The sequence below is a fragment of the Paenalcaligenes hermetiae genome (assembly GCF_039543645.1).
In the GTDB taxonomy this organism is placed as follows: Bacteria; Pseudomonadota; Gammaproteobacteria; order Burkholderiales; family Burkholderiaceae_B; genus Paenalcaligenes; species Paenalcaligenes hermetiae.
Map to the genome: position 1 here is coordinate 629,450 of NZ_BAABKD010000009.1, position 55,697 is coordinate 685,146.

The 55,697-nt window shown below is 48.3% G+C and carries 51 protein-coding genes, 4 tRNA genes and 1 pseudogene (1 of these 56 cut by a window edge); 39 read left to right on the plus strand and 17 right to left on the minus strand.

Annotated elements, in window-relative coordinates:
- From ABD980_RS08765 to ABD980_RS08795, 7 genes are all read right to left on the minus strand, one after another.
- A protein-coding gene (locus tag ABD980_RS08765) for a type I restriction endonuclease subunit R (RefSeq protein WP_345371056.1) crosses the window boundary here: on the minus strand, positions 1–893 show its beginning. The gene continues 2,146 nt to the left of window position 1, outside the view; only the first 893 of its 3,039 coding nucleotides appear in the window; the start codon lies at positions 891–893; the stop codon falls past the left edge of the window.
- Positions 894–934: 41 nt separating this feature from the next.
- Positions 935–1,804 carry a DNA damage-inducible protein D gene (gene dinD, locus ABD980_RS08770; protein WP_345371059.1) on the minus strand — a complete coding sequence of 290 codons (870 nt, stop codon included), beginning with the start codon at positions 1,802–1,804 and terminating at the stop codon, positions 935–937.
- Positions 1,797–3,152, minus strand: a complete 1,356-nt coding sequence (locus ABD980_RS08775; protein WP_345371061.1) for a restriction endonuclease subunit S — start codon at positions 3,150–3,152, stop codon at positions 1,797–1,799. The genes dinD and ABD980_RS08775 overlap by 8 nt, the downstream gene beginning before the upstream one ends.
- The gene (locus ABD980_RS08780; protein ID WP_345371063.1) at positions 3,152–5,410 is read right to left on the minus strand and encodes a type I restriction-modification system subunit M; all 2,259 of its coding nucleotides are present in this window, start codon (positions 5,408–5,410) and stop codon (positions 3,152–3,154) included. Before ABD980_RS08780 ends, ABD980_RS08775 begins: the two co-directional genes overlap by 1 nt.
- A 27-nt stretch (positions 5,411–5,437) precedes the next feature.
- Positions 5,438–6,394 (minus strand): helix-turn-helix transcriptional regulator, encoded by a 957-nt coding sequence (locus ABD980_RS08785; protein WP_345371065.1) that lies wholly within the window; start codon positions 6,392–6,394, stop codon positions 5,438–5,440.
- A gap of 251 nt (positions 6,395–6,645) precedes the next feature.
- A complete protein-coding gene (locus ABD980_RS08790) occupies positions 6,646–7,065 on the minus strand; it encodes a hypothetical protein (RefSeq protein WP_345371067.1) in 420 nt (139 codons plus the stop codon).
- Positions 7,028–7,264, minus strand: a complete 237-nt coding sequence (locus tag ABD980_RS08795; RefSeq protein WP_345371069.1) for an MBL fold metallo-hydrolase — start codon at positions 7,262–7,264, stop codon at positions 7,028–7,030. Before ABD980_RS08795 ends, ABD980_RS08790 begins: the two co-directional genes overlap by 38 nt.
- A gap of 105 nt (positions 7,265–7,369) precedes the next feature.
- Between ABD980_RS08795 and ABD980_RS08800 the strand changes: the two genes are divergently transcribed.
- Both ABD980_RS08800 and ABD980_RS08805 read left to right on the plus strand, forming a co-directional pair.
- The gene (locus ABD980_RS08800) at positions 7,370–7,630 is read left to right on the plus strand and encodes a helix-turn-helix domain-containing protein (RefSeq protein ID WP_345371071.1); all 261 of its coding nucleotides are present in this window, start codon (positions 7,370–7,372) and stop codon (positions 7,628–7,630) included.
- Positions 7,563–8,081 carry a substrate binding domain-containing protein gene (locus ABD980_RS08805; RefSeq protein WP_345371073.1) on the plus strand — a complete coding sequence of 173 codons (519 nt, stop codon included), beginning with the start codon at positions 7,563–7,565 and terminating at the stop codon, positions 8,079–8,081. Before ABD980_RS08800 ends, ABD980_RS08805 begins: the two co-directional genes overlap by 68 nt.
- Here the strand turns inward: ABD980_RS08805 and tnpA (ABD980_RS08810) are convergent.
- Positions 8,078–8,491 carry an IS200/IS605 family transposase gene (gene tnpA, locus ABD980_RS08810; protein ID WP_345371075.1) on the minus strand — a complete coding sequence of 138 codons (414 nt, stop codon included), beginning with the start codon at positions 8,489–8,491 and terminating at the stop codon, positions 8,078–8,080. The two genes, ABD980_RS08805 and tnpA (ABD980_RS08810), sit on opposite strands and share 4 nt — an antisense overlap.
- 21 nt (positions 8,492–8,512) lie before the next feature.
- Here tnpA (ABD980_RS08810) and ABD980_RS08815 point away from each other — a divergent pair, with 21 nt between their 5' ends.
- Positions 8,513–9,733: an RNA-guided endonuclease InsQ/TnpB family protein gene (locus ABD980_RS08815; RefSeq protein WP_345371077.1), complete on the plus strand. Its 1,221-nt coding sequence runs from the start codon at positions 8,513–8,515 to the stop codon at positions 9,731–9,733.
- Between the two features lie 255 nt (positions 9,734–9,988).
- On the opposite strand, the gene ABD980_RS08820 is transcribed toward ABD980_RS08815, so the two are convergent.
- A complete protein-coding gene (locus ABD980_RS08820) occupies positions 9,989–10,600 on the minus strand; it encodes a nitroreductase family protein (protein WP_377536143.1) in 612 nt (203 codons plus the stop codon).
- A 235-nt stretch (positions 10,601–10,835) separates the two neighbouring features.
- On the opposite strand from ABD980_RS08820, the gene ABD980_RS08825 reads away from it, so the two are divergent.
- On the plus strand, positions 10,836–13,118 hold the full coding sequence (locus ABD980_RS08825; RefSeq protein ID WP_345371082.1) for a TonB-dependent siderophore receptor: 2,283 nt from the start codon (positions 10,836–10,838) through the stop codon (positions 13,116–13,118).
- Positions 13,119–13,224: 106 nt separating this feature from the next.
- On the opposite strand, the gene asd is transcribed toward ABD980_RS08825, so the two are convergent.
- Complete coding sequence (gene asd / locus ABD980_RS08830) at positions 13,225–14,067, minus strand: archaetidylserine decarboxylase (protein ID WP_345371084.1); 843 nt, start codon at positions 14,065–14,067, stop codon at positions 13,225–13,227.
- Positions 14,068–15,112: 1,045 nt separating this feature from the next.
- On the opposite strand from asd, the gene mnmG reads away from it, so the two are divergent.
- From mnmG to rpoC, 18 genes are all read left to right on the plus strand, one after another.
- A complete protein-coding gene (gene mnmG, locus ABD980_RS08835; protein ID WP_345371086.1) occupies positions 15,113–17,026 on the plus strand; it encodes a tRNA uridine-5-carboxymethylaminomethyl(34) synthesis enzyme MnmG in 1,914 nt (637 codons plus the stop codon).
- Positions 17,027–17,030: 4 nt separating this feature from the next.
- Positions 17,031–17,690 carry a 16S rRNA (guanine(527)-N(7))-methyltransferase RsmG gene (rsmG, locus tag ABD980_RS08840; RefSeq protein ID WP_377536142.1) on the plus strand — a complete coding sequence of 220 codons (660 nt, stop codon included), beginning with the start codon at positions 17,031–17,033 and terminating at the stop codon, positions 17,688–17,690.
- A complete protein-coding gene (locus ABD980_RS08845; protein WP_345371091.1) occupies positions 17,687–18,478 on the plus strand; it encodes a ParA family protein in 792 nt (263 codons plus the stop codon). The genes rsmG and ABD980_RS08845 overlap by 4 nt, the downstream gene beginning before the upstream one ends.
- 11 nt (positions 18,479–18,489) lie before the next feature.
- Positions 18,490–19,416: a ParB/RepB/Spo0J family partition protein gene (locus tag ABD980_RS08850; RefSeq protein WP_260650530.1), complete on the plus strand. Its 927-nt coding sequence runs from the start codon at positions 18,490–18,492 to the stop codon at positions 19,414–19,416.
- Between the two features lie 249 nt (positions 19,417–19,665).
- Positions 19,666–20,982 carry a short-chain fatty acid transporter gene (locus tag ABD980_RS08855; protein ID WP_345371094.1) on the plus strand — a complete coding sequence of 439 codons (1,317 nt, stop codon included), beginning with the start codon at positions 19,666–19,668 and terminating at the stop codon, positions 20,980–20,982.
- Positions 20,983–21,162: 180 nt separating this feature from the next.
- Positions 21,163–21,248 (plus strand) — tRNA-Tyr (locus tag ABD980_RS08860).
- Positions 21,249–21,303: 55 nt separating this feature from the next.
- Positions 21,304–21,377 (plus strand) — tRNA-Gly (locus tag ABD980_RS08865).
- A gap of 19 nt (positions 21,378–21,396) precedes the next feature.
- Positions 21,397–21,471, plus strand: a tRNA-Thr gene (locus ABD980_RS08870).
- A 49-nt stretch (positions 21,472–21,520) separates the two neighbouring features.
- The gene (tuf, locus tag ABD980_RS08875) at positions 21,521–22,711 is read left to right on the plus strand and encodes an elongation factor Tu (RefSeq protein WP_345371096.1); all 1,191 of its coding nucleotides are present in this window, start codon (positions 21,521–21,523) and stop codon (positions 22,709–22,711) included.
- Positions 22,712–22,798: 87 nt separating this feature from the next.
- A tRNA-Trp gene (locus ABD980_RS08880) sits at positions 22,799–22,874 on the plus strand.
- A 43-nt stretch (positions 22,875–22,917) separates the two neighbouring features.
- A complete protein-coding gene (secE, locus tag ABD980_RS08885) occupies positions 22,918–23,298 on the plus strand; it encodes a preprotein translocase subunit SecE (protein ID WP_300648100.1) in 381 nt (126 codons plus the stop codon).
- A 9-nt stretch (positions 23,299–23,307) separates the two neighbouring features.
- On the plus strand, positions 23,308–23,841 hold the full coding sequence (gene nusG, locus ABD980_RS08890; RefSeq protein WP_260650535.1) for a transcription termination/antitermination protein NusG: 534 nt from the start codon (positions 23,308–23,310) through the stop codon (positions 23,839–23,841).
- Between the two features lie 59 nt (positions 23,842–23,900).
- Positions 23,901–24,332, plus strand: a complete 432-nt coding sequence (gene rplK, locus ABD980_RS08895) for a 50S ribosomal protein L11 (protein ID WP_260650536.1) — start codon at positions 23,901–23,903, stop codon at positions 24,330–24,332.
- Between the two features lie 5 nt (positions 24,333–24,337).
- Entirely contained in the window at positions 24,338–25,033 is a 696-nt protein-coding gene (gene rplA / locus ABD980_RS08900) for a 50S ribosomal protein L1 (RefSeq protein ID WP_260650537.1), read from the plus strand.
- Positions 25,034–25,254: 221 nt separating this feature from the next.
- Complete coding sequence (gene rplJ, locus ABD980_RS08905; RefSeq protein WP_260650538.1) at positions 25,255–25,779, plus strand: 50S ribosomal protein L10; 525 nt, start codon at positions 25,255–25,257, stop codon at positions 25,777–25,779.
- 79 nt (positions 25,780–25,858) lie between these two features.
- Positions 25,859–26,236 (plus strand): 50S ribosomal protein L7/L12, encoded by a 378-nt coding sequence (gene rplL / locus ABD980_RS08910; RefSeq protein ID WP_377536070.1) that lies wholly within the window; start codon positions 25,859–25,861, stop codon positions 26,234–26,236.
- A gap of 157 nt (positions 26,237–26,393) precedes the next feature.
- The gene (rpoB, locus tag ABD980_RS08915; protein WP_260650540.1) at positions 26,394–30,509 is read left to right on the plus strand and encodes a DNA-directed RNA polymerase subunit beta; all 4,116 of its coding nucleotides are present in this window, start codon (positions 26,394–26,396) and stop codon (positions 30,507–30,509) included.
- Positions 30,509–34,714, plus strand: a complete 4,206-nt coding sequence (rpoC, locus tag ABD980_RS08920; protein ID WP_300648107.1) for a DNA-directed RNA polymerase subunit beta' — start codon at positions 30,509–30,511, stop codon at positions 34,712–34,714. The genes rpoB and rpoC overlap by 1 nt, the downstream gene beginning before the upstream one ends.
- 81 nt (positions 34,715–34,795) lie before the next feature.
- Here rpoC and ABD980_RS08925 read toward each other — a convergent pair whose 3' ends face one another.
- The 3 genes from ABD980_RS08925 to ABD980_RS08935 are packed head-to-tail and all read right to left on the minus strand — an operon-like array spanning position 34,796 to position 38,601.
- A complete protein-coding gene (locus ABD980_RS08925) occupies positions 34,796–36,820 on the minus strand; it encodes a CHASE2 domain-containing protein (protein WP_345371102.1) in 2,025 nt (674 codons plus the stop codon).
- Positions 36,789–37,886 carry a FecR family protein gene (locus ABD980_RS08930; protein WP_345371104.1) on the minus strand — a complete coding sequence of 366 codons (1,098 nt, stop codon included), beginning with the start codon at positions 37,884–37,886 and terminating at the stop codon, positions 36,789–36,791. The genes ABD980_RS08925 and ABD980_RS08930 overlap by 32 nt, the downstream gene beginning before the upstream one ends.
- 10 nt (positions 37,887–37,896) lie before the next feature.
- On the minus strand, positions 37,897–38,601 hold the full coding sequence (locus ABD980_RS08935; protein ID WP_345371106.1) for a response regulator transcription factor: 705 nt from the start codon (positions 38,599–38,601) through the stop codon (positions 37,897–37,899).
- Between the two features lie 406 nt (positions 38,602–39,007).
- Here ABD980_RS08935 and rpsL point away from each other — a divergent pair, with 406 nt between their 5' ends.
- From rpsL to rpsJ, 5 genes are all read left to right on the plus strand, one after another.
- Positions 39,008–39,379 carry a 30S ribosomal protein S12 gene (gene rpsL, locus ABD980_RS08940; RefSeq protein WP_077734104.1) on the plus strand — a complete coding sequence of 124 codons (372 nt, stop codon included), beginning with the start codon at positions 39,008–39,010 and terminating at the stop codon, positions 39,377–39,379.
- 148 nt (positions 39,380–39,527) lie between these two features.
- Complete coding sequence (gene rpsG, locus ABD980_RS08945; RefSeq protein WP_260650545.1) at positions 39,528–39,998, plus strand: 30S ribosomal protein S7; 471 nt, start codon at positions 39,528–39,530, stop codon at positions 39,996–39,998.
- A 16-nt stretch (positions 39,999–40,014) separates the two neighbouring features.
- The gene (fusA, locus tag ABD980_RS08950; RefSeq protein ID WP_260650546.1) at positions 40,015–42,117 is read left to right on the plus strand and encodes an elongation factor G; all 2,103 of its coding nucleotides are present in this window, start codon (positions 40,015–40,017) and stop codon (positions 42,115–42,117) included.
- A 77-nt stretch (positions 42,118–42,194) separates the two neighbouring features.
- Positions 42,195–43,385, plus strand: a complete 1,191-nt coding sequence (gene tuf, locus ABD980_RS08955) for an elongation factor Tu (RefSeq protein ID WP_260650532.1) — start codon at positions 42,195–42,197, stop codon at positions 43,383–43,385.
- 64 nt (positions 43,386–43,449) lie between these two features.
- Positions 43,450–43,761, plus strand: coding sequence for a 30S ribosomal protein S10 (gene rpsJ / locus ABD980_RS08960; RefSeq protein ID WP_077734100.1), 312 nt, complete (start codon positions 43,450–43,452; stop codon positions 43,759–43,761).
- Positions 43,762–43,873: 112 nt separating this feature from the next.
- On the opposite strand, the gene dctP is transcribed toward rpsJ, so the two are convergent.
- Together dctP and tnpA (ABD980_RS08970) are read right to left on the minus strand one after the other, a co-directional pair.
- Positions 43,874–44,896 (minus strand): TRAP transporter substrate-binding protein DctP, encoded by a 1,023-nt coding sequence (gene dctP / locus ABD980_RS08965; RefSeq protein WP_345371110.1) that lies wholly within the window; start codon positions 44,894–44,896, stop codon positions 43,874–43,876.
- Positions 44,809–45,219, minus strand: a pseudogene (tnpA, locus tag ABD980_RS08970) (IS200/IS605 family transposase). The gene dctP and the pseudogene tnpA (ABD980_RS08970) overlap by 88 nt, the downstream one beginning before the upstream one ends.
- 21 nt (positions 45,220–45,240) lie before the next feature.
- On the opposite strand from tnpA (ABD980_RS08970), the gene ABD980_RS08975 reads away from it, so the two are divergent.
- A complete protein-coding gene (locus ABD980_RS08975; RefSeq protein WP_345371112.1) occupies positions 45,241–46,464 on the plus strand; it encodes an RNA-guided endonuclease InsQ/TnpB family protein in 1,224 nt (407 codons plus the stop codon).
- 39 nt (positions 46,465–46,503) lie between these two features.
- Here ABD980_RS08975 and ABD980_RS08980 read toward each other — a convergent pair whose 3' ends face one another.
- Positions 46,504–46,665, minus strand: coding sequence for a hypothetical protein (locus tag ABD980_RS08980; RefSeq protein ID WP_345371114.1), 162 nt, complete (start codon positions 46,663–46,665; stop codon positions 46,504–46,506).
- Between the two features lie 193 nt (positions 46,666–46,858).
- On the opposite strand from ABD980_RS08980, the gene rplC reads away from it, so the two are divergent.
- The 10 genes from rplC to rpsQ are packed head-to-tail and all read left to right on the plus strand — an operon-like array spanning position 46,859 to position 51,578.
- Positions 46,859–47,533, plus strand: coding sequence for a 50S ribosomal protein L3 (rplC, locus tag ABD980_RS08985; RefSeq protein ID WP_260650551.1), 675 nt, complete (start codon positions 46,859–46,861; stop codon positions 47,531–47,533).
- 2 nt (positions 47,534–47,535) lie between these two features.
- A complete protein-coding gene (gene rplD / locus ABD980_RS08990) occupies positions 47,536–48,153 on the plus strand; it encodes a 50S ribosomal protein L4 (RefSeq protein ID WP_260650552.1) in 618 nt (205 codons plus the stop codon).
- Entirely contained in the window at positions 48,150–48,446 is a 297-nt protein-coding gene (rplW, locus tag ABD980_RS08995) for a 50S ribosomal protein L23 (protein ID WP_260650553.1), read from the plus strand. The genes rplD and rplW overlap by 4 nt, the downstream gene beginning before the upstream one ends.
- A 1-nt stretch (position 48,447) precedes the next feature.
- Positions 48,448–49,275: a 50S ribosomal protein L2 gene (gene rplB / locus ABD980_RS09000; protein WP_260650554.1), complete on the plus strand. Its 828-nt coding sequence runs from the start codon at positions 48,448–48,450 to the stop codon at positions 49,273–49,275.
- 11 nt (positions 49,276–49,286) lie between these two features.
- Positions 49,287–49,562, plus strand: a complete 276-nt coding sequence (rpsS, locus tag ABD980_RS09005; protein WP_260650555.1) for a 30S ribosomal protein S19 — start codon at positions 49,287–49,289, stop codon at positions 49,560–49,562.
- 3 nt (positions 49,563–49,565) lie between these two features.
- Positions 49,566–49,895, plus strand: coding sequence for a 50S ribosomal protein L22 (gene rplV, locus ABD980_RS09010; RefSeq protein WP_260650556.1), 330 nt, complete (start codon positions 49,566–49,568; stop codon positions 49,893–49,895).
- A 9-nt stretch (positions 49,896–49,904) separates the two neighbouring features.
- The gene (gene rpsC / locus ABD980_RS09015) at positions 49,905–50,672 is read left to right on the plus strand and encodes a 30S ribosomal protein S3 (RefSeq protein WP_260650557.1); all 768 of its coding nucleotides are present in this window, start codon (positions 49,905–49,907) and stop codon (positions 50,670–50,672) included.
- 2 nt (positions 50,673–50,674) lie between these two features.
- A complete protein-coding gene (gene rplP, locus ABD980_RS09020) occupies positions 50,675–51,091 on the plus strand; it encodes a 50S ribosomal protein L16 (RefSeq protein ID WP_260650558.1) in 417 nt (138 codons plus the stop codon).
- A 9-nt stretch (positions 51,092–51,100) separates the two neighbouring features.
- A complete protein-coding gene (gene rpmC, locus ABD980_RS09025) occupies positions 51,101–51,292 on the plus strand; it encodes a 50S ribosomal protein L29 (protein WP_260650559.1) in 192 nt (63 codons plus the stop codon).
- 1 nt (position 51,293) lies between these two features.
- The gene (gene rpsQ / locus ABD980_RS09030) at positions 51,294–51,578 is read left to right on the plus strand and encodes a 30S ribosomal protein S17 (RefSeq protein ID WP_260650560.1); all 285 of its coding nucleotides are present in this window, start codon (positions 51,294–51,296) and stop codon (positions 51,576–51,578) included.
- A gap of 85 nt (positions 51,579–51,663) precedes the next feature.
- On the opposite strand, the gene ABD980_RS09035 is transcribed toward rpsQ, so the two are convergent.
- Positions 51,664–53,091 (minus strand): NAD-dependent succinate-semialdehyde dehydrogenase, encoded by a 1,428-nt coding sequence (locus tag ABD980_RS09035; RefSeq protein ID WP_345371119.1) that lies wholly within the window; start codon positions 53,089–53,091, stop codon positions 51,664–51,666.
- Positions 53,092–53,498: 407 nt separating this feature from the next.
- On the opposite strand from ABD980_RS09035, the gene ABD980_RS09040 reads away from it, so the two are divergent.
- A partial coding sequence (locus tag ABD980_RS09040) for an ESPR-type extended signal peptide-containing protein (protein ID WP_345371122.1) occupies positions 53,499–55,697 on the plus strand: 2,199 nt, incomplete at its 3' end.

The window sequence follows — 55,697 nt, forward strand, 5'->3', positions numbered from 1 at the left end:
CCAGAACCCTTGGCTTTTGCGTGTTGAGTCAAAGACCTGACAGCATCCAGCTGGTGATACCGGGGGAAAATCAGCGTTTCCTTGCGGTGGCGCTTGATTCCCTTTTCGGTCACGACCGTTTTCTCTTCCACCTGAAGGTGCAGAAAACGGGCGAGGATATCCATCAGGCTGTCCCGCTCCAGCACCTCCTTCCAGAGGTAGGCGGTACGCACATCACCTTCTACCGGCGGGTTGCCAGCGCCGTGATTAAAACCCCGGTTGAAGGGCAGGAAAAAGGTATCCTTACCCTTCAGGTGGGTCGTCATAAACGCTTGCTCAGTATCTACCGCAAAATGCACCAGGCAGCGATTTTTGAAGGCAAACAGCGGGTCTTTGGGGTTGCGCTCAAAGCGATACTGGTGCTTGGCATTTTCAACCGTCCAGCCGGTGGCCGACATGGCATTTTTCAGCTCCAGTGTGGCAACTGGGAGACCATTCACAGCCAGCACCATGTCAGGAATTGCGCCCGTCTTGGTATGTACCTGGCGAACCACGGTCAGCCTGTTCGCGGCGTAGCGTTCAGCCGCGCCGGTATCAATACTGGTATTGGGGGCAAAATACGCCAGCTTCACCGACTTGCCCACGCATTTGAATCCCTCGCGCAACACGGTCAATGCGCCTTTAGCGGCCAGTTCCTTGGTGAGCGCATCCAGAAGCATACTCTCAGCTTTGCTCGCATCCAAGTTGTTCAGCCGCTCCCAGATCTTGGGTTGTGTCTTCTGCACAAAGCTTACGACATCCGCCGGGAACAAGGCGGTTTCAGCATCGAAACCGGTGGGATCTCCCTTCTGATAGCCACCCTGGGTGATCAACGCCTGCTCTATGGCGTTCTCAAAGTCGATTTCTTTGTGCATAACTTTTATTCCTTTTTAAAAACCTGGCTGGGTATTCACCACTACTCATGTTGGTCAGTGTCGTCGTTTTGCTGTTTTCCCAGCTTCTTTTGCGCATTCTCTACTTGTTTGACGCTTTTATCCGGCGTGGGCAGGTTCTCTGGCATGGTGCCGCCCAGTTCGCCAATGGTTTGCCGCACCTTCTGGCCTACCTCGAAATGGGTTTTGTTGGCGTTCTGCTTGCCCTGAATGTTGTCCCGACGCAGCTTCTCTTCTGCCTGTGTAGCACGGAACAGGTTAGCTGCAAGCTCTGTGCTGCCCATGTAATCCAGAATCTTGTGGCTCTTCTTGAGCCCTTTTCTGGCATGGATATCCTTGGCACCCAGCCCTCCGTACAGCCCTTTATAGCCATGATCCTGAAAAATGGCGTAATCCAGGGGTGTTTCCACGCCTGCATCCTGGGCAGCAGCCGCCAGATACTTGTTGTGGGCGATAAGTTCTTTACGGATGGCCAGGCGCTTCTCATCCTCAGAAAGCGCGGTGAACTGTTCGCTGTCTTCCAGCTCCTGTCGGCGGGTTTGGATAGCAAAGTAGGTCTGGCCGTTGGCGATTACCGGCTTGGTGGGATCGCCGTTCTGGACGATCAGGTAACAGGCATAGCGTGACAGGTGGACATCCGGTACTGGGCGTTGCGCGCCAGAGCCGATGCTGACCATTTTACTGACGTCAGCAAAATGGTCTGAAATCTCATTTCCAGACTGCTCACAGGCATGTCTGGCCTTGTTGATCACCTGCGAAAAATTTTGCCACTTGTGGTACTCCAGCAATGGTGCCAGCTCTCGGGCAGACCAGAACTCGCTGCCATGCTCATCCTCTCTGCGGATACCTTCAAAGCTCTCGTGGTGAGTATTAGTAGAGGGTGTATTAGCCATGGGCAAGCTCCTTTTGCTCTGCGATAGCGTTTGGGCAGAAATCCCGAACATCGATTTTGCCGGTGACGGCGTTGGTGATCAGGGCAGCGCGGTACTCGTGAAGCCGAGAGATTATTTCAGTCACTTTATCAAAACGTTGTGAAAATTTGCTACGCACATCCTGAATGTAATTTAGTATTTCCTGCTGCTCTAGGGTGGGCGGAATGCCAATAGTAAAATCTTTAAAAAATGACTCTGGTACGCGCTTCTGACCGCCTGCACCAAACATTTCAGATTCCCCCAGCTTTGCAAAGGCATGGGACATAGTGATATTGAAAAGATACTCAGGCAGTAAGTTATTATTCGCTCTTAATACATGAAGTTCAGTTGTTCCGAATGCAACACCGTTTTTTAAACCTTTAGCGAAAGCGCCTTTTCTATTTTCAAAGCAAGGTGTTATTTTTGCCACAACTACATCATTATCTGAAAAGTACGTATAACCTGACCCTATTTCAGATAACTCTTTCTCAATATCCAAGTTTAAACCACCATACTCGCCGACTGCTTCCATAGGCACAAATGATACTAAGTCTTGATCATCAAGTTGGATTTCAGACTTACTTGGGTTCATTTTCAAGTCAAACCTGAGGCGACGACATTGCCAATGCGCAGGAATCTCCCCCAACCAATCAACACCCGAATCCTTCATCGGTACCGATGGGTCCAGCCCCTTGGTGACCGCCTGACTGATGAGCGCTGTGCGTTGTTCAGCCAGTTTTTCCAAAAGAGACTGCTTTTTGGCAATCAGTGCATCAATCTGAGCAGTTTTGTGGTCGAGGAAACGCACGATAGCCTTTTGTTCATTAACTTTCGGTATAGGAATCCATATCTTTTTTAAATCATCTTGGCTAAGGTTCGGTTGCCCGCCACCGTTAGAAAGTGATATCAGAATAGGCCTACGCATCCAGAGCCAGTAGTAAACAAATCGTGTATCAAACACTGTGGGCTCTGCATATACACAACAGGCTTGGTTAAATGTTGCATCAACACCAAGTATGCCGAGCCGTCCAATGGTTGCTCCATACATAGCAATAGCCAAGCTTCCTTTAGGGTAAGTCTTTAGAGCTGAATATGTAGCTACTGCTTCTTCGGTAACCTTTTGTGAGGTATCAAGTATTACTGTTTCTCGAAGTTCAGAGGTTGTTACCCATGGTATGTCTCCATCATAAAAAATGGGGTTGTCGCTCTTGGGTGTAGTGCCGCTACCTATGCGATTAAAACCATGGGTGACTTTCCATACCTCCCAGTGGCTGGGAACTTTTCCCAGCCATGGTACATTTGAGGGTTTGTAGTCAGGATACTCTCTCATCAAACCACCTCCGCCAACATAGCGACGATTTCCTTTTCCAGCTGGCTGATTTCACCTGCAATCTCCTCCAGTGGGCGTGGTGGTTCATAGACATAGAAATGGCGATTCAGCGGAATCTCGTAACCCACTTTGGTTTTGCTATGGTCTATCCAAGCGTCCGGCACGTGGGGCAGTACCTCGGCGGCCAGGTAGGCCTCGCAGTGGTCCTTTACCAACGCTAACAACTTGTCGTGACCGGTTTCGTTGTCGTATTTCAACGGCAAGGGCAGGTTGATATCGGCGGGCAGAGCCACGTTCTCAGTATCGCGCAACTCCGGATCTGGCTCTGGATTGCCTTTTTTGTCGGTGCAAATGTCGGCTTGTGGGTCTCGTTCTGACAGCGCGACCAGTATTGCCTTTTTGACCGGAGCTCCCACCTTGAGATCGGCTTTTTTCAAAGCTTTATTCAACAAGGCTTCAAATTCATCCCGGTTCCGGTACAAGGTGTCGCCATCCAGTTCTTCGAGTAGGTCCTTGATGGCAGCTTGAGTCTGTTTGCCTGCTTCTATTTCTGCCTGATAGGCTACCGGGTCTTTACGTTTTTTACTGGTGGCCAGGTTGGCAAAGGCCCGTTGCTCGTCCAGGCGAGCAATACGCTCAGGACTGGCCTGAAAATTCAGCCTTAACGGGCGCTCTACGGTAATTTTCAAGTAGCCAAAGTCACGGTTATCAAAGATCTTGCTGACGGTACGGGTTTCAGTTGCTGTCGGTCTTGATGATCCTTTGCTGTGTACGGGTACAACAGAGGTCGCATCATGCTGATTCTCAGCGTAAAGGCGCACCAGCTCACGGATATGCTCCTCGGCCAGCTCGTTGCGCTTGTTACCCAGGCTTTTGTCCATCTTCTTGTAATGGCGGGTGCCGTCGATTAGCTGCACTTTGCCGCGACGGTGTTCGGGCTTACGGTTACTGACAATCCAGATGTAGGTGTAGATACCGGTGTTGTAGAACATTTGATCGGGCAGAGCGACAATGGCATCCAGCAAATCGTTTTCGATAATCCAACGGCGAATATTGCTTTCCCCGCTACCGGCATCGCCCGTAAACAAGGGGGAGCCGTTAAAGACCACGGCAATCTTCGAGCCGTCGCCACCTTCATTGATATCACCTACTATTTTCGGCGGGTTGTGCATCTTGGCGATCATGTGCTGCAGAAACAGCAGCGAGCCATCATTGATACGGGGCAGGCCTGCACCAAAACGCCCAGAGAACCCTTGGTTCTGGTACTCCTCACGCACAAAGTCTTCTTCCGGCTTCCATTCCACCCCAAAAGGTGGGTTGGAGAGCATGTAATGAAATTTTTTCTCCGGGTGGCCATCGTGGGGCACAAAGCCGTTGTTTTTGTTCTTGGCATCCTTCACGCCCAGAGTATCGCCAAAAATCAGGTTATCGATGGGGGCGTCTTTAATCAGCAGATCTGAACAGCAAATAGCGTAGGACTCAGGGTTGTACTCCTGGCCAAATAGCTCGATGTGGGCATCTGGGTTTAAGCCATCGTGGGTGCCGTCCCCAATAATGTACTTTTCCGCTTCCGAGAGCATGCCACCGGTACCGGCGGTGGGGTCGTAAATGCTGCGGTAAATGCCCGGGGCGAAGATGCCGTCTTCATCGGTAAACAGCAGCTGCACCATCAGCCGGATGACTTCGCGCGGGGTAAAGTGATCCCCAGCCTCTTCGTTGGCCTGCTCGTTAAACTTTCTGACCAGCTCTTCAAACAGATAGCCCATTTGCAGATTGCTGATGGTCTTAGGTGAGAGATCAATCTCGTTGCTACAGAACTCCTTGAGGATCAGATACAGGCGGTTGGCCTCGTCCAGCTTGGCAATTTCCGCCTCGAAATCGAACTTGTCAAAGATATCCCGGGCACGGGGTGAGAAACCCTGGATGTAGGCAATCATGTTGCCCGCAATGTTCGGCGGGTCGGCCAGCAGTTTTTCGAAGGTAAAGCCGCTGGTATTGAACAGTTCCTGTTTGCGGCCATTGGTGGCAATGCGTGACAGCGCCTTTTCCAATGCAGGGCCGGTTATGCCGCGGGCTTCCAGGCGTTCTTTTTCCGCCAATACTTTCTTTTGATTTTCTGCTAATACCAGGTCGAACCGGCGCAGAACAATCATTGGCAGCATCACCCGTCGGTATTGGGGTGGGCGGTAGGGGCCGCGTAGCTTGTTGGCGATGTTCCAGATAAAGCCGACAAGGTTTTGATGGTGGTTTTGTTGCATGCTGTTCTCGCTATTCAATATCTGTTGTTAAAGGCTTACTGCTGCCTTGCCACCGGTGCCGGCATAGCCGGGTGCCAGGACAGCGTTAGCGCAGTGTTCAAGAATGGGGTGGTTGCGTAGCCATAAATGGTGCTCATGGGCTGGCAGCCGGTGATCAGGGCTACAATCTACGTTCCAGTGGCGTAGCAGATAGCCAGCACGAGCGGCACGGATGCTGAGCTGTCGAACTGGCTGGTTGTTCTGCCGGGACATATTCGTCACTTGCATGCCATAGTCCAGCGCAATGGCCTGCGGGTGCTTGTGACTCGGATGTGGCACCAGTTCCAAAGTCAGTTTCTGGTTCCACTGGGCATCCGCTGCTTGCTGTTCATGTTCCGCAACCTTCGTTGTATCGATACCCTTTTTATAGATATGGGCACTGGTAATGCGATTACAGACAAAGTCACGGAATCCGCTGCGTTTCCGGCAGTAGCCACGTACATGCCAGCGCTGGCCATTGTTGACGATGCTGTGTGGTACAAGCACACGCTCGCTCGAGCCTGAGGTAAGAGACTGGTAAGTCATCTGCACGGCCTGTTTCTGACTGATGGCACGGCTTAGTGTTGCAAGAACCTCCTGGGGTGGTGCAATTAAATCGGGGGCGTCCTCACAAAACCCAGACCGTTCAGGAGTTGCCGATACTCCGTCGCCAAAGCCATCCGTTAACACCTTTAAGACGGCACGGGGGGTATGGTGAAACAGAGGCTGGAAGCTGTCGGTACGGTAGTAGCGCTTGTTTTCGTGCCGGAGGACCAGGTTCTCGTGGGCTAGCTCACGGTAGAGAGTGAAGTCCCGGGTGCTGGAGGCGACGGCAGTGCCGAAGTGCGCCATTAGCTCACTGCGGCCCACTGAGCCGTGGTATTGCAGGCAAAAATCAATGAACGCCAAGCGCTCGCGCTGGGCATGTGAATGGTTTTCAAGTATTAAGGCGGCATTTTCCTGCATGTTTGCACCTTTTATGACTCAACGTCTTATTAAAACTGTTAGCCACCTTATTACATAAACTTGCACCATGCAATCATTTTGATTTGACCTATACAACTTTCACATGTGAAAGTTTTGGCTTCTTTCCCAATGGAGATAACAGTGTGAAAAGCCCGCTGGAGATCAGCGGGCACCTTTGAGCACATTGTTTCACATGAAACAATGTGCCGCTCAACAAAACCGTGGTTTTGTAGCTTAAATTCGAAAAATCATCAATCCCACTGTATTCCACCGGTTAACACTTTTGCCTCTGTCGGAAGCTTACCTTGATAATGACCAGGTATTACGGTTTTTACATCTAAACCTTCTAAATAGCTTAACTGCTCTCCCCAAACCTCACGTTGTTCTTTAGCTGCCGTATCAGCCAACCAAACATGCTCTCCTGAGTCTAATAAAATCCCACCTAAGATGGTTTGAATACTAGGAATCCAAAGCACATTCCGATTAGGGGTCTTGCTTTCCAATCCAACGATCTCGATCCTTTGCCCCGCAAAAGCAAGGGTATCGCCATGCAAAACCTCAGGCGTGATAAGCAAATCGGGCGCACTGTCCCCTAACTTCGGCCCCCAGAACTTCTGCTTCTCATCTTTAGTTTTAATAATATGCTCTACCGGTGGCCTGAATACGCTCAACCAATTTCTCCCCATCTTTTGGTGAAAACTGCGCGTCAATGAGCATCACCTCACTGTCAGCGACTAACAAATTCGACACTACAGGGAAAATCGCATCGGCTCCAGGCTTATAGGTTTGTACTTGAATTTTTTGCTCTGCTTGTACACTCGCTCCCACAATAGCGCTACAAAAAAGTACACTATGAAATAACTTGAGCATGACGTTTCCTTTATCTATCAATAGTCCAAGCTTTAGAATACGTTCCTACCCCATAAAGAAAAACAAGCTATTTCACATTAGTTTGTTGCACATACTGAGCAAATCATGGATAGAATTACTGCCGCCAAAGTTTTTATTGAAGTTGTAGAGCGTCAAAGCCAAACAGCTGCCGCCGAACATTTAGACATGTCTAGAGCGATGGTTTCACGCCATTTAAAAGCACTAGAAGAATGGGTAGGAACGCGCTTGCTACACCGCACCACATACCCCAAAAGGCACACTACGCGTGGCCTGCAGTGTGTCCTTGGCACAGTCTGTACTGAGTCTGCTTACCAGCGAATTTGTACAACTCTACCCCCAAGTTAGGATAGAGCTCTTAGCCGACAACAAAACGGTTAACCTAATAGAAGAAGGAGTTGATGTGGCATTACGGATTAGCAATGATTTAGACCCTAATCAAATCGCAATTCGTTTAGAACAATGTCACTCGATATTGTGTGCCGCCCCCTCTTATCTGAATAAAAATCCTGCCATTACCCACCCCTCTGCGCTCAAGCAACACAACTGTTTAAGCTACAGCTACTTTGGTACCACCCATTGGCTTTTATCCAAAAATCAACAGCAATACAAAATCCCCGTGAAGGGTTCAATTACTTCAAACGAGGCCAATGTCTTATTATTTGCCAGCCTAAATGGCGCTGGTATTAGCCAACAACCTCGCTACAGCGCCCAACCTTTAATTGACCAGGTGCGCGGCAAGCCCCGCCGTTCAGGGCGGGGAAGGATAGCGCGGACGGCGCAGCCGTCCTTGGGTTAATGGGGTGTCTGCTGCTGCTCGATGTACTGGCGCACGATGGAGATTGGCGCACCGCCACAGGATGAGGCGAAGTAGGACGGCGACCACAGCGCGCCCTTCCAGTAGCGCTTCTGGATGTCGGGTCGTTCCTTGCGTAGCAGACGGCTGGAAACGCCCTTGAGGCTGTTGACCAGATTGGAGACAGCCACTTTGGGCGGGTACTCCACCAACAGGTGAACATGATCATCCTCGCCGTCCATCTCAATGAGCTGCGCCTCAAAGTCGGCGCAGACCTTGGCAAAGATCGTCCGCAGCCGGTTGATGGCGTCGCGGTCGAACACATTACGGCGATACTTCGCCACAAAGACCAAATGGACGTGCATCTTGAAAACGCAGTGCCGACCATGCCGAATATCGTTGTCATTGCTCATAGACCAAACTATAATTGAGCCATGCAACGCCTTCAAGCCTACAAGTTCGAGCTTAGGCCAAAGAGCCATCAGGAGCGGCAAATGCGCCGCTTCGCTGGCTCGTGCCGGTTCGTATTCAACAAGGCGCTGGCGTTGCAGAAGGAGCGCTACGAGCAGGGCGAGAAGAAGCTCGGCTATGCTGGGTTGTGCAAACTGCTCACCGAGTGGCGCAACAGTGCGGAAACAGCGTGGCTGAGCGATGCGCCAGTTCATCCGCTGCAACAAACCCTCAAAGATTTGGAGCGGGCCTACGCCAACTTCTTCGCCAAGCGGGCCGACTTCCCGCGCTTCAAGAAGAAGGGGCAAGGCGACAGCTTCCGCTACCCCGATCCGAAACAGATCAAGCTCGATCAGGCCAACAGCCGTCTGTTCCTGCCCAAACTCGGCTGGCTGCGTTACCGCAACAGCCGAGACGTGCTCGGCGCGGTGAAGAATGTCACCGTGAGCCAGTCCTGCGGCAAGTGGTATGTGAGCATCCAGACCGAGCGGGAAGTGGGGCAGCCCATCCCGCAAGGCGGCGCTGTCGGCATCGACATGGGTATTGCCCGCTTCGCCACGCTCTCGGACGGCACGTTCTATGCGCCGTTAAGCAGCTTCAAGCGCCATGAAACAGCCTTGCGCAAAGCGCAGCAGGCGATGAGCCGCAAGACCAAGTTCAGCAACAACTGGAAGAAGGCGAAAGCCCGCGTCCAGCGTATTCATTCCCGTATCGGCAATGCCCGACGCGACTACTTGCACAAGGTCTCGACCGCGATCAGCAAAAACCACGCGATGGTGTGTATCGAGGACTTGCAGGTGCGGAACATGTCCAAGTCGGCGGCAGGCACGGCAGATGCTCCGGGCAGAAACGTTCGGGCCAAATCCGGCTTGAACAAGTCCATCCTCGATCAGGGCTGGTTCGAGTTCCGCCGCCAACTGGACTACAAGCTGGCGTGGAACGGCGGCTGGCTGGTTGCCGTGCCGCCGCAGAACACAAGTCGCACCTGCCCGTGCTGCGGCCACGTCAGCGCAGACAACCGGCAAACACAAGCACGGTTCGCGTGCGTCGAGTGCGGTTTCGAGGAAAACGCCGATGTCGTCGGCGCCATCAATGTTCTAAGGGCGGGGCACGCCCGGTTAGCCTGTGAAGTGAGCGGCGCGGTAATGCCGCCAGCAGCAGGAACCCACCGAAGCGACTCAGGGGCGGCTCAATGCCGCGCCTGAGCGCCGTAGGAATCTCCGGCCTTCAGGCCGGGGAGGATGTCAATGGGACTTACCCACCTTAGGGATACATGCAATTTATGCTTCCCGTCAACAAATGACATCAGCTCTACGTGTATTTATTGACTTTATCAAACAAAAATTTCAAACCCTAGACATCTAGCTTCCTATTATCGAGTTGTTTCACGGGAAACATATAAAAAAAGCCCCCTATTTCTTTTAGGGAGCTTATATTAATCAAATCTAATGTACCTGGTTTTAACAAATATCCAAAACTTCGGTGACCGCTAAACGTGGTTTTTGCGGATAATTGCCTTCTGCCGCATAACCAACAGCAACCAATATCACAGGAATACGCGTAACAGGCAACTCAAAAGCGGCACTCACCGCTGCCGGATCAAAACCACTCATCGGTCCCGTCGCCAAGCCCTGCTCTTCCGCAGCGAGCATCAAGGCCATCGCCGCTAATGAGGCAGAGCGAAAGGCTTCAGCACGTTGCACCTCTGCATTATTCTCATGGGTGGCTATCACCTTAGCTTTCCAAACAGCAGCATCCGCCTCGCTGACCCCACCTTGTTCAATCAATGTTTTAACCACGCGGTCAAATTTTTGGTGGGACTCAAGCTCACCACAAACAATAAATGTCATCGCTGCATCCAGAACTTTTTGCTGCCCATACGCCGCAGCATGCAGCTTTTGTTTTGCGGATTCGCTTTTCACCGCAACAAAATGCCAGTTTTGTAGATTAAACGCTGTTGGAGCCAGCGTAGCCAAACGCACTAACTCTGTAATTTGATCATCTGTCAAAGCTTTTGAAGCATCAAAAAAATTAACCGCTGTACGCTGCTCAAGTGCTTGTTTTACTGACATTGTCATACCGATTTCCTTTCATTTATTTTAAATAACCTATCCATCATAAACGGTTTCTTTAAATATTAGACTAGCATCAACACAGAATTCCCAATGCGACAACAAAGCTCTCTCCGTTAGCTCTCTGCAAAATTACAACGCTTTTTTCTTTCTTTTCCACTATGCTTTACCTAAATCTAAAAAAGAATTATTCTCATTATCAGTCTTTTTTAACAATTATTTACATGGTGTGTGCATGCGGCCCTCCCTATCTCGCCCACTACAACCCTCTTTACTTACTCTTTGTTTATTAGCGGCGTGGCAAACGACTTTTGCTCAAACCACGCCTGTTACAGAGCTCAGTACCGTTACCGTTAGTGCAGAAACCGAGCTCAAACAAGCCCTTGGCGCTTCTATTATCGATGCCGAAGACTTAAGCAAAATGCCACCAGCGAATGACCTATCCGAAATCATCCGCAAACAACCCGGTATCAACCTCACGGGCAACTCCACCAGCGGACAACGCGGCAATAACCGTCAGATCGATATCCGTGGCATGGGGCCAGAAAACACTCTGATTCTTATTGACGGCAAACCCGTGTCCTCTCGTAATGCAGTGCGTTACGGCTGGCGCGGAGAGCGCGATACCCGAGGCGATACCAACTGGGTACCTGCTGAGTCTGTAGAACGGATTGAGGTATTGCGTGGCCCAGCAGCGGCTCGCTATGGTAATGGAGCTGCTGGAGGTGTAGTGAATATCATCACTAAACCCGTCGCCGAGCAACTCAGTGGCTCCACAACGGTTTATTACAAAAAACCACAACATAGCGACGAGGGCGGCAGCAAGCGCATCGGCTTTAACCTAAGCGGCCCCATCTCCGAGCAGCTCGGGTTTAGGCTCTATGGCAATCTAAATAAAACCGACTCTGATGCATTTGATATCAACAAAAACCATGCGTCTAGCCCACGTATTGGTACCAATGCTGGCAGCTACGCTGCCGGTCGCGAAGGGGTGCGCAACAAAGACATTAACGGCCTACTCAGCTGGCAGCTCAATGCCAGTCACCGCTTTGATCTAGAGGCTGCTTATAGCCGCCAAGGCAATATTTATACCGGCGACACGCAAAACACGAATCACGACCGCGGCACCGAGCAGCGCCCTGGCAAAAACCTGGTCGCCAGTCACCTCGGCTCAGAAACCAACCGTATGTATCGTCAGAACTACGCGTTAACCCACCGTGGGGACTGGACAGATGACACCAACACCCTAAGCTATATTCAATATGAAAACACGCGCAACACACGCCTAAGCGAAGGCCTCGCCGGGGGAACAGAAGGCTTATTTGACACAGGCACCCCAGCCAATATCGATTTAAAAACCTTTACCGCACACACCGAGCTCACTACTGAACTCAATGCTTTTCAAACCCCTCAGGTCTTAACGATAGGGGCAGAGTGGGTAAACCAACGCCTACAAGACCAAGCCTCTAACCTAAAAGTCACAAACAACATTCAATCCCCAAGCGCTTACCAAAGCAAAAACCAAGCCAACATATACTCGATCTTTGCTGAAAACAATATGTACGTCACCGATAGCACTACCCTTATCCCTGGGCTACGGTTTGACTACCACAGCAAACATGGCAGTAGCTTTAGCCCCTCGCTTAACCTCTCGCAGCAAATTCATGATAACTGGACTGTTAAAGCCGGTATCGCTCGCGCCTACAAAGCGCCTAATCTCTACCAAAATAACGATGGCTACACACTCTATAGCCGAGGGCTCGGATGCGCTGGTGGCGGCTCTGGTGGTGGTTGCTTCTTAATGGGTAACTCCGACTTAAAAGCCGAGCACAGTATCAACAAAGAATTAGGCTTAGAATACGCCGCAGATAGTGGGCTGTTAGCCTCGTTGACCTACTTTCGCAACGATTACAAAAATAAAGTTGAAGCTGGCTCCACCACACTTTATCAGCATCAAAGCCAAATTGGCGCCAATACCGTCACTGCCGATGTTTACCAATGGCACAACGTGCCCAAGGCGGTCGTTCAAGGCTTAGAGGGAAACCTAAGTATCCCTTTTTATGACGACCAAGTTTGGTGGCGCACCAACTTTACCTATATGATCGAGTCCAAAAACAAACAAACGGGTGATTACCTCTCTGTGATCCCTAAATATACAATCAACAGCAGCCTAGACTGGCAAATCACACCAAAATGGTCAGTGTTAGGGCAGTTGACATGGTATGGCAAACAAACCCCGCAAAAATACGATTATCAAGGCAAGCCGGTAACCGGCTCCGCGGCGGACACGCTATCCCCATACGCCTTGGTAGGGCTTAGCACCAAATACATGATCAACAAGCGCTTTTCTATTAGCGCTGGGGTAGATAACCTTTTTGATAAACGTCTTTTCCGCCGGGGGAATGCTTCTGGCGTGAATACCAACCCCGGCAACCCCAATATGCTTGCCGGCGCTGGCGCTCATACCTACAACGAGCCTGGCCGTAGCTTCTTTATCCAAGCACAAGCTCGCTTTTAAAGCATGAGTTAAAGCTGTTACGAGTAAGAAATTTCAATTCCACCATACAAAAAAACGCTCCAGAGGATTGCCCTGGAGCGTTTTATATGTCACCGATCAAAGACACTCAGACACGGCGCGCCATTGCCTCGCCCATAGTTATGGGGCGCCCAGGCTGCCAGTCCGGCTCGAACTCATAACCCACATCTGGATACACTAAAACTACCGTAGACCCCAATAAAAACTGCCCCATCTCGTCACCTTTTTCTAAATAGTAATCACCGTTATATTGCCATGTTTGTAACCCAATCGGTCGAGGGCTGTTCACTACTCCATGCCAGCGGGTTTTAATACTACCTACTACCGTTGCCCCAACTAAGACCATAGCAAACAACCCGGCAGCGCCCTCAAACACGCACACTACCCGCTCATTACGTGCAAACAGCCGATCAATAGAACGTGCTGTTAACGGGTTGACTGAGTACAAGTCTCCCGGCACATAAATCATTTTTTTGAGTTTTCCGCCACAAGGCATATGAATACGATGGTAGTCCTTAGGACTTAAATACAATGTAGCAAAGCGCCCATGATGAAACTGCTCTGCCAAGATGCTATCCCCACCAAGCAAAGCCGTTGTCGTAAAAGATTTTCCTTTTGCTTGAAAAATCTGATCGACATTTATTTTTCCTAACTGACTAATCGCGCCATCCACTGGGCTAATCAAATCACTATCAGCAAAAGGCCGTAGTTCTTTTTTGATTTCTCGTGTAAAAAATGCATTAAACGTCTCATAAAAGGCGGGATCTTCTTGCACCGCCTCTTGCATATTCACACCATAACGCTTAATAAAACACCTAATAAAAGAGGTGGTTAAGCGCCCTCCTTTAACATTAGCTAACTTACCTAAAAGCTCTGTTAATTGCTTCTTAGGCAATAAACGCTGAAAAAGCAGAAATAATTGATCTGACATATTACAGTTCTAAGTAATAAATGCATTTTCGCTACCACAGCAAACCCGACCAAACCTTGAGTAGCAAAACCATAAAGAAAGAAGCATTGTGACACCCTTACCTAAAACTGTCACCTTGCCGCTATAACAAAACGTCTTATCACTTAAGTAACAAAACAGCCTGCCTAGCACAACAATAAGAAAAACCTATCACAAGAAAATAGATAAAAATCAATAAGATATAAGAACAAATTACAAAAAATAATGAAAAAAATAAACAAAACAAGATTTTGTCGACTTTAACCCACATCAAAAAAAACAGCAATAAAGCCTGTGGATAACCTCTAGGTGACATGCTGTGGATAACCTGTTAATAGTTTCTGGATAAGTCTTCTGTTTTTCACAAGTTACTTTTTTGTCCACAAACTATCCACTTCAATCCACAAGGTTATCCAAAGGTATTTTATGCAGCTATCCTATTGATTTTATTTAGTTTTATTTACTTATTCCACTTATCCACAGGCTCCTATAATAACCACCATTAATATATATACTTATTATATGATTAAGAGATAGAGGAAAGTTGCAAACCTGCGCAATCGCAAAACAAATTACATCAAACATTCGAACAAACATCCTATTCTGCATAACAAAACCAAGGTTTTGTTGATTTGTTTGAGTAATCACATAGATTTGACCTTTGACAGAAAGGGGGAGACTACGGCACAATACCTACACTTTGTCGGTGTTCGCTGCGTTAATCGAACAGTTAAATCCTTGGTTTTTTCCTTCAGTCATGCCATATCGAAAAACAACTTATCCACAACACCTCTTTGTGCTACTTTATTTGTGCCAATAGTATTTTCTTTTATTTTCAAGTAGTTAACTTGTTTTTTGTTATGTTTGCCTCTGTACGCTATGTGTAAAAATTAGTAGTCCACAAACTTATCCACAGGGGGTTGTGGTCAGTTTTAAAATGCTAACGTACTGATTTTTTTAAAAAATTAAGCGGAATTTACTAGCAGCGCGCACTATAATAGATCTTTTGATTTTTTTCATTTCTACAATGAACTACACTGATGCTTTTGATGTAATTGTGGTAGGTGGTGGGCATGCGGGAACAGAGGCCGCTTTGGCTGCTGCTCGTGCTGGCGTATCTACGCTACTTTTAACTCATAACATTGATACCTTAGGACAAATGTCATGCAACCCTTCCATAGGTGGGATTGGTAAAGGGCATTTGGTAAAAGAAATTGATGCTTTGGGTGGGGCGATGGCTTTAGCCACAGATCAAGCTGGAATTCAGTTTCGGATTTTGAATCGATCAAAAGGTCCCGCAGTACGTGCAACGCGTGCACAGGCGGATCGCTCCCTATACCGTGCTGCAATACGTCAAATTGTACAGAATCAGCCCAATCTAACCGTTTTTCAACAGGCTGTAGATGATTTAATACTAGTAGGCGACCGGGTTGAGGGGGTTATTACTCAAATTGGTCTACGTTTTAAAGCGAAAGCAGTCGTATTAACTGTTGGTACTTTTCTTAATGGGCGCATTCATGTTGGGCTAGATAACTATTCTGGTGGTCGCGCAGGAGATCCTCCTTCTATTACTTTAGCTGAGCGTTTAAAAGATCTTGCTTTGCCTCAAGGCCGCTTAAAAACCGGAACTCCACCTAGAATTGATGCTAATACGATTGATTTCAGTCAATTAGAAGAGCAGCATGGAGACACAGACCCGATTCCTGTATTTTCCTATATGGGCAACGCGGCTATGCACCCACGCCAGCTCCCCTGTTGGATCACTCATACCAACGCTAGGACCCATGACATTATCCGTTCAGGCTTAGATCGCTCTCCCATGTACAGTGAAGAGGGTACTATCGAAGGGGTGGGGCCACGCTACTGTCCTTCCATCGAGGATAAAATTCACCGTTTTGCTGATAAGGCGAGCCATCAGGTGTTTTTAGAGCCCGAAGGGTTGACTTCTACTGAGATCTATCCGAATGGGATTTCTACAAGCTTACCTTATGATATTCAAATCGGTATTGTGCATAGCCTACCGGGTTTAGAGAACGCACGTATTATGCGACCCGGCTATGCGATTGAATATGATTATTTTGATCCGAGATCATTAAAACCTACCTTGGAAACCAAAGCAATCCAAGGCCTGTTTTTTGCAGGGCAGATTAATGGCACGACAGGATACGAAGAAGCTGGGGCCCAAGGATTGCTTGCGGGAATTAACGCAGTGTTACAAATTCGAGAGCAGGAATTGTGGTACCCGAAACGTAATGAAGCGTATCTTGGAGTGTTGGTCGATGATCTAATCACACGAGGGGTAACAGAGCCGTATCGCATGTTTACGTCTCGTGCTGAATATCGTTTGTCTTTACGTGAGGATAATGCAGACGTACGATTAACGGAAATCGGCCGCCGCTTAGGGGTGGTTAATGATGAGCGCTGGGATTTTTACTGCCGTAAGCGTGACGTGGTTGAAGCGGAGATAGAGCGATTGAAATCCACATGGATTAACCCTCGTCTTGTTTCACGTGAAACACAAGAGCAGGTGTTAGGGCGTACGATCGAACGTGAGTATTCTTTGCATGATTTGCTTAAACGTCCAGAAATGACCTACAGCAAGCTTTTTGACCTGGTTAAAGCAGAAACAAAAGAGTCGGTTTTGGTAGATCTAGGGCTGGAGAGCCGTATTACAGATCAGGTTGAAATTGAGGTGAAGTACGCCGGGTATGTGGCACGCCAACAAGTCGAGGTTTCTAAGCAGGCAGCTTTAGAAGAAACGAAAATTCCAGTAGATATAGACTATAGTAAGATTTCAGGGCTATCAAACGAGGTAGTGGCAAAGTTGCAAACAGCAGCTCCAGAGACTGTAGGGCAAGCGGGACGCATTTCGGGGGTTACTCCGGCCGCTATTTCTTTATTATTGGTCTATATTAAACGAATGTCCTCTAAAGGAAAATAAAGTGATGGATGGCTTTAGGCAGCGACTGCTTCAAGCGGCTGCGGATTTAGGTTTGGACCTGCAAGAGCAGCAGGTCCAAATTTTATTAAAATACTTACAGCAAATGCAACGTTGGAATCGCACGTATAACCTAACGGCTTTACGTGATCCTAATCTCATGCTAGTGCAGCATGTGTTCGATAGTCTAGCCGTAGTCCCTGCGATGCAATATATTGCGGAGCAAAAGGAAGGGCGCTTAACTATTGTAGATGTGGGCTCAGGTGGGGGCTTGCCTGGGGTGGTGTTGGCTGCTGCGTGTTCCACGTGGAACATACATTGCGTGGATGCTGTAGAAAAGAAAATGGCATTTGTGCGGCAAATGTCAGCGGTTTTAGGTTTGTCTAACTTGTCAGCACATCATGTGCGTATAGAGCAAGCCGAGCCATTCCAAGCTGATGTGGTTATCTCACGTGCTTTTGCCTCTTTGGTGGATTTTGTTAATTTATCTGAGCGCCATGTGGGGCCGCAAGGGCAAATCATTGCTATGAAGGCGAAGCATCCTGCTGAGGAGATTCAGGAGCTGGAGTCTAGAACATTATGGCGGGTGCAACATATAGAGCCGTTAATAGTACCTGAATTAAATGCGGAGCGCTGTTTGGTCTATTTACATAAGGATATGGCATGAGCAAAAAAAAACAAAGCTATGTGTTTTGTGTGGCGAACCAAAAGGGGGGGGTAGGCAAAACCACAACAACAGTTAATTTAGCAGCAGCGCTTAGCTCACTAAAACAAAAAGTTTTGCTAATCGATTTAGATCCTCAAGGGAATGCCACAATGGGCAGCGGAGTGGATAAGAACGATCTGGATCTTAGTGTCTATCAGGTGCTGATCGGGGCAAGTACGATCGATCAAAGTAAATACCGGTCAGATGCAGGCAATTATGATGTGTTAGCAGCAAATAGAGAGTTATCTGGTGCAGAGATTGATTTAGTACAAATCGATAAGCGAGAGCTGCAATTAAAAAAAGCGCTAGAGCATTGTAAAACCCATTATGATTTTGTACTTATTGACTGTCCTCCGACGCTCTCTTTATTGACCTTAAATGGTTTAGCTGCTGCGCATGGGGTGATTATTCCTATGCAGTGTGAGTATTTTGCATTAGAGGGGTTGTCTGACTTAGTCAATACAATTAAGCGTGTTTATCGTAACATTAACCCAGGCTTGGAATTGATAGGCTTGTTGCGTGTCATGTTTGATGGGCGTATCACATTGCAGCGTCAAGTGTCCGAGCAAATTGAAATGCACTTCGGAGATAAAGTGTTCCAAACGAAGATCCCTCGTAATGTGCGCTTAGCCGAAGCCCCTAGTCATGGGATGCCTGGGGTGATCTATGATAAGAGCTCTCGTGGTGCAAAAGCATACATGGATTTTGGCAAAGAGTTAATTCAGAGACTTAAGTCTGCAGAGAAGTAAAAGGAAAGACTATGGCAACGAGAAAGCCTAAAGGATTGGGTAGAGGGCTAGATGCTTTATTGGGAGCAGATGCTGCAGCGATTGATGAGCTAGGTAAACGTCCCGAAGCAATTGAGGGTATTCAATCTATTCCCTTGAAGCAAATACAAGCCGGAAAGTATCAGCCACGTACGTTGATGGATGAGGGGGCACTAAATGAGTTGGCTGACTCCATTAAAAGTCAGGGGTTAATGCAGCCCATTTTGGTTCGTCCAATTAAGGCCGCCGCTCCGGTTAAGTACGAAATAGTGGCTGGAGAAAGGCGCTATAGAGCCGCCGCCCTTGCTGGTCTAAAGACGATCCCAGCTTTGGTGCGAGAGATCGAAGATAAGAATGCAGCGATCATGGCTTTGATCGAAAACATGCAACGCGAGGATTTAAATCCACTTGAGGAGGCGCAAGGGGTAAAACGCTTAATTGAAGAGTTCAGTTATACCCATGAACAAGCTGCGCAAGCCATCGGTCGCTCTCGTTCCGCCACAAGTAACTTATTACGCTTATTAAATTTAGCGGATTCCGTACAAACCATGTTGGTAGCAGGTGATATTGATATGGGACATGCGCGTGCTTTACTGGCCGTGGATGCTGCTGCTCAGATCCTGCTTGCTAATGAGGTTGTGGCTCGACGTTTATCCGTGCGTGAGACGGAAAAACTGGTTGCTAGATATGTAAATGGTGAGCTTGATCTATCAAAAAATGCTGCGTCGCGCAAAAAGGCGGTCAATGCAGATATTAAGCGTTTTGAAACCACGCTTGCCGACTATTTAGGTACGACAGTAACGATTAAAGCGAATGCGAAAAATAAAGGCTATCTGCAGATTTCCTTCCAGGATTGGGATCATTTGCAAGATTTGCTGCAAAAGCAGGGCTTGGACCGCTTATTTCAGGACGGCGAATAGAAGCACTATTTTTTTCCCCTAGTATAAGTGTTTTTTGCTAGGGGGGATTCAAATGTGGCGCTGCACCATCATATCTGTAACCATAATAATAACGTACCATGTACTAGTGCAAATGCCAGCTGCGTCGATGACGCGGTTTCTTTATAGTACTTCCTTCATTTGGATGTCATGGTGTAGTGTTTAAAGCACAGCAAATGTAACAGATTGTTTGTTTGAGTTTTTATGCTTTGCTTTCTCAAGGGGAGACGTATGTTTAAATCGATAACCAACTTTTCCGTGCGCTTGGTCGAACGGTATCTGCCTGATCCTTATATTTTTGTCATTATTTTGACTTTGATTGCAGGCGGAGCTGCTTGGTTTGGCGAGCAAAAAACGCCCATGGAAGTGATTACCATGTGGGGCGATGGGTTTTGGGGTTTGCTCAGTTTTACGATGCAGATGCTACTGGTGTTAGTGGCTGGTTACATGTTGGCCAGCACACCGGCTGTACGTAAAATTCTATCTACGTTAGCCTCCGTACCCAAAAGTTCAGGAGCGGCCATTATCATGGTAACAGTGGTGGCTTTAGCGGCAGATTGGATTAACTGGGGATTTGGCTTGGTAGTCAGTGCGCTGTTTGCTAAAGAGCTGGCGCGTAAAATTCGCGTGGACTACCGTCTTTTGGTGGCCAGTGCGTATTCTGGGTTTATTGTCTGGCATGGCGGCCTAGCGGGGTCTATTCCTTTGACAATTGCTACCCAAGGGCATTTTCATGAAGCGCAAATGGGCATAGTCCCCACCAGCGAGACAATTTTTTCTACCTTCAATCTTATCATCGTCATCGGGATGTTTATTGTTGTTCCGCTGGTCAATCGGATGATGATGCCGGATGAAAAAAACAGTGTTTATATTGACCCAGAGCTGTTGGATGAGTCACATACTACTTATGAGATTGAGCGTGATACACGACCAGCCGCACGTCTGGAAAACAGCCGGCTTTTGGCTATGTTGATAGGGTTTGCTGGGTTAACGTATCTGTTTAATTACTATATTATTCGTGGCGCGGGACTAAACTTAAATGTTATTAACTTCACCTTTTTAATCCTAGCTATTGTGTTACATGGGAACTCGCGTAACTTATTAAATGCGCTTGATGAGGCCATCAAGGGAGGGGCGGGAATTGTAATTCAGTTCCCTTTTTATGCCGGTATTATGGCAATTATGGTGCAGTCGGGCTTAGCCGCCTCGTTATCAGATTGGTTGGTTTCTTTTGCGACTCAAACCACATTGCCGTTTTGGACTTTCTTAAGCGCGGGCTTAGTAAATGTGTTTGTTCCATCAGGTGGTGGTCAGTGGGCTGTACAAAGCTCTGTTGTGATTGCCGCCGCTCAGTCGCTTGATGTGGATCTAGCGCGTGTAGCGATGGCGGTTGCTTGGGGGGATGCGTGGACAAATTTACTGCAGCCATTTTGGGCGCTTCCTGTCTTAGCGATAGCAGGTTTGAAAGCTAAGGACATCATGGGTTTTTGTTTAATCCAGCTGTTTGTAACGGGGCTGTTGATTTCGGTAGTGCTCACTTTCTTTTAGACTAGCGTGTTTGTGCGCCTAACTTAACCTCAAAAGACTTTTATGTCTTTTGAGGTTAATGCTTGACCTTTAGGGTTCGTTGGGTCATAATGACATTCTTTGGATCTTTTAATAAATAAAAATTCAAAAGGGCTTGACTTATCTAATTAGCTCAAGCATAATCACATTTTCCATATAAATGGTGGGATACCCAAGTGGCTAACGGGGGCAGACTGTAAATCTGTTGGCTTACGCCTACGTAGGTTCGAATCCTACTCCCACCACCAGATTTTCATATAGTTGCACTTATTGTATTTCGGGTTGAAAGAATCTGAATCACCTGCGGGTGTAGCTCAATGGTAGAGCAGAAGCCTTCCAAGCTTAAGACGAGGGTTCGATTCCCTTCACCCGCTCCATCAACTATATATTAATACCGCCCATGTGGCTCAGTGGTAGAGCACTCCCTTGGTAAGGGAGAGGTCGGCAGTTCGATCCTGCCCATGGGCACCACCTCTTCTTATCTTCATTTATCACGTTTAATTCCCTTCAGGAGTCTGCCATGGCTAAAGGCAAGTTCGAACGGACTAAACCGCACGTCAACGTCGGCACCATTGGTCACGTTGACCACGGTAAAACCACTTTAACCGCTGCAATTTGTACAGTTCTAGCCAAAGAATACGGTGGCGAAGCACGCGACTACGCACAAATTGACGCTGCTCCTGAAGAGAAAGCACGCGGTATCACCATTTCGACTTCTCACGTAGAGTACGAAACCCCTGATCGTCACTACGCTCACGTTGACTGCCCTGGTCACGCTGACTATGTGAAAAACATGATTACGGGTGCCGCGCAGATGGACGGCGCGATTCTTGTGGTATCGGCTGCTGATGGTCCTATGCCTCAGACACGTGAGCACATTTTGTTAAGCCGTCAGGTTGGCGTGCCTTACATTGTTGTGTTCTTGAACAAAGCGGACATGGTCGACGACGAAGAGTTGCTCGAGCTTGTAGAAATGGAAGTACGCGAGCTGCTCTCTAGCTACGACTTCCCTGGTGATGACACACCCATCATCAAAGGTTCCGCTAAGCTTGCTCTTGAGGGCGACATGGGTCCTTTGGGTCACCAGGCTGTGCTTGAGCTAGCTAAAGCCCTCGACACCTACATTCCTACCCCTGAGCGTGCAGTAGACGGTTCTTTCTTGATGCCTGTGGAAGACGTGTTCTCGATTTCTGGCCGTGGTACTGTGGTAACCGGTCGTATTGAGCGCGGTATCATTAAAGTTGGTGAGGAGATCGAGATTGTCGGTATCCGTGACACCGTTAAGTCCACATGTACTGGTGTGGAAATGTTCCGCAAGCTGCTTGATCAGGGTGAAGCGGGTGATAACGTGGGTGTCTTGCTACGTGGTACCAAGCGTGAAGACGTTGAGCGTGGTCAAGTTTTGGCAGCGCCTGGCACCATCAAGCCTCACACCGACTTTGCGGCAGAGGTTTACATTCTGTCCAAAGAAGAGGGTGGTCGTCACACGCCTTTCTTTAAAGGCTACCGTCCTCAGTTCTACTTCCGTACGACTGACGTGACAGGTACTATTGAGCTACCTGAAGACAAGGAAATGGTTCTACCTGGCGATAACGTCGCGATGAACGTTTCTTTGATTGCTCCTATCGCCATGGAAGAGGGTCTACGTTTCGCGATTCGCGAGGGTGGCCGTACCGTTGGTGCTGGTGTGGTAGCTAAAATCATCAAATAGTAGTTGCTAAATAGTGCAAAAGGGTATACAATACCTTTTTGCACTTAATGTGTAGATGTGGTTCTTATTACATCTGCTTTAAGGTCTAGGGGTATAGCTCAATTGGCAGAGCGTCGGTCTCCAAAACCGAAGGTTGAGGGTTCGATTCCTTCTGCCCCTGCCACTTCAGTCAATCGTCACTTTTCGTGACGTCCTATCGTCGGATTATGTCGAATACCAACGTTGAAACCGTAAACAGAGGCCCTGACCGCATAAAATTGGGTCTGGCGATTGCCGTACTTGCTGCTGGAATTGTTGGTTATTCCATGCTGGAAACTCAACCCGGGATTGTCCGGGTAGCTGTGTTTCTAGCATCTGTGGTTGTTGCCGCCCTTATTGTCTGGACTTCACATACGGGTAAACGTGCCGTGGGCTATATTAAGGACTCTTATACCGAAGTCAAGCGAGTCCATTGGCCTAGCCGCAAAGAAACCACTCAAATGACAGCAATTGTCTTTGCTTTTGTTTCTGTTATGGCGGTTCTGTTGTGGATTATCGACAAGGGACTAGAGTGGGTTATCTATGGCCTATTATTAGGCTGGAAATAAAGGGCACACATGAGCAAACGCTGGTATGTCGTACACGTTTATTCCGGAATGGAAAAAAGCGTGCAAAGGGCTTTAATCGAGCGCATTGAACGTGCCGAGCTCCAAGACTCATTCGGTCAGATCCTTATCCCTTCCGAAGAAGTCATTGAAGTTAAAAACGGTAAAAAATCCATCACGCAACGTCGTATTTTCCCTGGCTATGTCTTGGTTGAAATGGATTTAACCGATGAAACGTGGCACTTAGTACGTAGTACAAATCGGGTCACTGGTTTCTTGGGTGGTTCTGGGAATCGTCCAACACCAATTTCTCAGCGTGAGGTCGACGAAATCCTCTCCCAAATGGAAGAGGGCACTGAGAAACCCCGTCCAAAAATTCTATTCGAAGTTGGCGAAATGGTGCGTGTTAAAGAAGGCCCATTTGCAGATTTCAACGGCAACGTCGAAGAAGTCAACTACGAAAAATCCAAGGTGCGTGTTTCGGTCACTATTTTTGGCCGTTCCACCCCTGTAGAACTCGATTTTGATCAGGTCGAAAAGACCTAGTTTATTAACCCCCGGGGAGCCATTTTACTGATGGCGCTTACCCGCAAGGAGTCATTAACATGGCGAAGAAAATCGTCGGTTTTATCAAGCTGCAAGTTCCAGCTGGTAAAGCTAACCCTTCCCCACCTATTGGTCCAGCATTGGGTCAACGTGGTCTAAACATCATGGAATTCTGTAAAGCCTTTAATGCCCAAACACAGGGCATGGAACCAGGCTTGCCGATTCCTGTTGTGATTACTGCTTACGCTGACAAGAGCTTTACTTTTGTCATGAAAACCCCACCTGCGACGATTCTTATTAAGAAAGCCGTAGGTATTCAAAGCGGTTCCGCTCGTCCTAACTTAGACAAAGTTGGTACTTTGACGCGCGCTCAAGCCGAAGAAATCGCTAAAACCAAAGAACCCGACCTAACTGCCGCCGATATGGATGCAGCGGTCCGCACTATTGCTGGTACTGCTCGCAGTATGGGTATTAATGTTGAGGGGGTTTAATCGTCATGGCTAAATTAAGCAAACGCGCAGCAGCTATTGCCGCTAAAATCGACCGCAACAAACTCTACCCTGTAGAGGAAGCTTTAACCCTAGTTAAAGAAACCGCTACAGCCAAATTCGACGAATCCATCGACGTAGCTGTTCAGCTAGGTATCGACCCCCGTAAATCCGACCAGTTGGTTCGTGGTTCCGTGGTATTGCCTGCTGGTACAGGTAAATCTGTACGTGTGGCTGTTTTTGCTCAAGGCGATAAAGCCGAAGAAGCGCGTGCAGCCGGTGCGGATATCGTTGGCATGGAAGATCTAGCAGAGCAAATCAAAGCCGGTCAAATGGATTTTGATGTTGTGATTGCTTCTCCCGATGCGATGCGTATTGTTGGTACTCTTGGTCAGATCTTAGGCCCCCGTGGCTTAATGCCTAACCCTAAAGTTGGTACGGTGACACCAGATGTGGTTACCGCGATCAATAATGCCAAAGCTGGTCAGGTACAGTATCGTACCGACAAAGCAGGTATTATTCACGCTACCATCGGCCGTGCGTCATTTGATGTTGAAAAACTACAGCAGAACTTGCTCGCACTTGTAGATGCTCTAAATAAAGCACGTCCTACCGCTGCTAAAGGCGTTTACATGCGTAAAATCGCTGTGTCCTCCACCATGGGTGGCGGTGCACGCGTAGATGTTGCTTCTTTACAAGCCTAATTTGGCTTATAAAGATCATTAATTACTTTGGGCTGCAGCTTTAGGGCTGTTGCTGTCAAAGACCGTTGGAGCTAATACGTTTAGCTTAATCAAATCGATTTATCGGTTTATCCAGCGTAGACGGCGCCCAGGAAGATTTTCTTTCCAGAATTTCGACCAGGTGCGCCGCATTCGGTTGATGTAAGGAATACCCCTTACATCTAAGAAAGGAGTGTTCAACCGTGAGTCTCAATCGTCAAGAGAAAGCGCTAGTTATCGAAGAGGTTGCTGGTCAAGTCGCCAACGCCCAATCGATCGTTATCGCTGAATATCGTGGTTTGGACGTGGCCTCCGTTACCGTATTGCGCAAACAAGCGCGTGAGTCGGGTGTGTACCTACGTGTTCTCAAAAACACGTTAGTACGTCGTGCTCTTACAGATACTTCTTTTGATGGGCTATCTGACCAACTCGTTGGTCCTTTGATGTACGCCATCAGTGAAGACCCTGTAGCAGCAGCGAAAACCATGGTTGAATTCGCTAAAACCAACCCAAGCCTAGTCATTAAAGGCGGTGCTATGCCTAATAGCATCCTTGACGAAGCGGGTGTTAAAGCGTTGGCATCCATGCCCTCTCGCGACGAGCTATTGGCGAAATTGCTTGGCACTATGCAAGCACCTATCGCGCAATTTGTGCGTACGCTTAACGAAATTCCTACTAAATTTGTACGTGGCTTGGCCGCTGTACGCGATCAAAAAGAAAGCGCGTAATTACAAATTGATTGGATGCTCGTTGTATCGGGTACCATTCCCAAACCTGGCATAAAACTTTTTTTCTGGAAATTTGAAAATGACTAAAGATCAAATCCTCGAAGCCATCGCTAGCATGTCCGTGCTAGAGCTATCCGAGCTAATCACCGAAATGGAAGAGAAATTCGGTGTATCCGCTGCTGCTGCCGCTGTTGCTGTTGCTGCTCCTGCCGCTGGCGGTGCTGCTGGTGCTGCTGCTGAAGAGAAAACCGAGTTCACCGTTCACCTAGCTGAAGTTGGTGACAAGAAAGTTAACGTAATTAAAGCTGTTCGCGAAATCACTGGCTTAGGCTTGAAAGAAGCTAAAGACCTCGTTGACGGTGCACCTAAAGACGTTAAAGAAGGCGTTTCCAAAGACGAAGCTGAAGAAGCTAAGAAAAAGCTTGAAGAAGCTGGCGCTAAAGTCGAGCTTAAATAATCTCGATTCGCGTGCCCGGGAAGTGCTTTATATGCCTTCCCGGGCTTTTGCGTCTCCAGAAAACCTATTGATTCTAGATAATTTTGAGTCAGGTTTTCTAGAGTCGTAAACCGGGGTCGTGGTTGACGGCCCGTGTAACCCTTGAGTCGGAGTGCTCATGCCTTATTCGTACACCGAAAAAAAGCGCATACGCAAGAGCTTCGCCAAACGTGAAGACGTCCAGCAGGTTCCTTATTTATTGGCAACACAGTTGGAGTCTTACAAGACGTTCCTTCAAAAAGACGTCTTACCTTCGGAACGTAAAAACGAAGGTTTGCAAGAAGCTTTTAATTCCATTTTCCCTATTGTAAGTCATAACCAAATGGCACGGCTAGAGTTTGTTAGCTATGTGCTGGGTGAGCCTGTGTTTGACGTCAAAGAATGTCAAATGCGGGGCTTGACTTATGCTTCACCTTTGCGTGCCAAAGTACGTTTGGTCATTATGGACCGCGAGGTAAGCAAACCTACCGTCAAGGAAATTAAAGAACAAGAAGTCTACATGGGCGAGTTGCCCTTGATGACAGAAAACGGTTCTTTTGTCATTAACGGTACTGAGCGTGTAATTGTGTCCCAGTTACACCGTTCTCCTGGTGTGTTTTTTGAACATGACCGGGGTAAAACGCACAGCTCAGGGAAATTGCTATTTTCTGCGCGCGTCATTCCTTACCGTGGCTCGTGGCTCGATTTTGAGTTCGATCCTAAAGATATTCTATTTTTCCGTATCGACCGCCGTCGCAAAATGCCTGTTACCATTTTGCTTAAAGCGATTGGTATGACACCAGAAGCCATTTTGGCACATTTCTTTGAGTTCGATCATATTGAGCTCCAAGATGATGGCGGCCGCCTGCAGTTTGTATCCAAACGCTGGCGTGGTGAAGTGGCGAGCTTTGATATTAAAGACCGCGATGGTAACGTCATTGTTGAAAAAGACAAGCGTATCAATGCCCGTCATATCCGTTTATTAGACGAAGCCAAAATCGATTACATTTCGATCCCTGAGGAATCCTTAGTGGGTCGCACATTAGCAAAAAATGTGGTGAATCCTGATACAGGTGAAATCATCGCTAAAGCTAATGATGAGATCACGGAAACCATGTTGGTCGAAATGCGTGCCGCTAATATCCGTGAAATTGAAACCCTCTATATTAACGACCTTGATCAAGGTGGTTATATCTCATTGACCCTGCGCACCGATGATACGGCTGACCAAATGGCTGCTCGTATTGCGATTTATCGCATGATGCGCCCAGGTGAGCCTCCAACCGAAGAGGCTGTCGAAGCCTTATTCCAGCGTCTGTTCTACAGCGAGGAAACCTACGATTTGTCTCGTGTTGGTCGCATGAAGGTCAACAGCCGTTTAGGTCGAGGCGAGGATACCTCTGGGCCGATGACACTAACCGACGAGGACATTGTTGATACGATTAAAGTCCTTGTTGACTTGCGTAACGGTAAAGGTCAGATCGACGATATTGATCACTTAGGTAATCGTCGTGTGCGTTGTGTTGGGGAGCTAGCGGAAAACCAGTTCCGTGCTGGGTTAGTTCGTGTTGAGCGTGCTGTCAAAGAGCGTTTAGGTCAAGCTGAAAGCGAAAACTTGATGCCGCATGACCTCATCAACTCACGTCCTATTTCTGCCGCGGTGAAAGAGTTTTTTGGCTCAAGCCAGCTGTCGCAGTTTATGGACCAGACCAACCCCTTATCCGAAATTACGCATAAGCGTCGTGTTTCGGCCTTGGGTCCTGGTGGGTTGACGCGCGAACGTGCTGGGTTTGAGGTACGAGATGTACACCCCACGCATTATGGTCGAGTATGTCCTATTGAAACCCCCGAGGGTCCAAACATTGGTTTGATTAACTCCATGGCATTGTATGCCCGCTTGAATGAGTACGGTTTCTTAGAGACTCCGTATCGTAAAGTGGACAACTGCCGTGTGACAGATGAAATCGTGTATCTGTCTGCGATCGAAGAAAGCAACTACATCATTGCGCAAGCGAACGCAGAGTTGGATGACGAGGGACGTTTCGTCGATGAGCTGATTGCTTGTCGTGAAGCGGGCGAAACGCTAATGACTGCACCTGAAAACGTACAGTATATGGACGTTGCACCGTCGCAGATTGTATCAGTAGCGGCTTCTTTGATTCCTTTCCTTGAGCATGATGACGCGAACCGTGCCTTGATGGGCGCGAACATGCAGCGTCAGGCTGTACCTTGCTTGCGTCCAGAGAAACCTTTAGTGGGTACTGGAATTGAGCGCACCGTGGCGGTTGACTCCGGCACAACGGTACAAGCACGTCGTGGTGGGGTTGTGGATCACGTGGATGCCGACCGTGTCGTGATTCGTGTGAACGATGACGAAAACATGGCGGGTGAAATCGGTGTGGACATTTATAACCTCACCAAGTACACACGTTCTAACCAAAATACCAACATTAACCAACGTCCTATCGTCAAACGTGGCGATGTGGTTGCACGTGGTGATGTATTGGCAGACGGGGCTTCAACCGACCTAGGCGAGCTGGCATTAGGGCAGAACATGATGATCGCCTTTATGCCGTGGAACGGGTATAACTTTGAGGACTCGATCTTAATTTCGGAAAAAGTCGTTGCTGATGACCGTTATACTTCGGTGCATATCGAAGAGTTAACCGTTGTTGCACGTGATACCAAATTAGGGCCCGAGGAAATTACCCGCGACATTAGTAACCTGTCAGAAACACAGTTAAACCGCTTAGATGACTCCGGTATTGTTTATATTGGAGCCGAGGTGCGTGCGGATGACGTGTTGGTTGGTAAAGTAACGCCTAAAGGTGAAACCCAGCTAACTCCCGAAGAAAAATTACTTCGTGCTATTTTTGGGGAAAAAGCCTCTGACGTAAAAGACACATCCTTGCGTGTCCCTTCGGGCATGGTAGGAACCGTTATTGATGTCCAGGTCTTTACGCGTGAGGGTATAGAGCGTGATAAGCGTGCTCAGTCCATTATCGACGATGAGTTACGTCGCTATCGCCAAGACTTAAATGACCAGCTTCGCATTGTAGAGGACGACGCATTTGACCGTATCGAAAAATTCTTGATCGGTAAAGTCGTTAACGGTGGTCCACGTCGTTTGACCAAAGGCTCGGAAATCACCGCCGAATATCTTGCAAGTCTAGAAGACCGCTGGCAGTGGTTTGATATTCGTCTAGCAGACGAAGAGCATGCCGTGGTGCTAGAGCACACCAAAGATTCGCTAGAGCAAAAACGTCACCAGTTTGATTTGGCTTTTGAAGAAAAGCGCAAAAAACTCACACAGGGTGATGAGTTGCCTCCAGGGGTACTGAAAATGGTCAAGGTCTACCTAGCTGTAAAACGTCGTTTGCAGCCGGGTGACAAGATGGCTGGTCGTCACGGTAACAAAGGGGTGGTTTCCCGCATTACACCTGTTGAAGACATGCCTCACATGGCCGATGGCACGCCTGTTGATATTGTGTTGAACCCCTTAGGGGTGCCTTCACGAATGAACGTTGGGCAGGTGCTTGAGGTTCATTTAGGCTGGGCAGCCAAAGGTATTGGTCATCGAATTAACGAAATGCTTGAGCAAGAAAAAGGCGCTCAGGTAGCGGAAATTCGTGAGTACCTGGACAAGGTCTATAACACAACGGGGCAAAAAGCGGATCTTTCTTCGTTCACGGATGATGAAATCCTTGAAATGGCGCATAACTTACGCGAGGGCTTGCCATTGGCTACTCCTGTGTTTGATGGTGCGACCGAAGAAGAAATCAAGGTCATGCTAGAGCTAGCCTATCCAGATGATATTGCAGAAAAATTGCAGCTCACAGAAGACCGTACGCAGATCACTTTGTACGATGGACGTACGGGTGAGAAGTTCGAGCGTCCAGTCACGGTGGGTTATATGCACTTCTTGAAATTGCACCACTTGGTCGATGACAAGATGCATGCTCGTTCTACTGGTCCTTACTCGCTCGTTACTCAGCAGCCGCTGGGTGGTAAAGCGCAGTTCGGTGGTCAGCGTTTTGGTGAGATGGAGGTCTGGGCTCTAGAAGCTTATGGCGCCGCTTACACGCTACAGGAAATGCTCACGGTGAAATCCGATGACATTGCCGGCCGTACTAAGGTTTATGAGAACATTGTCAAGGGTGATCACGTCATTGATGCTGGCATGCCAGAGTCCTTTAATGTATTGGTCAAAGAAATTCGATCCTTGTCCCTTGACATGGATTTGGAGCGTAAATAATGAAAGCTCTATTAAATCTCTTTAAGCAAGTGAATCAGGAAGAGCAATTCGATGCAATCCGCATCGGCGTTGCCTCCCCTGAGAAAATCCGCTCCTGGTCTTACGGCGAAGTCCGTAAGCCAGAAACGATTAACTACCGCACGTTTAAGCCCGAGCGCGATGGTTTGTTTTGCGCTAAGATTTTTGGTCCAACCAAAGATTACGAGTGTTTGTGCGGTAAATACAAACGCTTAAAGCATCGCGGTGTAATCTGCGAAAAATGTGGTGTAGAGGTTACCGTATCCAAGGTGCGTCGTGAGCGCATGGCACACATTGAGTTGGCGTGTCCGGTAGCCCATATTTGGTTCTTGAAAAGCCTCCCATCCCGTTTAGGTATGGTGTTGGATATGACATTGCGCGATATCGAGCGCGTGTTGTATTTCGAGGCATGGTGCGTCATTGATCCTGGCATGACTCCGCTCAAACGCGGTCAGATCATGTCCGATGATGACTACATGAGCAAAACCGAAGAGTACGGTGATGACTTCCACGCCCTGATGGGCGCGGAGGCGGTACGTGAGCTATTACGCACGATTGATATCGACCGCGAGGTTGAGACATTACGTGCTGAGCTCAAAGCCACCGGTTCGGACGCTAAAATCAAAAAAATCTCTAAGCGCCTAAAAGTCTTAGAGGGGTTCCAAAAATCGGGTATCAAGCCCGAATGGATGATCCTAGAGGTACTCCCTGTTTTACCTCCAGAGCTACGTCCATTGGTACCCCTAGACGGTGGTCGTTTTGCGACATCGGATTTGAACGACTTATACCGTCGTGTCATTAACCGTAATAACCGTTTAAAGCGTTTGCTTGAGCTCAAAGCCCCTGACATTATCTTGCGTAACGAAAAACGTATGCTGCAAGAGTCAGTGGACTCGTTATTAGATAACGGTCGTCGTGGTAAAGCCATGACCGGAGCCAACAAACGTCAGCTCAAATCTTTGGCCGATATGATCAAAGGTAAGAGCGGTCGTTTCCGTCAGAACTTGTTAGGTAAGCGCGTTGACTACTCCGGTCGTTCCGTGATCGTTGTGGGTCCTCAGCTAAAACTGCATGAGTGTGGCTTGCCTAAGCTCATGGCACTAGAGTTATTTAAGCCCTTTATTTTCAATCGCTTGGAAATGATGGGGTTGGCAACCACAATTAAAGCCGCTAAAAAGCTCGTGGAAAACCAAGAGCCCGTTGTTTGGGATATTCTTGAAGAGGTGATTCGCGAGCACCCAGTTATGCTAAACCGTGCACCAACTTTGCACCGTTTAGGTATTCAGGCGTTTGAGCCGGTCTTAATTGAAGGTAAAGCCATTCAGTTGCACCCGCTCGTTTGTGCGGCCTTTAACGCTGACTTTGACGGGGACCAAATGGCGGTACACGTACCGTTGTCCCTCGAAGCTCAGCTCGAAGCACGTACATTAATGTTGGCTTCGAACAACGTACTGTTCCCCGCTAACGGTGAGCCCTCTATTGTTCCTTCACAGGACATCGTGTTGGGGCTGTACTATGCAACTCGCTCCCGCATTAATGGTAAGGGCGAAGGCATGTTCTTTGCTGACGTGAGCGAAGTACAGCGTGCGTATGACAACCACGAGGTTGAGCTGCAAACGCGCGTCACAGTACGAGTGGATGAGTACAGTAAAGACGATCAGGGCGAATGGGTCGCAACAAAGCGTCGTGTAGAGACTACGGTAGGTCGTGCCCTGTTATCAGAGATTTTGCCTAAAGGCTTATCCTTTGATCTTCTTAATCAAACACTGAAGAAAAAAGAAATTTCGCGTTTGATTAATCAGTCCTTCCGTCGTTGCGGGCTGCGCGCTACAGTAATTTTTGCTGATAAGCTCATGCAAGCGGGCTTTAGCTTGGCCACACGTGGTGGTATTTCTATTGCCATGAACGACATGCTGGTGCCCGATGCCAAAACCGCCATTTTGGATAAAGCGGCGAACGAGGTCAAGGAAATCGATAAGCAATACTCCTCTGGTTTGGTAACCTCCCAAGAGCGCTATAACAACGTAGTGGATATTTGGGGTAAAGCCAGTGACCAGGTGGGTAAAGCAATGATGGAGCAGCTTGCCACAGAACCTGTTGTGGATCGCCAGGGGAATGAAACTCGTCAAGAGTCATTTAACTCCATCTACATGATGGCAGACTCCGGCGCGCGTGGTTCAGCAGCGCAGATTCGTCAGTTGGCGGGGATGCGTGGTTTGATGGCTAAGCCAGATGGTTCCATTATTGAAACCCCAATTACGGCTAACTTCCGTGAAGGACTAAACGTACTTCAGTACTTTATTTCTACCCACGGGGCACGTAAAGGTCTAGCGGATACGGCGCTGAAAACGGCGAACTCTGGTTATTTGACTCGTCGTTTGGTGGACGTCACTCAAGACTTGGTTATTACCGAAGACGATTGTGGCACCACAAGTGGCTACACCATGAAAGCCGTGCTGGATGGTGGTGAGGTCATTGAGCCCTTGCGTGATCGTATTCTTGGTCGTGTGGCGGCCGTGGATATTGTGAACCCTGATACGCAAGAAACCGTTGTTGTGGCGGGCACTTTGCTCGATGAGGATATTGTTGAGCTCATCGATCAGCTAGGGATTGATGAAGTTAAGATCCGTACGCCGCTAACATGTGAAACTCGCCATGGTTTATGTGCCCATTGTTATGGGCGTGACCTAGGTCGTGGTGCATTGGTGAACCGTGGTGAGGCCGTTGGTGTGATTGCCGCACAGTCGATCGGGGAACCAGGTACACAGTTAACCATGCGTACTTTCCACATTGGTGGTGCCGCATCTCGTGCAGCAACGACCAGTACTGTGGAAACCAAAACCGCAGGTCATGTTGGCTTTGCTTTAGGCTTGCGTTATGTCACCAATGCCAAAGGCGAATGCATTGCGATTTCGCGCTCAGGTGAGATCATCATTTATGATGACAACCGTCGTGAGCGTGAGCGTCATAAAATCCCATATGGTGCAACCATTGCGGTTAATGACGGTGAAAGCGTTAAAGCAGGACAGCGTATTGCTAGCTGGGATCCTTTAACTCGTCCTATTATTTCGGAATACTCCGGTACCGTTCGTTTCGAGAATATCGAAGAGGGTGTGACCGTAGCGAGCCAGGTGGACGAGGTAACGGGTTTGACCACCTTAGTGGTGATTACGCCGAAAACGCGTAGCGGCAAAACTGCGACACGTCCACAAATTAAACTGCTGAACGAAAAAGGCGAAGAAATTAAAATCGCCGGTACGGATCACTTGGTAAATATCTCTTTCCCTGTTGGGGCATTGATTACCGTTCGTGATGGTCAGCAAGTTTCTGTGGGTGAGGTCTTGGCGCGTATCCCGCAAGAGTCGCAAAAAACACGCGATATTACCGGGGGTCTACCACGAGTGGCGGAGCTTTTCGAAGCGCGTTCGCCTAAAGATGCCGGATTGTTGGCCGAGGTCACAGGTACCGTTTCCTTTGGTAAAGACACCAAAGGTAAGCAACGCTTGGTGATTACGGACCTAGATGGTGTGAGCCATGAGTTCTTGATTCCTAAAGAGAAGCAAGTCTTGGTGCACGACGGTCAAGTGGTTAACAAAGGTGAAACCATTGTGGATGGTCCGCCCGATCCACACGATATCTTACGTCTAAAAGGTATCGAGGAGCTAGCCAGCTACATCGTGAATGAAGTTCAAGACGTTTACCGCCTCCAAGGGGTAAAAATTAACGATAAACACATCGAGGTCATTGTTCGTCAAATGCTTCGTCGTGTGAATATCGTTGATCCAGGCGATACGGATTTCATTACCGGTGAGCAGGTTGAGCGTTCCGAGCTGTTAAATGCCAATGATAGAGTGTTAGCAAATAATGGTATTCCTGCTACATACGAAAACGTATTGTTGGGTATTACCAAGGCATCTTTGTCAACGGATTCGTTTATTTCAGCGGCGTCTTTCCAAGAGACCACTCGAGTGTTAACGGAAGCAGCTATCATGGGTAAACGTGATGAGTTGCGTGGTCTAAAAGAAAACGTCATTGTGGGACGTTTGATTCCTGCCGGTACGGGTATGGCGTATCACCATGCTCGTCATGAAAAAGAAGCATTAGAGCAGGCGGAGCGTCGTGCCGCTCGTGAACAAGAAAACCCGTTCATGGATGCACCCTCTACCGAGGACTCCGATGCGCAATAAGCGTTGAGACTAAAAGCCCACCGTAAAAAACGGTGGGCTTTTTTTTGTCTGTAGTATTTAAAATAGATAGAAGTAGTGGCGTTAATGATGTTTTGAACCAGGCTCTGGTATTACTGGCAGCTGGATAATAAATCGTGTTCCCACATTTTCTTTGCTATTGACGCGAATTTCGCCAAAATGCCTGAGAATAACAGCGTGAACAAAGGCTAACCCTAAGCCGCTGCCTTTAGGGCCATCGGTTTTAGTGGCATGGGCACGTTTGAATGGTTGAAAAATATAAGGTAAATCAACCTTGGGAATGCCCCAGCCTTGATCCTGGATGACGATCTGTACGTGGTTCTCTTTGTTTTTTACTAAACAGGTAACTTGAGTTTGATTGGAGCTATATTTAATCGCATTGTCGATCAGGTTGCTTAGGGCGCGTTTAAACAACGAGGGGGCTACATTGACCCACACCCCTTGTTCAGGCTCATCAAAAACCACAGTAATTTGCTTAGCTTGAGCTCGTACCCAGGCATCATCACAGACCTCTACCAGTAGATCATTCAGATACATAGGCTCCATCTCTAGCTCCATGGCTTCGACGCGTGCTAGATCCATAAAATCATCTACGAGTTCTAGCGTCGTGCTGGCATAATTTTCTACATGTGTTAGGAGCTGATCTAAGCTAAGCGTGAGCTCATTTTGGCGTTGCATTTTTACTAAAGCCAAAATAGAGTTTTGTGGAGAGCGCATATCATGCGAAATAAAGCGTAGCGTTTCCTCTTTACGTTGTTGTGCTTCACGCAATAGCTCTATGGCTTTGTGCAAATGGCTAAGCCGTGCTGGTAGGGTGTTAGGTGCCGTGCGCCCTGCTAGTGCTTGGCGTAACTCTGGATCTTGCTCGCGCATTTGTGAGATCTCGTTGTTGATAAAGCGAAGTACGGTCTCTTGGCTGCGCCAATACCAAATAGGGTAGGCTAATACGGTACCAATGAGGCCGGCAGTAGGAGGGATCCAGAGACTTAATATATGTAGGAAAAACCAGTTGCCGATAAAAATAATGATAAGTATAAGAGTGGTACTGAGAATAGCTCGACGTGGAGTAAGATGCCTTAAGATAAAGCAGATAAATAAAACAGGGATGATACTGAAAAAGGCGTTAATAAGTGGTGAGCCAGTACGGATCCAGTTATTAAGGATAGTGTTTTCTAGTTGGTTGGCTAGAATTTCTACGCCTGACATGCTGGTTTGTTTGGCCGAGGATAGGGGGGTAGGATAGAAATCCCCAAGACCACTACTCCATGCGCCTACTAATACATAGCGGTCTTTAAAAACAGAAGGGGGAATGTTGCCTTGGATAACATCTGAAAAAGCATAGCTTTCAAAATGACCAGGGGGGCCAAGAAATGGTATTAGTCTAGTGGATCCAAGGGGGTGCTGTAAGCTTTGTTTTAGGATGCCTTCATCTCCACCAGCAAGAAGCATGGCGAGAGTAAAATGAAGGTGTAGCGGCTCTTCTGGTAACGAAAAAAACAAATGGGCACGCCTAACGACGCCGTCCTTATCGGGATAGGCGTTAATAAAACCTGTGGAGCGGGCTGACTCGAGTAATATATTTAAGGGTTTATGAATGCGAGATTGGTCTGCACTGATCGCAGTTGGTAACACGACACGCCCGTGAGCTTCCATGGCATAAGCAAGCTGGACGTCATCAGCTGAGTAGAAAGGGTTTTTGTCATGAAAAATAATATCCAGGCCTACAGCTTTGGCAAGGTGCAAACGCTCGATTAGTGCGGCGTATTCACTGCGGCGCCATGGCCAATACCCGACCTCATTTATGCTTTTGTCATCGATAATAATGAGCACCGTATTTTTAGGACGATGATATTCAAAAGCATTGGAGGCTTGGAAATCATAAAAGGTGAAATCCAAGCGCTCTAAGCTTAATTCAAAACGAAGTAAAGATAGAGCCGCGGTGAAAACAATTAAACTAATGGTGACCCACCACCAATCTCTTTTTATTTGTCCTGCCAATAGTGCAGAACGTGATTCACTATGGGCAGGGATACTGTTTTCCATGGCATCGCGTAGGCTAGTAATCGGTAAGCAAAATAGGTTGCCCATCACCGCTGACTACGGGGGAGCCATCCGTGGATGTCAAAACCCCTTGCCCTGGGTAACTAACCACTGCATCTAAGCCCATTAACCCATGTTCGTCGATTGCTCGCACAAACGCATAATGCTCGCCGGGACCGCTTGGACGTAGATAAACAATATTTTGATCGGCAGGTACAGTAAAGCGCTGGACTGCTTGAGAGCCATTTTCAGAAAGGGCTACTTGGACTAAATAGGCTTGTGCGCCAGAGACAGGAATGAGCTCAGTTTGCCAGCCTTTAGGCCCACGTTTTGGGAGGGTTAATTGTGGGGCGGGAAGTAGTGCGGTGATAGCAGTTTTTCCATCGGCCGATATATTGGCACCATAGCCATTACTGAGCATTTGAAAACGCTGCTCTGGACGATCGATATGAGCTTTGCCGCTTAATAGCTCTGTTTGCGTGTGTGCATCTGTGGTGTGCACGCGAAGATTTGTGCCGCGGATACCAGTAATAGAAATAGGCGTATGGATTTCAAAACGGCCTACCCCTGTATTGTTAGGCGCTACGTGACTCTCTATAGAACCTTGTTGCAGCTCTAAAATGGCATCGCTAATACGGGCGCGTTCAAAGGCATTTAGCTGTTTTAGATAAAGTTGGCTTTGAGGGGGAAGAGTAAGTGTGCTGCCGTCTTCAAGTTGAAGGGTGGCAAATCCTCTTGAGCCAGTATTGATGATATCACCTGCTTTTAGACGTGTATGCTTAGTCGCAGATTGGTGGTTGATTTTAACATCACCTTTATAGTGGACTAATGTTGCTTCAGTAGCTATGACAGGTATAAGATCAAATGGGATCTTTAGCTCCTTGCCTATAGGCAAGCGCATCTCATCTTCAACTTGATTTAGCTGCTGAAGATGTCTCCAATGTGAGCTGCGGGTTGTATAAAGCTCAGATAATTCGGATAAGGTGTCTCCAGCTTCAACGAAATAAATAAAATAATCGTCTTTAGCACCAGCAGGTTGCGCTAAGGCGCTCGTTGCATAGTTACTAAATAAAAAGCATAGCACCAATTGGAGTAAAGCAGAGAAAATGCGCATGGTTTAGTTATTATGTCGTTTCGTTATCGAGTAGCGATTCGAGGCGATACCCTAGAGCATACGAGGCGTTGAGACGCACACCATTTTCTGGCCGTAGCTGTAATTTACGCCGAATATTAGAAAGATGAGTGTCTAAGGTGCGTGATGTAGCAGGGATCTCTCGATTCCACACGGCAGTACTAAGCACATCGCGCGAAAAAAGGCGTCCGGGATTTCTAAAGAGTAGTAGTGCTAATTCGTACTCTTTTGGGGCGAGTACAACCTCTTTACCATGAAGCTTAATGATATTATTGATGGGATCAATGTCATAGACTCCAAAGCTAAAGGGCTCATTGCTCTGTGTGATGGGGTTCATGCGGCGCAACAAGGCCTGCACGCGCGCAACAAGCTCTCCTTCGCGAATGGGTTTGGTCATATAGTCATCAGCACCTGCCTGCAAACCCACAACTAAATCTGACTCATCAGTGCGGCTTGTTAGAAATAAAACAGGAAGCGCATAACCCTGATTATCACGAATCCAGTGTAATACATCTAGTCCGCTGACATCCGGTACTTCCCAGTCTAGAATAAGTAGATTGAAGTCATGGGGCTTGGCCAGTGTAGTTAATAGCGATTTACCCGTATGGAATACGGTACACGAATAGCCTGCTTTGGTTAAGCAGCTTTCAATCAAAGCGGCTTGTACGGGATCGTCTTCGAGAGAGGCAATATTCATGGCGATAATCTAGTAAATGAAAAGGATACGGGGAAGAACTGTTAAGTATAGTTAGGATTGTCGGTAGGTTACACGCTCTTACTGTGCAGAAAAGCGTAGGGGTGAGTTCTACTTAAAAACCGTGGTGTAAACCCTGCAAATCCTTGACTAGCTTCTTTTTTTACGTTAAATTGAATGGCTTACTTTTAAAGGATACTTTGCTGGTAATCTTAATAAGTAAAATAGAGTAGGGCAACATAATCAATCATCATTATGTCATAGTCACCTACTATCATTAATGCTCGAATCCGCTCTTTTACGTAAACAAATCATCGTGTGGGCGGTTTATCGTGCGTTATTCCTCCCTCAAACACAATGTTTTATTGTGTAGGATTTAGATTTTGTACGTAAAGGATACGTCGAGGTTATGCCAACAATTAGTCAACTCGTGCGCAAACCACGTGGTCTAGCTCGTCCCGGCAGCAAAAGCCCCGCGCTAGAAAATTGTCCACAGCGCCGTGGTGTATGTACTCGTGTTTACACCACCACTCCCAAAAAACCTAACTCTGCTCTACGTAAAGTTGCTAAAGTTCGTCTCACTAACGGTTACGAAGTGATTTCGTATATCGGTGGTGAAGGCCACAACTTGCAAGAGCACTCTGTTGTTTTGATCCGTGGCGGTCGTGTAAAAGACTTGCCTGGTGTTCGCTATCACATTGTTCGTGGTGCTTTAGACTTACAGGGTGTTAAAGACCGTAAGCAAGCCCGCTCTAAATACGGTGCAAAGCGCCCTAAATAATCGATATCTAGTTTCCGCCGACCATTTATTTTGGTCTGAGTCCGTGCAACCAGTGATCTACTTATAGCACTGGTATGTAAGGGGTCACTTGTTCATAGGTGGCCAAGGCCGTGAAACGGTTCAACTGAATAGTCACAAGGAAAATACAATGCCTCGCCGTCGCGAAGTACCCAAAAGAGAAATTCTACCTGACCCTAAATTTGGCAGCGTTGAGCTAGCTAAATTCATGAACGTGGTCATGTTATCCGGCAAAAAAGCTGTTGCCGAACGTATTGTTTACGGTGCACTCGATCATATCCAGGAAAAAACCGGCAAAGATCCGATCGAAGTATTTAACACCGCAATCAATAACATTAAGCCTATGGTCGAAGTAAAAGGCCGTCGTGTTGGTGGTGCAAACTACCAGGTGCCTGTAGAAGTGCGCCCTGTACGTCGTCTTGCTTTGGCTATGCGCTGGTTGCGTGAAGCCGCCAAAAAGCGCAGTGAAAAATCCATGGATTTGCGCTTGGCTGGCGAACTACTCGACGCTTTAGAAGGTCGTGGTGGCGCAATGAGAAAGCGTGAAGACACGCACCGAATGGCCGAAGCTAACAAAGCGTTTAGCCATTTCCGTTGGTAATCTAAGGACATAGATCATGGCCCGCAAAACCCCTATCGAGCGCTATCGTAATATTGGTATTTCTGCGCATATTGACGCAGGTAAAACCACTACTACTGAACGCATTTTGTTCTACACCGGTGTTAGCCACAAACTAGGTGAAACCCACGAGGGTTCCGCCACAATGGACTGGATGGAACAAGAGCAAGAGCGCGGTATTACTATTACATCGGCTGCTACCACCGCCTTCTGGAAAGGGATGGCCGGTAATTACCCAGAGCACCGTATCAACATCATTGACACCCCCGGACACGTGGACTTTACCATCGAGGTAGAGCGCTCCATGCGTGTTCTAGACGGCGCGGTCATGGTGTATTGTTCCGTGGGTGGCGTTCAGCCTCAGTCTGAAACGGTATGGCGCCAAGCGAACAAGTACAACGTTCCCCGTTTGTTGTTCATCAACAAAATGGACCGTACTGGTGCTAACTTCTTCAAAGTTATTGAACAAGCCAAACAACGCCTAAAAGCAAACCCTGTTCCCGTTGTTCTACCTATCGGTGCAGAGGAAGACTTTAAAGGCGTCATTGACTTGGTCAAAATGAAAGCCATCATCTGGGAAGATGAAAACTACGGTATTAAATTTGAATACCAAGACATTCCCGCTGAGCTAGCTGATGAAGCGGCTGAATGGCGTGAAAATTTGATTGAGTCTGCGGCAGAAGCCAATGAAGAGCTCATGAACAAATACCTCGAAGAGGGTGAGCTTACCGAAGACGAAATCAACAAAGGGATTCGTATCCGCACGCTGGCTGGTGAAATTCAGCCTGTGTTGTGTGGTACTGCCTTTAAAAACAAAGGTGTACAACGCATGCTAGACGCAGTTCTAGACTACATGCCTTCACCTGTAGATATTCCTGCTATCCAAGGCGTAGATGATAATGGCGAGCCCACATCACGTGCCGCGGACGATAAAGAGCCAATGTCTGCTTTGGCATTTAAGCTCATGACGGACAACTTTGTTGGTCAGCTGACTTTCGTTCGTGTGTACTCTGGTGTTCTACGTTCTGGAGACACGGTTTACAACCCAGTTAAAGGGAAGCGTGAGCGCATCGGCCGTATCTTGCAGATGCACGCTAACAACCGTGCCGAATTAAAAGAACTCGTAGCGGGTGATATTGCCGCTATCGTAGGTCTAAAAGAAGTCACAACGGGTGAAACCCTGTGCGATATGAATAATCACATTATTCTTGAGCGCATGGAGTTCCCTGAGCCTGTGATTTCTCAAGCTGTTGAGCCTAAAACCAAGTCTGACCAAGAAAAAATGGGCGTGGCTTTGTCACGTTTGGCCCAAGAAGACCCTTCTTTCCGTGTAACAACAGACGAAGAGTCCGGTCAAACCATTATTTCTGGTATGGGTGAGCTTCACCTCGAGGTTTTGGTTGACCGCATGCGTCGTGAGTTCGGTGTAGAAGCCAACATTGGTCAGCCTCAGGTGGCTTACCGTGAAACCATCCGTTCTGTATGTAACGAAGTCGAAGGTAAATTCGTGCGTCAGTCTGGTGGTCGTGGTCAGTACGGTCACGTTGTGCTTAAACTTGAGCCGCTCGAGCCCGGTAGTGGTTATCAGTTTGTGGATGAAATTAAGGGTGGTGTGGTTCCTCGCGAATACATCCCCGCTGTCGACAAAGGTATCCAAGAGACGCTACACTCTGGTGTATTAGCTGGATATCCGGTCGTTGACGTTAAGGTTACGTTGTTCTTTGGTTCGTACCACGATGTGGACTCGAACGAGAACGCGTTCCGCATGGCTGCCTCAATGGGTTTCAAAGAGGGTATGCGTCGTGCAGACCCCGTCCTACTTGAGCCAACCATGGCCGTGGAAGTCGAAACTCCCGAAGAATACGCCGGTACTGTGATGGGTGACTTGTCCTCCCGTCGTGGTATGGTTCAGGGTATGGAAGACATCCCCGGTGGTGGAAAACTCATTAAAGCCGAGGTGCCTCTGGCTGAGATGTTCGGTTACTCCACAAGCCTACGTTCGCAGACCCAAGGTCGTGCTACATACAGTATGGAGTTTAAGCAATACGCTGAAACTCCAAAACATATAGCTGACGAAATCATCAGCGCACGTAGCAAGTAAATTACAAACTATCTGCCCGTCGGGTGATGGGCAGCTTTAAATTTTTTGTTTTCTTGAAAACATTGATGGGATAAATCATGGCAAAAGGTAAGTTTGAACGGACTAAACCGCACGTCAACGTCGGCACCATTGGTCACGTTGACCACGGTAAAACCACTTTAACCGCTGCAATTTGTACAGTTCTAGCCAAAGAATACGGTGGCGAAGCACGCGACTACGCACAAATTGACGCTGCTCCTGAAGAGAAAGCACGCGGTATCACCATTTCGACTTCTCACGTAGAGTACGAAACCCCTGATCGTCACTACGCTCACGTTGACTGCCCTGGTCACGCTGACTATGTGAAAAACATGATTACGGGTGCCGCGCAGATGGACGGCGCGATTCTTGTGGTATCGGCTGCTGATGGTCCTATGCCTCAGACCCGTGAGCACATTTTGTTAAGCCGTCAGGTTGGCGTGCCTTACATTGTTGTGTTCTTGAACAAAGCGGACATGGTCGACGACGAAGAGTTGCTCGAGCTTGTAGAAATGGAAGTACGCGAGCTGCTCTCTAGCTACGACTTCCCTGGTGATGACACACCAATCATCAAAGGTTCCGCTAAGCTTGCCCTTGAGGGCGACATGGGTCCTTTGGGTCACCAGGCTGTGCTTGAGCTAGCTAAAGCCCTCGACACCTACATTCCTACCCCTGAGCGTGCGGTAGACGGTTCTTTCTTGATGCCTGTGGAAGACGTGTTCTCGATTTCTGGCCGTGGTACTGTGGTAACCGGTCGTGTTGAGCGCGGTATCATTAAAGTCGGTGATGAGATCGAGATTGTCGGTATCCGTGACACCGTTAAGTCCACATGTACTGGTGTGGAAATGTTCCGCAAGCTACTCGATCAGGGTGAAGCGGGTGATAACGTGGGTGTCTTGCTACGTGGTACCAAGCGTGAAGACGTTGAGCGTGGTCAAGTTTTGGCAGCGCCTGGCACCATCAAGCCTCACACAGACTTTGCGGCAGAGGTTTACATTCTGTCTAAAGAAGAGGGTGGTCGTCACACTCCCTTCTTTAAAGGCTACCGTCCACAGTTCTACTTCCGTACGACTGACGTGACCGGTACCATTGAGCTACCTGAAGACAAGGAAATGGTTCTTCCTGGCGATAACGTCGCGATGAACGTTTCTTTGATTGCTCCTATCGCCATGGAAGAGGGTCTACGTTTCGCGATTCGCGAGGGTGGCCGTACCGTTGGTGCTGGTGTGGTAGCTAAAATCATCAAATAAGCCAATCGGCTTATGATGACACGGGGGGTTATCCCCCCGTTTATTTCGTTCTTTAGGATTCCACATGAAAAACCAGAAAATTCGCATCCGCTTAAAAGCGTTTGATTACAAACTCATCGACCAGTCCGCCGCCGAGATCGTGGATACGGCTAAACGCACTGGTGCGGTAGTTCGTGGTCCCGTACCGCTACCTACACGTATCCGTCGTTACGATATTTTGAGCTCCCCTCACGTTAACAAAACAGCACGTGACCAGTTTGAAATCCGTACTCATCAGCGTTTAATGGACATTGTCGATCCAACCGACAAAACAGTTGATGCATTGATGCGTTTAGATCTACCTGCTGGTGTAGACGTAGAAATCGCTCTGCAGTAATTCCATTTGTTTGCTAGAGTGTTATGCTCTATCAAATAAATGAAAAGCCGAAAGGATTATCCTTTCGGCTTTTTTATTGTGCTAAGCCACCGATTGAAATAACGGAAAAGACTTATTTATTGGCGCAAGCTTTGATTTTTTCTAAATCCGGTCCAGTAATCACACGACCTAAGTTATAAGGAATAGAAGCTGTACGCCAGTCTTTGTAGTCATTCAGGTACTCAACCTGACTCAGGTAGACTTGAGCTGCTTTGGGGTTACTACATGCTACCTCAATCATGACCTCGTGGGCATTGTTCTGTATGGTATCCAAAGCCTCTTGGTCTAAGCGATGAATTTCTACCCCCGCTTTTTGAAAAGTACGCAAGCCATCGGCAGCACGTTTTTCCGTATAAGACATGGACCAGAGCATCGTGGCATCGGCAGCAATCTTGAGCTTTTCTTTGGTGGTGTCACTGAGTGCATCCCACGCTTTTTTATTGATCATCACGCCAAAAACGGAAGAGGACTGATGCCAACCGGGGGTGGTCCAGTGTTTGGTGACTTGATGCAAGCCGGCTGAAACGTCTACGTTAGGGGTAGAGAACTCAGCACCATCAATGACATTACGCTCCAGAGACTGGTACAGCTCTTGAGCTGCCATAGAAACTTGGGTGCCGCCAATGCTTTCTAGGACGCGGCCTTGTTCTAAACCCGATACACGTAAACGTTTGCCTTTGAATTCTTCTAAATTACGGATAGGGCTATTTGTGTGAAAACCGGCTTCGCTATTGGTAATGCCATAAGGAATATATACCATGCCAAATTGCCCATAGACATCGTTATATATATCGGCACCGCCCCATTGATGGATCCAGTTCGCGTAGTCCATCGCATTAAATAGACTAACGTGCGTGCCTAGCGCCGAGAAAGCCGGGTTGCGACCAGCCCAGTAACCAGGCCAGTCGCCACCGGCTTCAATTGTGCCTGACCCGGTGCGCGACAAGCCCCGCCGTTCAGGGCGGGGAAGGATAGCGCGGACGGCGCAGCCGTCCTTGTCTTTGGGTTTCAGTGTGGGGTTTGCTGCTGCTCGATGTACTGGCGAACGATGGAAATCGGCGCGCCGCCGCTTGAAGCGAAATAGGACGGCGACCACAGCACGCCTTTCCAGTAGCGCTTCTAGATGTCGGGCCGTTCCTTGCGCAGCAGGCGACTGGAGACGCCTTTGAGGCTGTTCACGAGATTGGAGACAGCCACCTTGGGCGGGTATTCCACAAGCAGGTGAACGTGATCGTCCTCGCCGTCCATCTTGATCAGTTGCGCCTCGAAGTCGGCGCAGACCTTGGCGAAGATCGTGCGCAGCCGGTTGATGGCGTCGCCATCGAATACCCTGCGGCGATATTTCGCTACAAAGACCAAATGGACATGCATCTTAAAAACGCCGTGTCGTCCATGCCTAATATCGTTGTCGTCGCTCATAGGCCAAATTATAATATCCGCATGCAACGCCTCCAAGCCTTCAAATACGAACTGCGACCAGACGGGCAGCAAGAGCGGCAAATGCGCCGCTTTGCCGGCTCGTGCCGGTTCGTCTACAACAAGGGGCTGGCGTTGCAGAAAGAGCGCTACGAGCGCGGAGAGAAGAAGCTGGGCTACGCCGAGCTGTGCAAGATGCTCACCGAGTGGCGCAACAGCGCGGAAACGGCTTGGCTGGCCGATGCGCCGGTCCATCCCTTGCAACAGGCGCTCAAGGATTTGGAGCGGGCCTACAGCAACTTCTTCGCCAAGCGGGCCGACTTTCCACGTTTCAAGAAGAAAGGCCAGCGCGACAGCTTCCGCTACCCCGACCCGAAGCAGATCAAGCTCGATCAGGGCAACAGTCGTATCTTCCTGCCCAAGCTGGGATGGCTGCGTTACCGCAATAGTCGCGAGGTGCTGGGCACAGTCAGAAATGTCACCGTGAGCCAGTCTTGCGGCAAGTGGTTCGTAAGCATCCAGACCGAGCGCGAAGTTGAGCAGCCCGTGCCGCAGGCCGCCACAGCAGTGGGTATCGACATGGGCGTGATCCGCTTCGCCACACTCTCGGACGGCACGTTCTACGCGCCGCTCAACAGCTTCAAGCGGCATGAAACGGCCCTGCGCAAAGCGCAGCAGGCCATGAGCCGCAAAACCAAATTCAGCAACAACTGGAAGAAGGCGAAAGCCCGCGTCCAGCGCATTCACTCCCGTATCGGCAACGCCCGCCGCGACTTCCTGCACAAGACCTCGACCGCGATCAGCCAAAACCACGCGATGGTGTGTATCGAGGATTTGCAGGTACGGAACATGTCCAGGTCAGCGGCAGGTACTACCGAACAACCGGGACGAAACGTTCGGGCCAAGTCCGGCCTGAACAAGTCCATCCTCGATCAAGGCTGGTTCGAGTTCCGCCGCCAACTGGATTACAAGCTGGCGTGGCAAGGCGGCTGGCTGGTTGCAGTGCCGCCGCAGAACACGAGCCGTTCCTGTCCGTGCTGCGGCCATGTGTCTGCCGACAACCGGCAGACGCAAGCCCGGTTCGAGTGCGTGGAATGCGGTTTTGAAGAAAACGCCGATGTGGTCGGCGCGATCAATGTGCTAAGGGCGGGACACGCCCGGTTCGCCTGTGAAGTGAGCGATGCAGTAGGGTCGCCAGCAGCAGGAACCCACCGAAGCGACTCAGGGGCGGCATTGAGCCGCCCCTGATCGCCGTAGGAATCTCCGGCCTTCAGGCCGGGGAGGATGTCAATCTACCGCACTAAATACTTCGCCAGAAGGCACTAAGGCTCCACCTTTGTAAAAGTTGACGAAATCCCCACTACTGGGACTCAGAAAATACAAAAACATCAAATCTTCCCAAATATCGCCGACCCAACGACCCAAGCCGGTATGATTGACTTGCGCCATTTAAAACGACGGGGTTCGTAAAGCGTTGTATTTGTGATATTTATTTTGGTCATGCTCTTGTTGACATGGCTTTAGTCATGCTATATTTATATGCTTAGCTATTTATTAGTTACAAGAAGGTTTTGTGTGCAGAATCATCTGCTCGCGTAATCAAGTTAGCCCCGACCAATCGCAGTCGGGAATGGAGAATAAGATGTCGAACTCGACACCTGTGCCTGCCGCATGGCGGTTGGGCCTTGTTGGGCGCAAAATCGGCATGACCCGCATTTTTACAGAGGACGGAGAATCCGTACCTGTAACGGTGCTGGACGTGTCCAATAACCGCGTCACCCAAATCAAGACGCCCGAAGTCGATGGCTATGCTGCCGTTCAGCTAGCTTATGGCTCTCGTCGCGCCTCCCGTGTTAATAAACCTGCCGCTGGTCATTTTGCCAAAGCAGGGGTAGAAGCCGGTAGTATCCTTAAAGAATTCCGTCTAGATCCCGCTAAAATTGCTGATCACAATCCTGGTGATGTGATTGCAATCGACAGCGTATTTGAAGCCGGCCAAAAAGTAGACGTTACAGGTACCACTATCGGTAAAGGTTTTGCCGGTACGATCAAGCGTCACAACTTCTCTGGTCAGCGTAACTCCCACGGTAACTCGATCTCTCACCGTGCCCCCGGTTCTATCGGTATGGCGCAGGATCCAGGTCGTGTTTTCCCTGGTAAAAAAATGGCCGGTCACATGGGTGATGTTACCCGCACCGTTCAAAATCTAGATGTTGTGCGTGTTGATGCAGAACGTGGCTTGTTGTTGGTCCGTGGCGCTGTGCCCGGTCACAAAAACGGCAACGTTGTTGTGCGTCCCGCCGTTAAAGGAGCCTAATCATGGAACTCAAGCTCCTGAATGATCAGGGTCAAGCTTCTACTTTTGCGGCTTCCGATGTAGTATTCGGCCGCGAGTTTAACGAAGCCCTCGTACACCAGATTGTTGTTGCCTACCAAGCCAATGCTCGTAGCGCTAACAGCAAGCAAAAAACACGTGCTGAAGTTAGCTACAGCACACGTAAACCTTGGCGCCAAAAAGGCACCGGCCGTGCCCGTGCGGGTATGGCATCCTCGCCATTATGGCGTGGGGGTGGTCGTACGTTCCCTAACTCGCCTGACCAAAACTTCAGCCACAAAGTTAACAAGAAAATGTACCGTGCTGGTTTGCAGTCCATTTTCTCTCAGTTAGCTCGCGAAGGTCGTATTTCTGTAGTTGAGTCTTTTGAACTAGAAGCTCCCAAAACCAAATTGGCAGCAACTAAACTAAAAGAATTAGGCTTGGAGTCTGTGCTGATCATTACTGATAGCATCGATGAAAACGTCTACCTCGCTACACGTAACTTGCCTCATGTAGCTGTGGTCGAACCGCGTGATGCCGATCCTTTATCTTTGATCTACTACAAAAACGTATTGATCACTAAAGCGGCTGTCGCTCAAATCGAGGAGATGTTGGGATGAACGCCGAACGCTTATACCAAGTCATCCTAGCTCCAGTCGTGACCGAAAAAGCCACGATGGTAGCTGAAAATAATCAGCAAATCGCTTTCCGCGTAGCACCTGATGCGACCAAACCCGAAATTAAAGCAGCTGTAGAAATGCTCTTTAATGTAGAAGTCGAGTCTGTTCAGGTTCTAAACCAAAACGGTAAAACCAAGCGATTTGGTCGTTTCGAAGGTCGCCGCCGCAACGAACGTAAAGCCTACGTTCGCATTAAAGACGGTCAGGAACTCGACTTTACGGAGATGAACTAATATGGCACTCGTAAAAGTTAAGCCCACGTCTGCAGGTCGTCGCGGCATGATTAAAGTAGTGCATTCTGAGCTCCACAAAGGCGCTCCTTATGCTCCACTACTCGAAAAGAAAAAGCGTAGCTCTGGCCGTAATAACAACGGTCATATCACCGTACGTCATCGTGGCGGCGGTCACAAACAGCACTATCGTATTGTTGATTTCCGTCGTAATAAAGATGGTATCCCTGCGAAAGTCGAGCGTTTAGAATACGATCCAAACCGTACAGCGCATATCGCCTTGTTGTGTTATGCCGACGGTGAGCGTCGTTACATTATTGCTCCTCGTGGTCTAGAAGTTGGTGCTACGCTCTTGTCCGGTCAGGATGCGCCTATCCGTGCTGGTAACACCCTACCTATCCGTAACATCCCAATCGGTGCAACCATTCACTGTATTGAAATGCTACCAGGTAAAGGTGCTCAACTAGCTCGTTCAGCAGGTGCTTCTGCCGTATTGCTAGCACGCGATGGTTCTTACGCTCAGGTACGTTTACGTTCCGGTGAAGTCCGTCGTGTTCATATTGACTGTCGTGCCACTATTGGCTCCGTCAGTAACGAAGATCACAGCTTGCGTCAAATTGGTAAAGCCGGTGCCACTCGTTGGCGCGGTATTCGTCCTACTGTTCGTGGTGTGGCCATGAACCCGATCGATCACCCGCATGGTGGTGGTGAGGGTAAAACAGGTGAAGGTCGTGAACCCGTCAGTCCATGGGGTACTCCTACTAAGGGTTACCGTACACGTCGTAACAAACGCACAGACAACATGATTGTCTCGCGTCGCAAGCGCAAGTAAGGGGCGAACAAATGTCACGTTCGATTAAAAAAGGCCCATTTGTAGACGAGCACCTACTGAACAAAGTAGAGGCTGCCGTTGAGGGCAAAGACAAACGTCCGATCAAAACCTGGTCGCGTCGTTCTACCATCCTGCCCGAATTCATCGGGCTGACGATTGCCGTGCATAATGGTCGTCAACATATTCCCGTTTACATTAACGAGAACATGGTTGGCCACAAGCTCGGTGAATTCGCATTGACCCGTACCTTTAAGGGTCACATTGCGGACAAGAAGTCACGGAGATAAGCGATGGAAACCACAGCAACAATTCGTGGAGTACGTATCTCTGCTCAGAAAGCTCGCTTAGTTGCCGATATGATTCGCGGCAAGTCTGTAGAGCAAGCATTGAATACGCTAACATTTACTCCCAAGAAAGCCGCTGGCATTATCAAAAAAGCGCTTGAGTCCGCTATTGCTAATGCTGAACATAACGATGGTGCCGACATCGATGAGTTGCGCGTAACCGCTATTCAGGTTGATAAAGCGCAATCTTTGAAACGTTTTTCCGCTCGTGCCAAAGGCCGCGGTAACCGCATCGAAAAGCAAACCTGCCACATTGTGGTTAAGGTCGGCGCTTAAGGAGTCACAATGGGACAAAAAGTTCACCCAATTGGGTTCCGCCTCGCGGTTAACCGTAACTGGAATTCTCGCTGGTACGCTGATCACAACGATTTCAGCGGTATGCTAGCTGATGATATCCGCGTGCGCGAATACCTCAAGAAGAAGCTTAAAAACGCTTCTGTTGGTCGTGTCGTAATTGAGCGTCCATCTAAAAACGCTCGCGTCACCATTTACTCTGCCCGTCCAGGCGTAGTAATTGGTAAGCGCGGTGAAGACATCGAAAATCTAAAAGTCGATCTTCAGCGTTTGATGGGTGTACCTGTACACGTAAACATCGAAGAAATTCGTAAACCTGAAACCGATGCTCAGCTTATCGCTGATTCTATCGCTCAGCAGCTAGAAAAACGTATTATGTTCCGTCGCGCGATGAAACGCGCTATGCAGAACGCGATGCGTCTAGGTGCTCAGGGTATTAAAATTGCCAGTTCCGGTCGTTTGAACGGTATTGAAATTGCTCGTACCGAATGGTATCGCGAAGGTCGTGTGCCTCTACACACTTTGCGTGCTCACATCGACTACGCAACGGCTGAAGCTCATACCACTTACGGTATCATCGGTATTAAAGTCTGGGTCTATAAAGGCGATATGTTGCCCAACGGCGAATTGCCTCAAGAGACAGCCGCACCCGAAGAGCGTCGTCAACGTCGCCCACGTGGGGAGCGCCCCGAAGGTCGTCGTCCTGGTCGTGGACGTGGCCCTCGTCGTGACGCAGCACCGGCGCCAGAAGGAGAATAATTATGTTGCAACCTTCTCGTAGAAAATATCGCAAGGAACACAAAGGCCGTAACACAGGTCTAGCGACTCGTGGTACCCAAGTTTCCTTTGGCGAATTCGGTTTAAAGGCGACGGGTCGTGGTCGTTTAACTGCTCGTCAAATCGAAGCGGCACGTCGTGCGATCAACCGTCACATTAAGCGTGGTGGCCGTATCTGGATTCGTGTCTTCCCTGACAAACCTATTTCGCAGAAACCTGCTGAGGTTCGTATGGGTAGCGGTAAAGGTAGTCCAGAGTACTGGGTCGCTGAAATTCAACCCGGCAAAATGCTGTACGAAATGGAAGGCGTAAGCGAAGAGCTCGCACGCGAAGCATTCCGTCTAGCTGCTGCCAAGCTCCCATTTTCTACCACTTTTGTGGTACGAAACATTGGTGCTTAAGGAGATCACATGAAAGCCAGCGAACTCCGTTCTAAAGAAACCGCCGAGCTCCAAACAGAGCTTGAAAGTCTGCTGAAAGCGCAATTTAGCTTGCGTATGCAAAAAGCCACTCAGCAGCTTTCCAACACCAGCCAGCTATCTAAAGTGCGTCGTGATATTGCTCGCGTGCGTACCGTAATGGCTGAGAAAGCAGGAAAGTAATATGAGCGAAACTCAAACTACACCCGTTGCAGAAAAGCGTCAGCGCCTTTTACAAGGTCGTGTGGTCAGCACCAAAATGGATAAAACCGTGGTCGTTCGTGTAGAGCGTCGCGTTAAACATCCTTTATATGGCAAGATCATCGTCCGTTCACGTAAATATCATGCGCACGACGAAACCAACCAATACAACGAAGGCGATATTGTTGAAATCGCCGAGGGCCGTCCTATCAGCCGCCACAAATCGTGGACTGTTGTACGCTTGGTGACACCTGCCCGCGTTATTTAATTAACGCCGCTTAGATACTACGGGATCTAAGTCTAAAAAACCCCAGTCGTTTGGCTGGGGTTTTTTTATGAGAATATAGGCAGGGTTAACGCTGGGTGATGAACTTGGTTACGACATAACCATCAAATGTTTCTATCCCTCCTTCGCTACCAATACCACTGTCTTTAATACCACCAAAGGGTGTTTCTGGTAAAGCCACCCCAAAGTGGTTGATACTTACCATCCCTGCTTGCAGGGCGTTAGAGACCTGGTGTGCGGTTTGTAAGTGATTGGTAAACGCATAAGCGGCTAATCCATAAGGTAAAGCATTGGCACGACGCAATACTTCTTCCGTATCATGAAAACGCGTCAGGGGCGCAATTGGGCCAAAGGGCTCTTCGGTCATGAGTTGGGCTTGATCGTCCAGTTCAGAAATTACCGTAGGGGCATAAAAATAACCGGTTTTATCTAATCGTTTACCACCCAATTCGATTTTGCCACCATGCTTTAGTGCGTTTTGGACGAATTGATCCATCGTAGCGAGACGGCGCTCGTGTGCCAGGGGCCCCATATCCGTTTCAGGATCTAAACCATCGCCTATATTTATGTTCGCTAAAATATCGATAAAGGTTTTTTTGAACTCATCGTAAATGGCATCGTGGATATAAAAGCGTGTAGGGGAAATGCATACCTGTCCTGCATTGCGTATTTTAAAATAAGCCAACTGTTTTGCTACACGAGCTATATCGACATCAGGGAAGACTAAAACAGGAGAGTGCCCACCCAGTTCCATGGTAATGGGTTTCATGTGAGCCCCAGCTAAAGCGGCGAGTTGCTTGCCTACCGGAACAGAGCCTGTAAAAGAGACTTTACGTACGATAGGGGAGCGAATTAAATAGTCAGATATTTCTGCAGGAACCCCCCAAACAACGTTTAGCACCCCTTGGGGTAAACCGGCTTCGTGAAAAATGCGGGCGATGGCCATGACAGCGCTAGGGGAGTCTTCTGGCCCTTTAATGATAATGGTGCAGCCCGCTCCAATCGCAGCAGAAATTTTACGAATAGCCTGGTTAAACGGAAAGTTCCAGGGGGTAAATGCGGCGCAAACACCGATGGGTTCTTTAACGACGATTTGTCTTACGCGTGGGTCGCGAGGAGGAATCACACGACCGTAGATGCGGCGACATTCTTCTGCATGCCAATCGGCATGATCAGCGCAGCTTTTGACCTCGCCCACGGATTCCGCCAACGGTTTACCTTGATCCAAAGTGATATGTCGCCCAATTTCCTCAGCTCGATCTCGACAAAGCTGAGCGACCTTACGCAGAATTTTACTGCGCTCCATAGGTGAACTATGACGCCAGGATTCAAATGCTGCTTGCGCACTTTGTAAGGCGTGATCTAAATCACGGGTGGTGGCGATAGGTAGCTGACCAAGGTTTTCCAGTGTGGCAGGGTTAATAATAGATTGGTGTTTTGTGGCATTGCCACTTGTGAACTCACCATTGATGTAAAAGTTGATTGTTGGGTACATAGTCTCTCCTGTAATTAAAATTATCTTTTAAACGACACTGGTACTGATTTAACACAAATTAACGTGCCAACTATAGAGAAATACGGCTCTCTTGTGTTTGTTTGTTAGAATATAAACAATTTAATACAGTTTTAGCCTGTATTAAGGTGAAACTTAATAAGCAGGGTGTTTTGTAGGAATATAGGGTTGGAAAAACTGTTTCCCTTGCTAATTAAGAAGCCTGATGAGCTTTATACAAGAGGCTAAAAGCAAAGATCTCCTCTACTTCATAAGAATTTAGACAGTTTATTGAAAAAAAACGGTAGTGGTGAAGTTGCTGTTTTCAGATAGATAGAAAGGCGTTTGTAAAGTGGTCTTATTCGGCTAGTTTTGCAGCTTGATTCAATTATTATCATTAAGGGATAGATATGAACCGTGTCTATAAAACTGTTTGGAGTGAAAAAACGGGAACTTTTATTGCCGTATCCGAACATAAGAAAACCAGAGGGAAGCGATCGGGCTCAGTGAAAGCAGCGGTAGTGGGCGCGGTATTGGCGACTGGCTCGTTGGTGATGGGCGATGCTTTAGCAGCTACTGGCATTGATGGAGGTACAGGGGCTGGAACGGCGATTTCAGAGTGTAAAGGTAGAGATCAGGCTAATGCGGGTAAGAAAGAATCAATTGCAATTGGTTGCAAGGCAGAAGCGGATACTAAAGGTAAGGATACAACATTTTATAACAGAGAAAATCCATACAATAAGGATGTAGATACAAAAGAAAAATATCATTCTGTGGCGATAGGTACAGACGCCAAAGCTAAAGAAGCTTCTGTCGCTTTTGGGCATGGTGCTCAAGCAGCGGCTGATAAGAGTGCGCTTGCAATCGCTATTGGCTCTCAAGCAAAAGCAGAAAACGTTGCTTCGTTGGCAATTGGTCCAGCAGCATTGGCTACTGGAAATACTGCCTTGGCATTAGGGCGTCAAACAGCTGCCACTGGAGACTTTGCACAAGCAATTGGTAATGTTGCTGCAGCAACCGGAGTGGGCTCTCTTGCAGTAGGCCACTCTGCGACCGCGACCGGTAAACGCTCGATTGCTATTGGGGCTGCAGATATTGATAACGCCGCTAGTACTGGAAATCAAAATGGTACTGTCTACATGACCGGTGAGCAGACCCTAGCAACAGGTCAAGATGCTATTGCTTTTGGTGCTGCCGCAAATGCTACGAGTAATTATTCGCTTGCAATTGGAGCGCATTCTGAGGCGAGTGGTTTAAACTCTACAGCAATGGGTTATAAAGCAGAAGCGACAGGGGAAAATACTTTTGCGTCGGGTGCCAGTGCCAGAGCTTCTGGTAAAGATGCTTTTGCTTTAGGCGCGAACTCTGTAGGTCAGGGTGATCGTTCTTTCGCTATGGGGCCAAATGCTCAGGCGATAGGTGAAAATGCCCTCGCCTTGGGTAGCTTGTCAGAAGCTCATCAAAAAAATTCGATTGCTGTTGGTGTTAATGCTAAAGCCAATTTTGCCGATAGTGTCGCACTTGGCTCAAACTCCTCTGTAGATCATGAAAACAGTATTGCAATCGGCACAGGATCCACTACTAATGACTATACAGCTCACGAGGCCTTTTTGTATGAGTCCGGGGCTGCTGGGGCAATCGCTACAGGCGCCGTTTCTATTGGTAATGGTTCGGGCAGCGTTGCTGGAGGTGCGTCTAATGAAAGACGCTTGCAAAACGTAGCTGCGGGTGGTGCAGATACTGACGCAGTCAACGTATCCCAGTTGAAAAAGCACAAAGCAATCACCGACAAAACAGGCGGCGATATTGCCAATCATTTAGGTGGTGGTGCAGTATTTGATCCTAAGGATGGCGCGATTAAAGCCCCAACTTATACTGTAAATAACAAAACATATAATAATGTAGGGGATGCGTTAAAAGCTTCTAATACTACAGTTAAAGGTGGAACGAATGCGAGCGTGAATAAGGGTATTAACTCAGAAACAGGCGCAGCGATTTACACCGTAAATGCAGATAACAGTACAGTGAGTGCTGGCTCTGATGCAGTTTCAGTTATTGCTTCAGATAAAAACGCTCAAAACATTACTGACTATAAGGTTGATCTTAGCCAAGAAACTAAAGATAGTTTAAGTAATGCTAATAAAGGCTGGAACTATACAGCTGATGGTAAAAGCAAAACGAATGTTGCGCCTGGTGCGACGGTTGACTTCGGTAATACCGATGAGAATATCGTGATCACCAAAGGTGATGATGGGCTTGAGTTTAATTTGGCCAAGGACATCAAGGGTCTGGACAGTATCACCATCAACAATGGTCCGGTGATCAGCAGCAACGGCATCAATATGGGTGGTAAGAAGATCACCAATCTGGCGGCAGGTGAAGCTGACACAGATGCGGTGAACGTGTCACAGTTGAAGGAAGTCTCTGAGGTTGCTAACAAGGGCCTGAACTTCAGCGCCAATGATGGCGGTCTGAAGAATTCTAAGTTGGGTTCCACGGTGACGGTTGCCGGTGCTCAAGGCAATGCCGACTGGTTGAAGTTCGACGAAGGCCAGAACATCATGACGCAGATTGAGCAGGATGCTGATGGCAACAGTGTGATTCGTGTG

Excerpts from the sequence above, each read along its gene's own strand:
- ABD980_RS08785 (WP_345371065.1), bottom strand. The coding sequence starts at position 6,394 with ATGCAGGAAAATGCCGCCTTAATACTTGAAAACCATTCACATGCCCAG.
- ABD980_RS08930 (WP_345371104.1), bottom strand. The coding sequence starts at position 37,886 with ATGCGCATTTTCTCTGCTTTACTCCAATTGGTGCTATGCTTTTTATTT.
- ABD980_RS08850 (WP_260650530.1), top strand. The coding sequence starts at position 18,490 with ATGGCAACGAGAAAGCCTAAAGGATTGGGTAGAGGGCTAGATGCTTTA.
- rpsQ (WP_260650560.1), top strand. The coding sequence starts at position 51,294 with ATGAGCGAAACTCAAACTACACCCGTTGCAGAAAAGCGTCAGCGCCTT.
- rpsG (WP_260650545.1), top strand. The coding sequence starts at position 39,528 with ATGCCTCGCCGTCGCGAAGTACCCAAAAGAGAAATTCTACCTGACCCT.
- ABD980_RS08975 (WP_345371112.1), top strand. The coding sequence starts at position 45,241 with ATGCAACGCCTCCAAGCCTTCAAATACGAACTGCGACCAGACGGGCAG.
- rpmC (WP_260650559.1), top strand. The coding sequence starts at position 51,101 with ATGAAAGCCAGCGAACTCCGTTCTAAAGAAACCGCCGAGCTCCAAACA.
- dinD (WP_345371059.1), bottom strand. The coding sequence starts at position 1,804 with ATGGCTAATACACCCTCTACTAATACTCACCACGAGAGCTTTGAAGGT.
- ABD980_RS09035 (WP_345371119.1), bottom strand. The coding sequence starts at position 53,091 with ATGTACCCAACAATCAACTTTTACATCAATGGTGAGTTCACAAGTGGC.
- rplP (WP_260650558.1), top strand. The coding sequence starts at position 50,675 with ATGTTGCAACCTTCTCGTAGAAAATATCGCAAGGAACACAAAGGCCGT.
- ABD980_RS08800 (WP_345371071.1), top strand. The coding sequence starts at position 7,370 with ATGGATAGAATTACTGCCGCCAAAGTTTTTATTGAAGTTGTAGAGCGT.
- ABD980_RS08925 (WP_345371102.1), bottom strand. The coding sequence starts at position 36,820 with ATGGGCAACCTATTTTGCTTACCGATTACTAGCCTACGCGATGCCATG.
- ABD980_RS08780 (WP_345371063.1), bottom strand. The coding sequence starts at position 5,410 with ATGCAACAAAACCACCATCAAAACCTTGTCGGCTTTATCTGGAACATC.
- nusG (WP_260650535.1), top strand. The coding sequence starts at position 23,308 with ATGAGCAAACGCTGGTATGTCGTACACGTTTATTCCGGAATGGAAAAA.
- ABD980_RS08845 (WP_345371091.1), top strand. The coding sequence starts at position 17,687 with ATGAGCAAAAAAAAACAAAGCTATGTGTTTTGTGTGGCGAACCAAAAG.
- rpoB (WP_260650540.1), top strand. The coding sequence starts at position 26,394 with ATGCCTTATTCGTACACCGAAAAAAAGCGCATACGCAAGAGCTTCGCC.
- rplA (WP_260650537.1), top strand. The coding sequence starts at position 24,338 with ATGGCTAAATTAAGCAAACGCGCAGCAGCTATTGCCGCTAAAATCGAC.
- ABD980_RS08795 (WP_345371069.1), bottom strand. The coding sequence starts at position 7,264 with ATGCTCAAGTTATTTCATAGTGTACTTTTTTGTAGCGCTATTGTGGGA.
- tnpA (WP_345371075.1), bottom strand. The coding sequence starts at position 8,491 with ATGAGCAATGACAACGATATTCGGCATGGTCGGCACTGCGTTTTCAAG.
- rpsS (WP_260650555.1), top strand. The coding sequence starts at position 49,287 with ATGTCACGTTCGATTAAAAAAGGCCCATTTGTAGACGAGCACCTACTG.
- rplB (WP_260650554.1), top strand. The coding sequence starts at position 48,448 with ATGGCACTCGTAAAAGTTAAGCCCACGTCTGCAGGTCGTCGCGGCATG.
- ABD980_RS08820 (WP_377536143.1), bottom strand. The coding sequence starts at position 10,600 with ATGTCAGTAAAACAAGCACTTGAGCAGCGTACAGCGGTTAATTTTTTT.
- tuf (WP_345371096.1), top strand. The coding sequence starts at position 21,521 with ATGGCTAAAGGCAAGTTCGAACGGACTAAACCGCACGTCAACGTCGGC.
- rpsL (WP_077734104.1), top strand. The coding sequence starts at position 39,008 with ATGCCAACAATTAGTCAACTCGTGCGCAAACCACGTGGTCTAGCTCGT.
- mnmG (WP_345371086.1), top strand. The coding sequence starts at position 15,113 with ATGAACTACACTGATGCTTTTGATGTAATTGTGGTAGGTGGTGGGCAT.
- ABD980_RS08815 (WP_345371077.1), top strand. The coding sequence starts at position 8,513 with ATGCAACGCCTTCAAGCCTACAAGTTCGAGCTTAGGCCAAAGAGCCAT.
- secE (WP_300648100.1), top strand. The coding sequence starts at position 22,918 with ATGTCGAATACCAACGTTGAAACCGTAAACAGAGGCCCTGACCGCATA.
- rsmG (WP_377536142.1), top strand. The coding sequence starts at position 17,031 with ATGGATGGCTTTAGGCAGCGACTGCTTCAAGCGGCTGCGGATTTAGGT.
- rpoC (WP_300648107.1), top strand. The coding sequence starts at position 30,509 with ATGAAAGCTCTATTAAATCTCTTTAAGCAAGTGAATCAGGAAGAGCAA.
- rplW (WP_260650553.1), top strand. The coding sequence starts at position 48,150 with ATGAACGCCGAACGCTTATACCAAGTCATCCTAGCTCCAGTCGTGACC.
- ABD980_RS08980 (WP_345371114.1), bottom strand. The coding sequence starts at position 46,665 with ATGGCGCAAGTCAATCATACCGGCTTGGGTCGTTGGGTCGGCGATATT.
- rpsJ (WP_077734100.1), top strand. The coding sequence starts at position 43,450 with ATGAAAAACCAGAAAATTCGCATCCGCTTAAAAGCGTTTGATTACAAA.
- asd (WP_345371084.1), bottom strand. The coding sequence starts at position 14,067 with ATGTCAGATCAATTATTTCTGCTTTTTCAGCGTTTATTGCCTAAGAAG.
- ABD980_RS08935 (WP_345371106.1), bottom strand. The coding sequence starts at position 38,601 with ATGAATATTGCCTCTCTCGAAGACGATCCCGTACAAGCCGCTTTGATT.
- fusA (WP_260650546.1), top strand. The coding sequence starts at position 40,015 with ATGGCCCGCAAAACCCCTATCGAGCGCTATCGTAATATTGGTATTTCT.
- rplD (WP_260650552.1), top strand. The coding sequence starts at position 47,536 with ATGGAACTCAAGCTCCTGAATGATCAGGGTCAAGCTTCTACTTTTGCG.
- rplV (WP_260650556.1), top strand. The coding sequence starts at position 49,566 with ATGGAAACCACAGCAACAATTCGTGGAGTACGTATCTCTGCTCAGAAA.
- rpsC (WP_260650557.1), top strand. The coding sequence starts at position 49,905 with ATGGGACAAAAAGTTCACCCAATTGGGTTCCGCCTCGCGGTTAACCGT.
- tuf (WP_260650532.1), top strand. The coding sequence starts at position 42,195 with ATGGCAAAAGGTAAGTTTGAACGGACTAAACCGCACGTCAACGTCGGC.
- ABD980_RS08825 (WP_345371082.1), top strand. The coding sequence starts at position 10,836 with ATGCGGCCCTCCCTATCTCGCCCACTACAACCCTCTTTACTTACTCTT.
- ABD980_RS08775 (WP_345371061.1), bottom strand. The coding sequence starts at position 3,152 with ATGAGAGAGTATCCTGACTACAAACCCTCAAATGTACCATGGCTGGGA.
- rplK (WP_260650536.1), top strand. The coding sequence starts at position 23,901 with ATGGCGAAGAAAATCGTCGGTTTTATCAAGCTGCAAGTTCCAGCTGGT.
- ABD980_RS08855 (WP_345371094.1), top strand. The coding sequence starts at position 19,666 with ATGTTTAAATCGATAACCAACTTTTCCGTGCGCTTGGTCGAACGGTAT.
- rplC (WP_260650551.1), top strand. The coding sequence starts at position 46,859 with ATGTCGAACTCGACACCTGTGCCTGCCGCATGGCGGTTGGGCCTTGTT.
- rplL (WP_377536070.1), top strand. The coding sequence starts at position 25,859 with ATGACTAAAGATCAAATCCTCGAAGCCATCGCTAGCATGTCCGTGCTA.